General features: G+C 50.8%; 53 protein-coding genes and 1 pseudogene (2 of these 54 cut by a window edge). 41 read left to right on the top strand and 13 right to left on the bottom strand.

Features of this window, described 5'->3' with window-relative positions:
* The 5 genes from ACE5LO_RS05475 to ACE5LO_RS05455 form a co-directional block, all read left to right on the top strand.
* On the top strand, positions 1 to 249 hold the 3' end of the coding sequence (locus ACE5LO_RS05475; protein ID WP_375519013.1) for a sensor histidine kinase. It extends 1,608 nt beyond the left edge of the window; only the last 249 of its 1,857 coding nucleotides appear in the window; its start codon lies off the left edge, out of view; it ends in the stop codon at positions 247 to 249.
* A complete protein-coding gene (locus ACE5LO_RS05470) occupies positions 246 to 1,850 on the top strand; it encodes a response regulator (RefSeq protein WP_375519012.1) in 1,605 nt (534 codons plus the stop codon). The genes ACE5LO_RS05475 and ACE5LO_RS05470 overlap by 4 nt, the downstream gene beginning before the upstream one ends.
* A gap of 381 nt (positions 1,851 to 2,231) precedes the next feature.
* Positions 2,232 to 3,401: a response regulator gene (locus ACE5LO_RS05465; RefSeq protein WP_375519011.1), complete on the top strand. Its 1,170-nt coding sequence runs from the start codon at positions 2,232 to 2,234 to the stop codon at positions 3,399 to 3,401.
* Positions 3,402 to 3,547: 146 nt separating this feature from the next.
* A complete protein-coding gene (locus ACE5LO_RS05460; RefSeq protein ID WP_375519010.1) occupies positions 3,548 to 3,763 on the top strand; it encodes a hypothetical protein in 216 nt (71 codons plus the stop codon).
* 109 nt (positions 3,764 to 3,872) lie between these two features.
* Complete coding sequence (locus tag ACE5LO_RS05455) at positions 3,873 to 7,010, top strand: hybrid sensor histidine kinase/response regulator (protein WP_375519009.1); 3,138 nt, start codon at positions 3,873 to 3,875, stop codon at positions 7,008 to 7,010.
* Positions 7,011 to 7,068: 58 nt separating this feature from the next.
* On the opposite strand, the pseudogene ACE5LO_RS05450 reads toward ACE5LO_RS05455, so the two are convergent.
* A pseudogene (locus tag ACE5LO_RS05450) lies at positions 7,069 to 7,737 on the bottom strand (DctP family TRAP transporter solute-binding subunit); the annotation flags it as partial.
* 105 nt (positions 7,738 to 7,842) lie between these two features.
* Here ACE5LO_RS05450 and ACE5LO_RS05445 point away from each other — a divergent pair.
* From ACE5LO_RS05445 to ACE5LO_RS05400, 10 genes are all read left to right on the top strand, one after another.
* Positions 7,843 to 8,562, top strand: a complete 720-nt coding sequence (locus ACE5LO_RS05445) for a response regulator (RefSeq protein ID WP_375519008.1) — start codon at positions 7,843 to 7,845, stop codon at positions 8,560 to 8,562.
* A gap of 242 nt (positions 8,563 to 8,804) precedes the next feature.
* The gene (locus ACE5LO_RS05440) at positions 8,805 to 9,713 is read left to right on the top strand and encodes a LysR family transcriptional regulator (RefSeq protein WP_375519044.1); all 909 of its coding nucleotides are present in this window, start codon (positions 8,805 to 8,807) and stop codon (positions 9,711 to 9,713) included.
* A gap of 105 nt (positions 9,714 to 9,818) precedes the next feature.
* The gene (gene dctA / locus ACE5LO_RS05435; RefSeq protein ID WP_375519007.1) at positions 9,819 to 11,111 is read left to right on the top strand and encodes a C4-dicarboxylate transporter DctA; all 1,293 of its coding nucleotides are present in this window, start codon (positions 9,819 to 9,821) and stop codon (positions 11,109 to 11,111) included.
* 170 nt (positions 11,112 to 11,281) lie between these two features.
* The gene (locus tag ACE5LO_RS05430) at positions 11,282 to 11,401 is read left to right on the top strand and encodes a DinB family protein (RefSeq protein WP_375519006.1); all 120 of its coding nucleotides are present in this window, start codon (positions 11,282 to 11,284) and stop codon (positions 11,399 to 11,401) included.
* Positions 11,402 to 11,431: 30 nt separating this feature from the next.
* Positions 11,432 to 11,965 (top strand): P-loop NTPase family protein, encoded by a 534-nt coding sequence (locus ACE5LO_RS05425; RefSeq protein ID WP_375519005.1) that lies wholly within the window; start codon positions 11,432 to 11,434, stop codon positions 11,963 to 11,965.
* Positions 11,966 to 12,003: 38 nt separating this feature from the next.
* On the top strand, positions 12,004 to 12,669 hold the full coding sequence (locus ACE5LO_RS05420; protein WP_375519004.1) for a hypothetical protein: 666 nt from the start codon (positions 12,004 to 12,006) through the stop codon (positions 12,667 to 12,669).
* Positions 12,670 to 12,729: 60 nt separating this feature from the next.
* Complete coding sequence (locus ACE5LO_RS05415; RefSeq protein WP_375519003.1) at positions 12,730 to 13,779, top strand: LacI family DNA-binding transcriptional regulator; 1,050 nt, start codon at positions 12,730 to 12,732, stop codon at positions 13,777 to 13,779.
* A 22-nt stretch (positions 13,780 to 13,801) separates the two neighbouring features.
* The gene (locus tag ACE5LO_RS05410; protein WP_375519002.1) at positions 13,802 to 14,968 is read left to right on the top strand and encodes a Gfo/Idh/MocA family protein; all 1,167 of its coding nucleotides are present in this window, start codon (positions 13,802 to 13,804) and stop codon (positions 14,966 to 14,968) included.
* 39 nt (positions 14,969 to 15,007) lie between these two features.
* Complete coding sequence (locus ACE5LO_RS05405) at positions 15,008 to 15,733, top strand: ThuA domain-containing protein (RefSeq protein ID WP_375519001.1); 726 nt, start codon at positions 15,008 to 15,010, stop codon at positions 15,731 to 15,733.
* 19 nt (positions 15,734 to 15,752) lie between these two features.
* A complete protein-coding gene (locus tag ACE5LO_RS05400) occupies positions 15,753 to 16,859 on the top strand; it encodes a Gfo/Idh/MocA family protein (protein ID WP_375519000.1) in 1,107 nt (368 codons plus the stop codon).
* A gap of 59 nt (positions 16,860 to 16,918) precedes the next feature.
* Here ACE5LO_RS05400 and ACE5LO_RS05395 read toward each other — a convergent pair whose 3' ends face one another.
* Both ACE5LO_RS05395 and ACE5LO_RS05390 read right to left on the bottom strand, forming a co-directional pair.
* Positions 16,919 to 17,641, bottom strand: coding sequence for a class I SAM-dependent methyltransferase (locus ACE5LO_RS05395; protein ID WP_375518999.1), 723 nt, complete (start codon positions 17,639 to 17,641; stop codon positions 16,919 to 16,921).
* A gap of 145 nt (positions 17,642 to 17,786) precedes the next feature.
* The gene (locus tag ACE5LO_RS05390) at positions 17,787 to 17,921 is read right to left on the bottom strand and encodes a hypothetical protein (RefSeq protein ID WP_375518998.1); all 135 of its coding nucleotides are present in this window, start codon (positions 17,919 to 17,921) and stop codon (positions 17,787 to 17,789) included.
* A 325-nt stretch (positions 17,922 to 18,246) separates the two neighbouring features.
* Between ACE5LO_RS05390 and ACE5LO_RS05385 the strand changes: the two genes are divergently transcribed.
* Complete coding sequence (locus ACE5LO_RS05385; RefSeq protein ID WP_375518997.1) at positions 18,247 to 18,831, top strand: sigma-70 family RNA polymerase sigma factor; 585 nt, start codon at positions 18,247 to 18,249, stop codon at positions 18,829 to 18,831.
* A gap of 109 nt (positions 18,832 to 18,940) precedes the next feature.
* Positions 18,941 to 19,354 carry a DUF3600 domain-containing protein gene (locus ACE5LO_RS05380; protein ID WP_375518996.1) on the top strand — a complete coding sequence of 138 codons (414 nt, stop codon included), beginning with the start codon at positions 18,941 to 18,943 and terminating at the stop codon, positions 19,352 to 19,354.
* Between the two features lie 103 nt (positions 19,355 to 19,457).
* Here ACE5LO_RS05380 and ACE5LO_RS05375 read toward each other — a convergent pair whose 3' ends face one another.
* The gene (locus ACE5LO_RS05375) at positions 19,458 to 21,914 is read right to left on the bottom strand and encodes a glycoside hydrolase family 94 protein (RefSeq protein ID WP_375518995.1); all 2,457 of its coding nucleotides are present in this window, start codon (positions 21,912 to 21,914) and stop codon (positions 19,458 to 19,460) included.
* A gap of 217 nt (positions 21,915 to 22,131) precedes the next feature.
* On the opposite strand from ACE5LO_RS05375, the gene ACE5LO_RS05370 reads away from it, so the two are divergent.
* The 9 genes from ACE5LO_RS05370 (at position 22,132) to tnpB (ending at position 27,552) form a co-directional block, all read left to right on the top strand.
* Positions 22,132 to 22,497 carry a YunG family protein gene (locus ACE5LO_RS05370; RefSeq protein ID WP_375518994.1) on the top strand — a complete coding sequence of 122 codons (366 nt, stop codon included), beginning with the start codon at positions 22,132 to 22,134 and terminating at the stop codon, positions 22,495 to 22,497.
* A 48-nt stretch (positions 22,498 to 22,545) separates the two neighbouring features.
* Positions 22,546 to 23,163 carry an NUDIX hydrolase gene (locus ACE5LO_RS05365; protein WP_375518993.1) on the top strand — a complete coding sequence of 206 codons (618 nt, stop codon included), beginning with the start codon at positions 22,546 to 22,548 and terminating at the stop codon, positions 23,161 to 23,163.
* 82 nt (positions 23,164 to 23,245) lie between these two features.
* Positions 23,246 to 23,992: a GNAT family N-acetyltransferase gene (locus tag ACE5LO_RS05360; RefSeq protein WP_375518992.1), complete on the top strand. Its 747-nt coding sequence runs from the start codon at positions 23,246 to 23,248 to the stop codon at positions 23,990 to 23,992.
* Between the two features lie 15 nt (positions 23,993 to 24,007).
* Positions 24,008 to 24,505 (top strand): NUDIX hydrolase, encoded by a 498-nt coding sequence (locus ACE5LO_RS05355; RefSeq protein ID WP_375518991.1) that lies wholly within the window; start codon positions 24,008 to 24,010, stop codon positions 24,503 to 24,505.
* A 36-nt stretch (positions 24,506 to 24,541) separates the two neighbouring features.
* Complete coding sequence (locus tag ACE5LO_RS05350; protein WP_375518990.1) at positions 24,542 to 24,931, top strand: DUF2500 domain-containing protein; 390 nt, start codon at positions 24,542 to 24,544, stop codon at positions 24,929 to 24,931.
* A 24-nt stretch (positions 24,932 to 24,955) separates the two neighbouring features.
* A complete protein-coding gene (locus ACE5LO_RS05345) occupies positions 24,956 to 25,678 on the top strand; it encodes an AAA family ATPase (protein WP_375518989.1) in 723 nt (240 codons plus the stop codon).
* A gap of 43 nt (positions 25,679 to 25,721) precedes the next feature.
* Complete coding sequence (locus tag ACE5LO_RS05340) at positions 25,722 to 25,940, top strand: hypothetical protein (protein ID WP_375518988.1); 219 nt, start codon at positions 25,722 to 25,724, stop codon at positions 25,938 to 25,940.
* Positions 25,941 to 26,042: 102 nt separating this feature from the next.
* Positions 26,043 to 26,444, top strand: coding sequence for an IS200/IS605 family transposase (gene tnpA / locus ACE5LO_RS05335; RefSeq protein WP_375518987.1), 402 nt, complete (start codon positions 26,043 to 26,045; stop codon positions 26,442 to 26,444).
* Between the two features lie 4 nt (positions 26,445 to 26,448).
* Entirely contained in the window at positions 26,449 to 27,552 is a 1,104-nt protein-coding gene (tnpB, locus tag ACE5LO_RS05330; protein ID WP_375518986.1) for an IS200/IS605 family element RNA-guided endonuclease TnpB, read from the top strand.
* Positions 27,553 to 28,139: 587 nt separating this feature from the next.
* Here tnpB and ACE5LO_RS05325 read toward each other — a convergent pair.
* Complete coding sequence (locus ACE5LO_RS05325; protein ID WP_375518985.1) at positions 28,140 to 29,834, bottom strand: ABC transporter substrate-binding protein; 1,695 nt, start codon at positions 29,832 to 29,834, stop codon at positions 28,140 to 28,142.
* 181 nt (positions 29,835 to 30,015) lie between these two features.
* Between ACE5LO_RS05325 and ACE5LO_RS05320 the strand changes: the two genes are divergently transcribed.
* From ACE5LO_RS05320 to ACE5LO_RS05310, 3 genes are all read left to right on the top strand, one after another.
* On the top strand, positions 30,016 to 31,050 hold the full coding sequence (locus ACE5LO_RS05320) for a LacI family DNA-binding transcriptional regulator (protein ID WP_375518984.1): 1,035 nt from the start codon (positions 30,016 to 30,018) through the stop codon (positions 31,048 to 31,050).
* Positions 31,051 to 31,205: 155 nt separating this feature from the next.
* Complete coding sequence (locus tag ACE5LO_RS05315) at positions 31,206 to 33,767, top strand: beta-mannosidase (protein ID WP_375518983.1); 2,562 nt, start codon at positions 31,206 to 31,208, stop codon at positions 33,765 to 33,767.
* A gap of 261 nt (positions 33,768 to 34,028) precedes the next feature.
* Positions 34,029 to 35,060 (top strand): ROK family transcriptional regulator, encoded by a 1,032-nt coding sequence (locus ACE5LO_RS05310; protein WP_375518982.1) that lies wholly within the window; start codon positions 34,029 to 34,031, stop codon positions 35,058 to 35,060.
* A 69-nt stretch (positions 35,061 to 35,129) separates the two neighbouring features.
* Here ACE5LO_RS05310 and ACE5LO_RS05305 read toward each other — a convergent pair whose 3' ends face one another.
* The gene (locus ACE5LO_RS05305) at positions 35,130 to 36,170 is read right to left on the bottom strand and encodes a chymotrypsin family serine protease (protein WP_375518981.1); all 1,041 of its coding nucleotides are present in this window, start codon (positions 36,168 to 36,170) and stop codon (positions 35,130 to 35,132) included.
* A gap of 204 nt (positions 36,171 to 36,374) precedes the next feature.
* Here ACE5LO_RS05305 and ACE5LO_RS05300 point away from each other — a divergent pair, with 204 nt between their 5' ends.
* Both ACE5LO_RS05300 and ACE5LO_RS05295 read left to right on the top strand, forming a co-directional pair.
* Entirely contained in the window at positions 36,375 to 37,103 is a 729-nt protein-coding gene (locus ACE5LO_RS05300; RefSeq protein WP_375518980.1) for a DUF1361 domain-containing protein, read from the top strand.
* Positions 37,104 to 37,164: 61 nt separating this feature from the next.
* On the top strand, positions 37,165 to 37,365 hold the full coding sequence (locus tag ACE5LO_RS05295; RefSeq protein WP_375354233.1) for a YwbE family protein: 201 nt from the start codon (positions 37,165 to 37,167) through the stop codon (positions 37,363 to 37,365).
* An 18-nt stretch (positions 37,366 to 37,383) separates the two neighbouring features.
* Here ACE5LO_RS05295 and ACE5LO_RS05290 read toward each other — a convergent pair whose 3' ends face one another.
* Complete coding sequence (locus ACE5LO_RS05290) at positions 37,384 to 38,547, bottom strand: glycosyltransferase family 4 protein (protein WP_375518979.1); 1,164 nt, start codon at positions 38,545 to 38,547, stop codon at positions 37,384 to 37,386.
* A 161-nt stretch (positions 38,548 to 38,708) separates the two neighbouring features.
* Positions 38,709 to 39,962: an MFS transporter gene (locus ACE5LO_RS05285; RefSeq protein WP_375518978.1), complete on the bottom strand. Its 1,254-nt coding sequence runs from the start codon at positions 39,960 to 39,962 to the stop codon at positions 38,709 to 38,711.
* A 206-nt stretch (positions 39,963 to 40,168) separates the two neighbouring features.
* Between ACE5LO_RS05285 and ACE5LO_RS05280 the strand changes: the two genes are divergently transcribed.
* From ACE5LO_RS05280 to ACE5LO_RS05270, 3 genes are all read left to right on the top strand, one after another.
* A complete protein-coding gene (locus ACE5LO_RS05280; RefSeq protein WP_375518977.1) occupies positions 40,169 to 41,233 on the top strand; it encodes an FUSC family protein in 1,065 nt (354 codons plus the stop codon).
* Positions 41,234 to 41,412: 179 nt separating this feature from the next.
* Positions 41,413 to 43,770, top strand: coding sequence for an RNA polymerase recycling motor HelD (helD, locus tag ACE5LO_RS05275; protein WP_375518976.1), 2,358 nt, complete (start codon positions 41,413 to 41,415; stop codon positions 43,768 to 43,770).
* 370 nt (positions 43,771 to 44,140) lie between these two features.
* The gene (locus ACE5LO_RS05270) at positions 44,141 to 45,973 is read left to right on the top strand and encodes an adenine deaminase (RefSeq protein ID WP_375518975.1); all 1,833 of its coding nucleotides are present in this window, start codon (positions 44,141 to 44,143) and stop codon (positions 45,971 to 45,973) included.
* Between the two features lie 81 nt (positions 45,974 to 46,054).
* On the opposite strand, the gene ACE5LO_RS05265 is transcribed toward ACE5LO_RS05270, so the two are convergent.
* Complete coding sequence (locus ACE5LO_RS05265) at positions 46,055 to 46,972, bottom strand: helix-turn-helix transcriptional regulator (protein WP_375519043.1); 918 nt, start codon at positions 46,970 to 46,972, stop codon at positions 46,055 to 46,057.
* A 189-nt stretch (positions 46,973 to 47,161) separates the two neighbouring features.
* On the opposite strand from ACE5LO_RS05265, the gene yicI reads away from it, so the two are divergent.
* A complete protein-coding gene (yicI, locus tag ACE5LO_RS05260; RefSeq protein ID WP_375518974.1) occupies positions 47,162 to 49,480 on the top strand; it encodes an alpha-xylosidase in 2,319 nt (772 codons plus the stop codon).
* Positions 49,481 to 49,554: 74 nt separating this feature from the next.
* On the opposite strand, the gene ACE5LO_RS05255 is transcribed toward yicI, so the two are convergent.
* Together ACE5LO_RS05255 and ACE5LO_RS05250 are read right to left on the bottom strand one after the other, a co-directional pair.
* A complete protein-coding gene (locus tag ACE5LO_RS05255) occupies positions 49,555 to 50,082 on the bottom strand; it encodes a TetR/AcrR family transcriptional regulator (protein ID WP_375518973.1) in 528 nt (175 codons plus the stop codon).
* Positions 50,083 to 50,288: 206 nt separating this feature from the next.
* A complete protein-coding gene (locus ACE5LO_RS05250) occupies positions 50,289 to 51,032 on the bottom strand; it encodes an SDR family oxidoreductase (RefSeq protein ID WP_375519042.1) in 744 nt (247 codons plus the stop codon).
* Between the two features lie 170 nt (positions 51,033 to 51,202).
* On the opposite strand from ACE5LO_RS05250, the gene ACE5LO_RS05245 reads away from it, so the two are divergent.
* Entirely contained in the window at positions 51,203 to 52,048 is an 846-nt protein-coding gene (locus tag ACE5LO_RS05245) for a helix-turn-helix transcriptional regulator (RefSeq protein WP_375518972.1), read from the top strand.
* A gap of 122 nt (positions 52,049 to 52,170) precedes the next feature.
* Here the strand turns inward: ACE5LO_RS05245 and fsa are convergent, their stop codons facing one another.
* Positions 52,171 to 52,821: a fructose-6-phosphate aldolase gene (gene fsa / locus ACE5LO_RS05240; RefSeq protein ID WP_375518971.1), complete on the bottom strand. Its 651-nt coding sequence runs from the start codon at positions 52,819 to 52,821 to the stop codon at positions 52,171 to 52,173.
* Between the two features lie 162 nt (positions 52,822 to 52,983).
* On the opposite strand from fsa, the gene ACE5LO_RS05235 reads away from it, so the two are divergent.
* Positions 52,984 to 53,697: a TraX family protein gene (locus ACE5LO_RS05235; protein ID WP_375518970.1), complete on the top strand. Its 714-nt coding sequence runs from the start codon at positions 52,984 to 52,986 to the stop codon at positions 53,695 to 53,697.
* Positions 53,698 to 53,789: 92 nt separating this feature from the next.
* Here the strand turns inward: ACE5LO_RS05235 and ACE5LO_RS05230 are convergent, their stop codons facing one another.
* Positions 53,790 to 55,271, bottom strand: a complete 1,482-nt coding sequence (locus ACE5LO_RS05230) for a methyl-accepting chemotaxis protein (protein ID WP_375519041.1) — start codon at positions 55,269 to 55,271, stop codon at positions 53,790 to 53,792.
* Between the two features lie 438 nt (positions 55,272 to 55,709).
* Here ACE5LO_RS05230 and rpiA point away from each other — a divergent pair, with 438 nt between their 5' ends.
* The 4 genes from rpiA to ACE5LO_RS05210 all read left to right on the top strand — a co-directional run.
* A complete protein-coding gene (gene rpiA, locus ACE5LO_RS05225) occupies positions 55,710 to 56,378 on the top strand; it encodes a ribose-5-phosphate isomerase RpiA (protein ID WP_375518969.1) in 669 nt (222 codons plus the stop codon).
* 106 nt (positions 56,379 to 56,484) lie between these two features.
* Complete coding sequence (locus ACE5LO_RS05220; RefSeq protein WP_375518968.1) at positions 56,485 to 56,934, top strand: MarR family winged helix-turn-helix transcriptional regulator; 450 nt, start codon at positions 56,485 to 56,487, stop codon at positions 56,932 to 56,934.
* Between the two features lie 28 nt (positions 56,935 to 56,962).
* Positions 56,963 to 57,508: a nucleotidyltransferase family protein gene (locus ACE5LO_RS05215; RefSeq protein ID WP_375518967.1), complete on the top strand. Its 546-nt coding sequence runs from the start codon at positions 56,963 to 56,965 to the stop codon at positions 57,506 to 57,508.
* A gap of 43 nt (positions 57,509 to 57,551) precedes the next feature.
* A protein-coding gene (locus ACE5LO_RS05210) for a GNAT family N-acetyltransferase (RefSeq protein ID WP_375518966.1) crosses the window boundary here: on the top strand, positions 57,552 to 57,671 show its 5' portion. 309 nt of this gene lie beyond the right edge of the window; only the first 120 of its 429 coding nucleotides appear in the window; it begins with the start codon at positions 57,552 to 57,554; the stop codon falls past the right edge of the window.

Genomic DNA, 57,671 nt, shown 5'->3' with positions numbered 1-57,671 from the left:
GGCCCGCAGGCCAAAGTGATTATTCGCATCACGGATAACGGCCAGGGACTGCCGGAGGGATGGAAACTGGAGGAGGCCAGCGGCATTGGTGTGCGCAATGTGCATCAGCGCATTCAGCTGTATTGCGGAGCGGCTTATGGTGTTCTGCTGGGATCTGCTGAATCGGGCGGTGTGCAGGTGACCCTCACGCTGCCGCGTATCGATAATGAGGAGCAGTTGAATCTTTGGCTGGGTGGTGAAAGTGCATGAAGACCATTATGCTGATTGATGATGATCCGCATATGATCCGGGCGCTGACCGACCATATCGGCTGGGCATCTCTTGGATTGCGTATCGCAGGCACGGCTTCGAACGGAGTCGATGCGCTGGAGCTGTTCCGGCACGTGCGGCCTGATCTTGTTATGACAGATGTATATTTGCCCGGTATGACAGGGCTTGAGATTACACAGACGCTGAGGCGTGATTACCCTCATCTGCCGATTATCATCCTGAGCGGTTATGACGAGTTCGAGAATGCCCGCGCGGCGATGCGTTGGGGTGTGAATCATTTTTTGCTGAAGCCTGCCGAAGTGGAGGAGATTGAGGCTGTGCTGCGCGAGGTACTGCTGGAGCAGGACGTGCGCGAGCGGCACGAGAGGCTGGAGCGGACCTACAGGCAGGAGATTGGACGCGTGCTTCCCTATCTGAGAAAGCAATTTCTGCACGAGTTGTTATCCACGCGTTATCAGCCGGAGGAGCTGTCCCTGGAGCGTGTGGATTACGTGGGACTCCGCAGACCCGAGCGCGTGCTTGCAGTCAGCCTGCAGCTCAATCGTCCGGAATTCCTGACACGCTTGAAGGAGCGGGACTGGCAGCTGCTTCGCTATGGAGCGGCGGATATTATCCGGGAGACTGTGCAGGGGTACGCGCAAAAGATGGCAGAGGGGCATATCGAGGTGCTCGATTACTCGGACCGGGTGTTCGTGCTGGTACTGCTTGAGGGCGACTGTCCGCCGGAGCCATTGGAGCCGCTGCTTCAGCACATGATCGACCAGATATTTACGTACCTCAAAATGGAAATGAGCGCTGGCGTCGGAACCAGCAAGGCTCATCTATGCGAGCTGATGGATTCGTATCTGGAGAGCCGGGAGGCCCTGGAAACGGCAGAATTCCAGGGGGGAAGCCGTGTGTACTGCTATGAGGCGTCAGGGTGGACGGAGCCGGCAGCTCCCGATTATTCCATACAGCTGCGGCAGTGGAATGAAGCATGGGCCGAAATGCGGCCTGATCTGGCGAAGGAGGCATGGTGGCGTATTCGTGCTCTGTTGGAGGAAGGGGGCGGCTCCAGCATTCAGGATGTGCAGGTGGTAGCTATGAGTCTGTTCAACACGCTGATCCATAGCTGGAACCGGCGATATCCGCGGCTTGACCCTCCGTTGGCGATGAGTGAATTCCTGAGGGGAATTCAGCTTAAATATGCGCTGCCGGATCTGATTGGCTGGCTGGACGGCATTATCCAATGCTGGCTGGAGCAGACACGGAAAGAGACGGCCGAGAAGAAGGGCAACAAGCTCGTAGCCCAGGTGAAGCAGTATGTGGAGGAGCACTATGCGGAAGAGATCAGCTTCGAGGCCATCGCACGGAGACTGTATGTTCATCCCAAATATTTGAGCCAGTTGTTCAAGCGGGTTACGGGAGAGAACTTCGTGAGCTATCTTAATGGATTCCGGATTCAGAGGGCGATGGAGCTGTTACAATCGGGACATTACATGGTGTATGAGGTGAGCGAGATGACGGGATTTCGGAACGCCACCTATTTCAGCCAGGTGTTCAAGATGCTCACCGGAAAGAGTCCGTCCGAAGTCGGTTAGAGATGGATAATAAGGTGCTTGCGGATGCTCTATAAAAATGGGATTATATGCACATAGGAATCTTAAATGGCATTTATCTTATTCTGGCGAAAGGCAAGCGGTTAGCTGGTGCAATTGCCCTATCAGCTTCCGCTTTTTTCTTCCAGCGCTTCTGTTATCGCTTTCTCCTTGCATTTTCAACCATTTTCAAATGGTATTTTCAAATGTATTGGCAAAACGGCAACCGGGTAGTATATTGTAGGAAAGGAGACATCATATTTAGGAAAATATTAACAGAATATTTCACTCTCCACCAATATAATAGTAAAGAGGATATCCCGGTTTTTTTGAACACCTTTTGTTTGAATCAAGCAGCTTTTGCAGCAAGGGAGCAGAGTGAACATGAAGGTAATTCTTATCGACGATGAACTTCTTGCAATCGAGTTTCTGGAGCGACAACTGATGAAGCTTCCGGACATTGAAATCGTAGGGAAATATTCTGATGTGAAGTCTGGAAGAGCAGAGATATTACATAAAGCTGTTGATGTTATTTTCCTCGATATCAGTATGCCTGAAATGAGCGGAATTGAGTTGGCTGAGGACATTGTGAGAAGCAAGCCGGATGTTTCCATTGTGTTTGTTACAGCTTTTCATGATTATGCGGTGCAGGCGTTTGAATTGGAAGCGCTTGATTATGTTGTGAAGCCGGTAAGCGTACAGCGGTTGGCCAAAACGATTGAAAGAATTCAAAAACGTACCAATAACCAGCTTGCAGTCGAAGAAACCGCTGAGAAGCCTGCGTTACCGTCACACATTCGCATCCATTTATTCCGGCAGTTGATGATCGAACGGCCCTCAGGCGAGCTTAAGCTGTTGCAGTGGCGCACCAACAAGGCCCAGGAGTTATTTCTGTATTTGCTGCAGTACCGTGGACAGCCTGTCCGCAAGTCTATGCTCGTTGAGGTTCTGTGGCCGGACTACGAAATAGACAGAGTGTATGCGCAATTGTATAACACGGTTTATCATGTACGGCAAACGCTGCGTCCGTTCACGGATTACGTAAGGCTCGAAACGGTTGCAGAGGGTTACATTTTACAATTGCAGAACGTTCTGGTCGATGTTGATGAATGGAAGAGCTTGCAAACAGCGCTGACTGCCCCTTCAATGGAAGCTGTAAAAGACTATCTGAGGGTGATCGAAGCCTATACTGGAGATTATCTCGGGGAATATGACTACTGGTGGTTGGAGAGTGAGCGGGAACGTCTGAAAGCATTGTGGCTGAACACGTCATTTGCCCTCGCTGGATGGTATGAGGAGCAGAGATTGATTGGCGAAGCAGAAAAATGTTATCTAAAGATTTGCGACATATTCCCTCAAGAAGAAACAGCCCATTTCGCATTAATGCAAATCTATGCTGGCCAGCAGATGAACAATAAAGTGTTGCTTCAATACAGCAGGCTGGAAAGCGTGATGCAGGAGGAACTGGGGGTAGAACCTAGTATTCATATTGTTGAGTGGTATGAGGCATGGAAAAAGAAAATGAAAATATATATATATAACCAGCCCCTTTAAATCTGGGCCTTCCAGATTAGGAGCTGGTTTTTTTATGCTGTTTTTGTTGATGCAGGTCTTACAATTCTGTAAAGGATATGTAGAGAGTTGGTCCGTACAATGTTCATTGTTCCATTTTGCAGAGGAAGGTGGTTCATTTCAGGAATATGAACAGAAAATTTCTAGCCATGATCATGGCCTGGATGCTCGTTCTTCAAATGATATCCGGGGCCGGAGTGCTGCCGATCAGTGCGGATGACTCCACGAGTGCACCAGCAGCGGCCACTGTAACTGAAAACTCGTTGCCGGTGCAATTGACCGGGCTGGTCATTTTGATTCTGGGCATCTGGTTGAAATTTCGTAAAAGACAATCGAAAGAGTAGTGGTTTATAAGTCAGTAACATTAGACACTAACAAATTCCCCTATCAGTTGTTATAATCGATTGTATGATCCATTGGATTGTTAGTTTATAGTCAAAGGGTTGGATGTTTTTGCAAAAGCTTATTGATTCGTTAACTCCCCCCAAAATGATAGGGCTCCTGCTGCTGTTTATTGCTGTTTTGATTGGTTTAAGGCTGCTTTGGCTCGTTTTTTACATAGAGCCGCCAACACCTTCAGCCAAGCAGGGAGTTCTTGATCTGCGGGGATGGTCCTTTGACGAGAAACGTGTTGTAACGTTAAACGGAGAATGGGAATTTTACCCCGGGAATTTCCTGGCACCTCAAGCTGCCGAGAGAGAAGAAGGCAGAGAGAATAAGCGATGGATTCAGGTTCCCGGTGCCTGGAAGCAGGCGACCGATACGGGCGCCAATACTGGAATAGGAACATATCGGCTGCGGATTTTAATAGATGACCCGAGTATGACTTATGGAATTCGGGTATCGAGCATCCAGACGGCTTCAAGAATATATATTGACGGCAATTTAGCAAGAGAGAATGGCCAACCGTCCGAGGTCCGCGCGCAGAATCATGCGAGAAATATTCCGTACTCGGAATTTTTTCAACCAGATGCAAGAGAAATCGAGCTTGTCGTTCATGTGTCCAATTTCGATTATCCCTATGCTGGAGGCATCACCAAGGCAATCAAACTGGGGACGGCAACAGCAGTATCGTTTCAAACGCTTTTAACGCAGGTTATGCAGCTAATGGTGTCCATAGTCATTCTGATGTTTGTATTTTTTAGCGCCATATTGTTTATTATGGGTTATCGAAAAAAAACAGTGCTTTTTTTCGCAGCACTGCTTGTTTGTGCACTGACAGGCATGCTGATGGACGATGACCGGCTGCTTGTGGAATGGTTCCCCATGGATTTAATGTGGGAAGTTAAAATCAGGCTGATAAGCTATATGGGAATTGGTTTAAGCTTGATTTGGTTCGGACATGCGATGTTCGCTTCGGGGACACACACAAGGTTTATGCGCTGGGTCAATGTCTTCGGTGCGGCAGCACTACTGATTGCGATCATTCTTCCGATAGATTTTATAGTTTATCAGCGCAAGTTTCTATTGGTTTTCGCACTGATGAATATTGTCATGCTTCCCTATTTTGTGATTCGTGCTCTTCGTAGAGGAGAGAAGGATGCTTTCATTTTGCTGCTGTCGGCAGCCGCCGTCTCGGTCAATCAGCTGATCGGCGGAATCATCAAAGCTTACTTATGGCAGGAAATGCCCTACTATCCATTCGATCTGATCGTTGCGTTCCTCGGCTTTGCCGCTTTTTGGTTCAATCGTTTTTACCAGAATACGCTGCGGGTGCAAAAGCTGGCTGCTGATCTGCAAAAGGCGGACAAGCTGAAGGACGACTTTTTGGCGAATACGTCCCATGAGCTACGCAATCCTCTGCACGGCATTATTAACATGGCACAGTCGGTTCTGGATCAAGCCAGGGGTAAGCTGGAGCCTAAAAGCGAGGGGCAACTGGAGCTGCTGATCAATGTCAGCCGGAGAATGTCGCTGCTTCTGAACGATTTGCTGGATGTGACCTTGCTGAAGGAACAAAACTTTCGTTTGAATAAGGGACAGGTAAACCTGCATGGGCTGGCATCCGGTGTAACGGATATGCTGCGCTATTTGTCGGAAGGGAAGCGGCTTAAGCTTGTCATTGATATACCGGCGGATTTTCCGCGTGTAGTCGCGGATGAAAATCGGCTGGTGCAGATTCTGTTTAATCTGGTACATAACGCAATCAAGTATACGGAGGAAGGCTTTATTGTCATCTGCGCCGAACTGAAGAATGGTAAAGCGGTGATCCGTATCAAGGATACCGGGATCGGCATGGATGAAGAGACACAGCAGCGGATATTGAAGCCTTACGAACGCGGCGATTCGGGGATGACCGCAACTGGCGGTGGTATCGGGCTTGGTCTTAGCGTTACAAAGCAACTGGTTGAGCTGCATGGCGGGACCTTGGAAATTCATTCTGTCCCGGGACAAGGATCGGAGTTCGCCTTTACCCTTGAAGTGCAATTCGGCCTTGCGGAGCTGGAAGCGGCGCCGGCGATCGAGATTGAGGCGGGACGGGGGTCTCGTATGCTCCGGGAGGACGGACGTGACGGGAAGCTTTATCCACTGCCGCAAGCAGCGGATTCTGCACCGGCGAACCTGCAAGCATCTTCGGACAAGCGCAGACCCAAAATATTGGTGGTGGATGATGATCCGGTCAATCTGGGAATCCTCGGCGATATGCTCATTTGGGAGCACTATGACATTACCTCCGCAATAAGCGGCAAGGAAGCGCTGGTCCGGCTCCATCAAGGGCAATGGGATCTGGTGATCTCAGATGTGATGATGCCGCACATGTCCGGGTATGAATTGACGAAGTCAATCCGACGCCAATTCTCGATTTCCGAGCTTCCGGTCATTCTCCTGACCGCAAGGAATCAGCCGGAAGACGTGCAGACTGCTTTTGCCGCAGGAGCGAATGACTATGTAACCAAGCCTGTGGGAGCTATGGAGCTGAAGCTGCGCATCCGCGCATGGGTCGATCTGAAGCAATCGGTCGGCGAACGTCTGCGCATGGAGGCCGCTTGGCTGCAAGCGCAAATACAGCCCCATTTTTTACATAACGCGCTTAATACGATTGCTTCCCTCAGTGAGGTGGACACGGATCGAATGGTCGCTCTTCTCAATGAGTTTGGAAATTATTTGCGCCGAAGCTTCGATCCGATCAATATGAGCCAGTTGCTGCCGCTTGACTATGAACTGGAACTGCTGCGATCATATTTGTATATTGAAAAAGAACGCTTTGGCAGCAGAATCAATATACAGTGGGATATTGCCAATAAGGCGCACGGCTCTGTGCGGATTCCGCCGTTATCCGTGCAGACCCTGGTTGAGAACGCATTAAAGCATGGGATTCTGCCCAAGAACAGCGGGGGAACGGTTACCATTGCCGTAACTGATTGGCCGGACTGGACTGAAATTACGATTAAGGACGATGGAGTTGGCATGGACGGCAAGCGGTTGCGGGAAATTTTTCAGCCAGGCTCCGATTCAACCGAAGGAGTCGGGCTGAAAAACACCGATAGACGCCTGCGGCAGCTATACGGCAGAGGACTGCAAATCGACAGCAGTCCGGGAAAAGGGACAATGGTTTCTTTCACGGTCCCTAAGACACCAGAAGAGAGCTAGAGCCGCGATAAGCGGCTCTTTTTTGTAAAAGCGGTAAATGAACGGGGAGGTGGAAGCACTAATTTGAATTACTCATCCATGCAGGAGTCTGACCGTCGTATTCACGCTGCAGCCGCAGTACTTCATCAATCAGCTCTTCTCCGATTGCTGTATTGAACTGTGCATAGAGGGGCGACCAGGTTGTGCGCCATTCCTGTAAAGTCCTTTCATCGGGATGTATGATCTCCATGCCGGAGGATCCCTGAATGCTGTTCCACTGCTTATGGTTAATATCCGTCGCATTGCGGTTGGCCCACGCTTCCGTTTCCTCCATAGCGCTCTGAATTTGCCGCTGCAGGTCCGAGGGAAGCTCTTCCCAAAACTGTTTGTTCATCAATACACCGTACCCCAGATAGCTGTGGTTTGTAATTGTTAAATTCTGTTGTACCTCGTAGAGCCTTTTGGAATAGATGTTGGAAATCGTGTTCTCCTCGGCATCCACCGTGCCATTCTCCACATTTCTGTAGATTTGATTGAAGGGCAGCGGATAGGTTGCGGCACCCAGCGAGCGGTATTGCTCCTGAATGACAAGGCTTGGCTGAATGCGCATCTTCCGATTGCGCACATCCTGCGGATGCACAATAGCCGCATTACTGGAGGTGATTTGGCGGAACCCGTTGCCCCAGAATGCCATGGCGATCATTCCGTGCTGCTCTGCCGACTTTTTCAGCTCCATTCCAATACCTTGTGCACAGCATCGTGGCTGCGGCTGGCGGGACGATAACCATTGATTCGAGTGAAGGAGAAGGTACGAGCATTATGATTACACTGCCGATGCAGCGGGAGGAGGGCAATGATGGGGAGAAACGAGCCGATGAGCGTCGTCCTGATTGAAGACGATTCGATGGTCCTCGAAATTCACAGGCAGTTTATTGAGAAAGCAGGACCCTATAGGGTCCTGGGCACGGCCGCAAACGGACTGGACGGCATGGAACTGCTGCGCAGGCTGAAGCCTGAGCTGGCGATTCTCGATATGTACATGCCTGTGCAGGATGGATTGACGGCACTCCGCCAGCTGCGTCAGGAGCAGTTGAATATCGATGTGATTGCGATCACGGCGGCGAGCGACCCGGAGACGGTTCGCCGGGTGCTGCAGCTCGGGGCCGTGGATTATATTATGAAGCCTTTTCAATTCGAGCGGGTCAAGCAGGCTTTGATGCAGTACACGGCCAAGAGAAGCAGGCTGGCGGGCGGTGCTTCCCTGTCACAGCCTGAGCTGGACCGATTGCTTCACGGCCGGGAACGGCGCGAGCCCACTGGGGCGGCTCAGGAGGAACAGGGGCTGCCAAAGGGACTGCAGGCCATGACGATGCGCCAGATCATCGCTTTTATGGGGAAGCAGAATGGCTCCCGTTCCGCGGAGGAGGTCGCGGAGGGTACAGGCCTCGCGCGAGTAACAGCCCGCCGCTATCTGGAGTATTTGCAGAAACAAGGCGTCCTTTTACTGGATATCCAATACGGCGGAGTCGGCAGGCCTGTTAACCGTTATCAACTGAATGACAGGACAAGGTGAATCCTTACGTGAAACTGTGCGTCCGTTATTTCTTATTTTTCCTAATAAATCGTAAACGGTTCTGATTTCACCCGGATGGACGATTACTTCTTCCCCATGCTCCCCTTGCACCTTAAAACGCCAAGTTTTTTCTTCCATCGGTCCCACTCCCTTGTGTTTATTTCCTTTTGTAATTCCATCATAATCGGGATAGAGGATCATGTATAATGAAGCTATCTGATAGGGAGCCATCATCCTAAGTGATGGCGAGCGAAGAGAGAGGGGAAGTGCCGGACATGGATATCGGTGTTCTGAAGGTGTTTCGGACGGTTGCCGAGGAAGGGAGCATTTCAAAAGCGGCTCATCGGCTCAATTATGTGCAATCGAATGTGACGGCCAGAATTCAGCAGTTGGAGCAGGAACTGAAAACCCCGCTCGTCTATCGGCATAGCCGCGGTATTACGTTGACCTCGGCAGGTCAAACCCTCCTGGAGTACACGGAAAAAATTTTGAATCTGCTGGAGGAGGCGGAAAAAGCGGTTCAGGATACCCCGGTTCCGAAAGGCTCGATAACGATAGGCTCGGATACGACGGCTGCCGTGCGCCTGCCCGCCATTTTGTCTGCTTATCGCGGCAAATTTCCTGAAGTCGAGGTCCATCTGGAAATCGGACGAAACGAGCAGCTGATCGATGCTGTTCTGCGGTATGCCGTTAACGGAGCCTTTGTGGATGGGCCGGTCGGTCATCCGGAAATCGTGCAGGAGCTCGTTATTCACGAGAGCCTGGGACTCATCATCCCGGAGGCGATGGAATTTCGCGGGCTAATCTCGATTCAGGACATGACTTTACTGAGCTTGAACGAGGATTGTATCTACAGTCACCGGCTGAAAGAATGGCTGCGGGACGAGGGGTTCCGATTGGCAAAGGTCATGCAGTTCGGGACGATGGAAGGGCTGTTGGGATGTGTGAAAGCCGGCATTGGCTTTTCCATTTTGCCTATATCCTATTTTGAGAAGATGAATGTAAAGGGCGGCATCCGCTGTTACCCATTTCCGGGACGTTACGGAGAGGTCCCTACAGTTTTTATCAGACGGCGTGATCTGTATATGACGAGCGCCATCCAGAAATTTATAGATGAGCTGAAATCGCAGCTTTTGGGAGCGATGCCATAAGACCTAAATGAACAAAAAGAACAAAACGGCCAAATTATTCACACCAATCAATGTAAGCGGTATCATTTGTCAATGATATAGATCACAGAAGGGGGTGTGCATTTCATGAGGCTATGGAAAAACCTGTCTGTTCAGGTTCTGACAGCGATTGCTTTGGGGATTATCTTTGGCATTCTGTACCCGCAATTTGCTGACCAGATGAAGATTATCAGTGACATTTTCATTAAAATGATCAAAATGGTCATCGCCCCGATTGTGTTTATGACGATCGTTATCGGCTTCGCCAACATGGGTGACATGAAAAAAATCGGCCGGATCGGCGGCAAGGCCTTGCTGTATTTTGAGATTGTGACGACACTGGCGATGGCGATCGGTGTTGCCGTCATGTATCTTGTCCGGCCAGGCGAGGGTATGAGCACCCAGGGCGTGCAGGCGGAAGCGGTTGCCAGGTTTCAGGAGCAGGCAGCGGAATCAAGCCACGGATTTCTTGATTTTATCGTTGGTATCGTTCCGGACAATGCGATAGGCGCTTTTACAGGAGGGGATATGCTGCCAGTGCTGTTCTTCTCCGTCCTGTTTGGTCTCGCCATGGCAGGCTTGGGCGAGAAAGCAAAGCCGGTTACCCATTTTCTTGAAAGCGCTAACGAAATCTTCTTCCGCATTGTCGCCATGATTATGAAGGTATCACCGTTCGCGGCCTTTGGCGCGATGGCTTATACTATTGGCAAATTCGGTGTAGGCTCCCTGTTCTCGATCGGAAAAATGATGGGTTCGGTCTACATCACGATGTTTGTGTTCATCGTGATCGTGCTCGGCCTGATTGCGCGCATGAACGGGTTCAGCCTGTTCAAGCTGCTGCGCTTTATCCGGGAAGAATTGCTGCTTGTACTGGGAACATCATCCTCCGAATCGGCTCTGCCACGTGTCATGAACAAGCTGGAGAACTTCGGCTGCTCCAAACCGGTGGTAGGTTTGGTGGTGCCGACAGGATACTCCTTTAATCTGGACGGCACCTCCATTTACTTGTCCATGGCGGCGATGTTCATTGCCCAAGCCTATGGCGTAGAGCTGACCATTGCACAGGTGCTGGTGCTGCTCGGCGTCCTGATGCTGACCTCGAAGGGAGCAGCGGGTGTTACCGGCTCCGGGTTTGTTACGCTGGCTGCGACGCTCGCGGCCATACCAAACAACGTCATTCCGGTCGAAGGCATGGCGCTGCTGCTGGGGGTGGACCGCTTTATGTCCGAAGCGCGTGCGATTACGAATATCGTCGGCAACAGTGTGGCGACGGTCGTCATTGCGAAGAGCGAGAAGGAATTTACCCCGCCGGAGGAGCAGGGGCTGGAGCTCGGGACCGTCCGTTCCCTGAAAGGGGAAAGAACCGATCCGGTCGTTTAAATTTGTGTGGCTATAACTGTATGGAAGACAGGGAGCCTGTTGGCTAAGCCCTGTCTTTATTTTTTAGCGATGATTCCAGATTGGACAAAAAGAAATGCCTTATTCGTTGAACCCGCCCAGTATGACTATAGCATTTTGCTTTATAATATTGTGCGAATCTGGTTCATCTCGTGCAGAAGGGATTTAACAATTCTATTGTGTGGAATGTCGGGCATATCGTATATGACCAGGATGTCTGGTTTTATTACTTGGTTGCGGATGATGCAGAAATTCCGGTTGCGGATCATTAATCCGGACGTCCGACCAACTCGGAGGGTTTTATGAAAAAAAGGATACATATTCTAGGCGCTTCCGGTTCCGGAACTACTACTTTGGGAAAAGCGTTAAGCCTTATTCTTCCGCATGTTCATTTGGATTCAGATGATTTCTTTTGGGCACAAAAGTACACAGAGAGGAGACCGCCTGAAGAACGCTTACGCCTGCTGAAACAAGAAATGCAACCTTGTCCGCAATGGATGCTCTCCGGGTCCGTGTGCAGATGGGGAGATGCGCTGAAAAGCGAATTCGATCTGGTCATCTTTTTGCGGATACCGCATGAATTGAGAATGGAAAGATTGCGGGCAAGAGAAAGGCAGCGGTATGGTGATGATATTTTGCCAGACGGGAGCCGCTATGAGGATTATTGCAAATTTATGGATTGGGCGGCGCGCTATGATGAAGCAGGTCCGGAGATCAGAAGCAGGACACTGCATGAACAGTGGATATCGGAATTGACCTGTCCGGTTCTGCGGCTGGAGGAGGATCTGACGGTTGAGCAGCGTGTAAAACACAGTATGGACTGCATCATGACATAATTTTCGGTTTGTCTTGATTCCGAGCAGGGAGGATTAACATGCCATTGCCTATGGTTCATTTAAGCATTGCCGTGACATTTGCGGAACGGAAAAATCTGCGGCAGGCTCCGGGGCTTTTCTATCTGGGCAACATCGCGCCGGATGCCATCCATATGAGAGAAGGAAGCACAAGCGAGGACAAGCAGAAGACCCATTTTGAGCACAAAATGCAAGGGGATGACCTGAAGGCCATCATAAATTTGTACACCGAATATACCGCTCATCATCAAGCTGCAGCATGGAAATGGTTCGTTAAAGGTTATTTCATGCATGTGCTTACCGATTTTTATTGGTTCAAGCTGCTTTATCCCGGTTATGTTGTTTATGCTGACAGGCTCGGGTTGTCGGATCAGGAGAAGAGAACCCGTTATTATCGGGAAACGGATCAGGCGGACTTTCATCTGTTCAGGCAGCAGCCCTGGCAGGAGCGGGTCTGGATGGCCATGGACGAAACGGAGGTTTATGACTTCGGGGATCTGCTGAGCGCTGACGAGATCAGCAGATGGAGAGACCGCACATCTGCCTTCTTCGCGGACCCGGCGAAGGAGCCGCGCATCTTGCCGGAATACTTTTCGGACGCGCTGATTCAAGGTTTTGTGACGGATACGGTGGAAAGGCTGCTGCCGCTGTTCGATGAATGGGATGAGTTGGCGGAAAGCGGTTGACGAAACGGTTGCTTCATGAGAAAATGTACGCGCGTACATTCATTCATACTAAAAGGATTGATGAACATCGTAAGACGAATCGAAGTGGCTGAAATGGCCGGTGTCTCGGAAGCTACGGTATCCCGTGTCCTTAATGGAGTAGGCCCCATCAAGGAAGAAACAAGGCAGCGTGTCCTGGCAGCAGCTGACAGGCTGGGGTATACACCGAACGCCATGGCCCGCAGCCTCGCTCGCAGACGGAGTGGCAACCTGGGTGTGGTGATGCCGTATTTGCCCAAGGCACGCCTGTTTTCCGCCCATTATTTCTCCGAAATTTTGAGCGGGATCGGAAGCAGGGCGCGGGAGGAGGGTTATGATCTGCTCATCGTATTCCGAGACTCGGACGGTGCTACGGATGTCGAAGGACTGTTCCGCATGCAGAAGATCGATGCCTGCCTTATTCTGGGGGCCAAGGAGGAAGCAGGGGAGCGGGAAACGCTGCGCCGCATACAGGAGAAGAGATATCCGTTTTGCCTGATCAACCAGCATTTTGCGGGCGAATCCTTTAACGAGGTGGATGCGGATCATAAGGAGGGCAGCTATCAGGCAGTCCGCCATTTGCTGGAACAGGGCTTCCGGCGCATCGCTTTTGTGAACGGCCCCGAGGCCTATTCGAACAGCAGCGACCGCAGGGCAGGCTACGAGCGTGCGCTGCGGGAAGCGGGCATGTTGGTTGAGCCGGATTTACTGTTTGCGGGCAATTTCAGCAGAACCAGCGGACTGAGGGTCGCGGAGGAGCTCGCGGGCTGCATGGACAGGATCGACAGCATCTTTGCGGCCAATGACCGTATGGCCATCGGCATTCAGCAGGGCTTGCGGTTGGCCGGGGTTTTGCCGGAGCATATGCCTGCCATCGTAGGTTATGACGACTCGGATGCGGCGGAAATGACTTCCCCGGGACTAAGCAGCGTAAGAGTTCCATTTTATGAGCTTGGGGAAATGGCGGCGGCACAAGTGCTTCGTCTGCTGGAGGAGCCGGAGAAGGCTGAGGGGAACAGTCCTTTTAAAGTCAAGCTCCCCGTGGAGCTGGTAGTCCGTGCTTCTTCCACCAAAAAGCTGCCGAAAGACTAAGTAGATGAAAAGGAGGACTTCCATGCAACAACTCCGTATCGGAATGATCGGTTACAAGTTTATGGGCAAAGCCCACAGCAATGCTTACCGCAGTCTGCCGATGTTTTTTCCTCAGGCGGTGAAACCGGAAATGTCAGTGATTTGCGGCCGTAATGAAGAGGCGGTCAAGCAGGCGGCACAGCAGCTGGGATGGCAGTCGAGCAGCACGGACTGGAAAGAGCTTGTTGCGCGTGAGGACATCGATCTGATCGATATCAATGCGCCAAGTGACGCTCATAAGGAAATAGCGATCACGGCGGCACAGGCGGGCAAGCATATTTTCTGTGAAAAGCCGCTTGCGCTCTCGCTGAAGGATGCCCGTGAAATGCTTGCTGCGGCTGAAGAGGCGGGGGTCAAGCATATGGTCGGCTTTAACTACCGCTTCTCCCCCGCGGTCAGGTTGGCGAAGAGGCTGATTGACAGCGGTCGTCTCGGCAAAATCTATCATTTCCGCGCTTGGTTCCTGCAGGACTGGATCATGGACCCTGATTTTCCGCTCGTATGGCGGCTGCAAAAGGACGTGGCAGGCTCCGGCTCCCATGGCGACCTTGGCGCGCATTTGATCGATTTGGCGCACTTCCTCGTGGGCGGCATGGATGAGGTGATCGGCATGAGCGAGACCTTTATCAAGGAACGGCCGCTGGCTGCCGAAATGACGGGTTTGAGTGCCAAGGGAAACACGGCCTCCGATGCTCCAAGAGGGGAAGTCACTGTGGATGATGCGACACTGTTTCTGGCCCGGTTTGAAAGTGGCGCGCTCGGCAGCTTTGAAGCAACCCGTTTTGCGGCCGGACACCGGTCCACGAATGCGTTTGAGATCAACGGCAGCCTCGGCAGCGTGAAATTTGATTTTGAGCGTATGAATGAGCTGGAGGTTTATTTCACTTCGGACGCTGAGGACGTGCAGGGCTTCCGCAGGGTACTGGCAACCGATCCGGCTCATGATTATGCTGAGGCCTGGTGGCCGCCGGGTCATACGATCGGCTTTGAGCATACGTTCATCCATGAAATGCTGGAGCTGTCATCCGCGATTGCTGAGGGCCGCCAGCCTGAGCCAAGCTTCCATGACGGGGTGCGCTGTCAGGCGGTGCTGGAAGCGGTGGAGCGTTCCATCGGCGAGCGGCGGTGGGTTAAAATCAGTGAAATGTAAGCGTTATCCGTAAACAATTTGAACTCTGGAGGGTTTAGGATGAAAAAGGCGTTAATCGTATGGGGAGGCTGGGACGGGCATCAGCCTGAGCAGGTTGCCGCTATATTCGCAGACATGCTGCGGCAGGAGCAGTTCGAGGTGGAGGTTTCCGATACGCTGCAGGCTTACGCGGATGGGGAAAAATTGCTGGGTCTGGACCTGATCGTCCCGGTCTGGACGATGGGGGAGATCGAACAGGAGCTGGTGAATAACGTCTCGGCAGCGGTTCAGAACGGAACGGGCCTCGCAGGAATTCACGGGGGCATGTGCGACGCCTTCCGCAAAAATGTGGATTGGCAGTTCATGACCGGGGGACAGTGGGTCGCTCATCCAGGGAATGATGGCGTGGAGTACACCGTCGAGATCAAGCCGGGCTCCAGTCCGCTCGTTGCGGGGCTTGAGGATTTTACGGTCCAGTCTGAGCAGTATTATCTGCATGTGGATCCGGCAGTGGAGGTGCTGGCTACGACCCGCTTTCCGGTAGCCGATGGCCCGCACCGCACGAACAAGGCGGTGGATATGCCTGTTGCGTGGACGAAATATTGGGGAGCAGGCCGTGTCTATTACAACTCGCTTGGCCATCAGGCCAATATTGTGGAAATGCCGCAGGTGAAAGAAATGATGCGTCGAGGCTTCCTGTGGGCGGCGGAAGGCAAAGAGCAGTTGGCAAGCGCTGTGGCCGCAGGGAACAGCAGCGTATATACCGGTATGGGAGACAGCCAATAGGCGGGAAAGGGGAAGCAACATGCATAAAGTGAAGGTCGGAGTCATCGGCTGCGGGAAAATTAGCAGCATTTACATGGAGAACTGCCGCAAGTTCGAGGCGCTCGAGTTGATCGCCTGTGCGGATCTCGATCTGGAACGGGCGAGGGAGCAGGCTGCCAGATACGAAATTCCGCGTGTGTATTCCACTGACGAGCTGCTGGCTGATCCGGATGTTGAGCTGGTCATTAATCTGACGATTCCGGCGGTGCATGCGGAGGTTAGTCTGCGAGCACTGGAGGCGGGCAAGCATGTCTATGTGGAGAAACCGCTGACGGTCAGCCGCGAGGAGGGACGCAGGGTGCTGGAAACGGCTGCGGCCAAAGGACTGCTTGTCGGCTGCGCCCCAGAGACCTTTATGGGTGCGGGCATCCAGACAGCGCTGAAGCTGCTGGAGGACGGCGTGATCGGGAAGCCGGTGGGGGCAACCGCCTTTATGATGTCAGGCGGTCATGAAACATGGCATCCCGATCCTGAATTTTATTATGCGGCTGGCGGCGGTCCGATGTTCGATATGGGGCCGTATTACCTAACGGCCTTGGTCCAGCTGCTCGGCCCGATTCGCAAAATTTCCGGCATGACCGGTAAGGCATTGGAAGAACGCACGATTACTAGCGAGAAGAAATACGGACAGAAAATCCCGGTGGACATTCCGACCCATGTAGCCGGTCTGCTGGAGTTTGAAGAAGGTGCGATCGGAACAATGATCATGAGCTTCGATATCTTCGGGGGCAGCACCCTGCCGAGGATCGAGATTTACGGAACGGAGGGAACGATGCTGGTTCCTGATCCGAACACGTTCGGCGGGCCGGTCAAGTTCCGCAGAAAAGGGGATCAGGAATGGACAGAGCAGCCGCTTCTGCCCGGTTATGATCAGAATACCCGCGGTATTGGTCCGGCCGACATGGCCTATGCGATCAACAGCGGCCGCCCGCACAGGGCGAGCGGCGAGCTTGCCTATCATGTGCTTGAAGCCATGTGGGCGTTCCACGATTCGGCGGAGCAAGGTGCCTTTTACGAAATGCAGAGCACCTTTAAACGTCCTGCTGCGCTTCCGCAAGGCCTGGCTCCTTATACTTTAGATCATTAATACATTCCACATGCTGATTCCGCCCCCGCAAGGGGGCTTTTTGGTGTACTTGCGTTTATTTACCTGGCTGGCTTGGAAGCTTCCACAATTAAAAACCAGGGTTCCGTCATCAGCTTTTCATACGACTGAAGCCATTCTGTCCTGTTCTTGAATTCCGGCACCGGCTGCGGTTCGAGCAGTTGCTCCAGCATGAAGAAGGAGGTGGTGGTATTGATGATTTCCTGCAGGGGACGACGGAAGAAGGGCACTTCAACTTTGCCTGCCTCCGTTTTGTCCCAGGTATCCGCCAATAGCTCACGCGCGAAATAATCCGGGCTCTGAAACTTGGTGAAATCCATAAAAGGGTGATGTACCGAATAAATCAGCCTTCCTCCCGGCTTTAATATCCGTTGCAATTCTTTAAAGGTCTCTTCCCAATCTTCTATATAATGCAGCGTGAGCGAGCTGAGAATCAGATCAAAGTAATCTCTCTCAAATGGAAGAGGCTCGCTTAAATCCAGATTCCGCACCTCTGCCCGGCCTACGGTTCGGCGTATGACGGCAGCGCACATTTCTGGACTCATATCGACGGCCGTGACATCCGCGCCCCGCTTGAGCAGTTGGTCCGTATACCAGCCGGCGGCGCAGCCCGCATCCAGCACGGTTCGTCCTTTTAAATCTTCGGGCAGCAGATTTATCATGGCTGGCCGCTCATAAAAAGCGTTAAAGGGGCTGTCAGTATCCAAATGTTTTTCATAGTCGGCAGCAAGCTTGCCATAGGCCTTTTTCACTTTTTCCTTCACAGTTATTCACCTCCGGCGGCTTTATGCTGGTTTAGTATGGATTAGTATTATATCTAAAGAATAGGAAAACCACTCATTAATGAGTGGCTTGATAACTTTGAATAATTTCATATTTTATAAATCCCGATATACTTTTTCGAGGACATTAATTAAGTCCTGAGCGCTTTTGGTGATCAGCTTCTAATTTTTTCAAATTAAGTTCTGCCTTTGCCCAGATGTCGTCTATCACGGAATCAACTTTGCTATTCGCTTCAGCCAGTCGATCCTTTGTGTTAATCATATCCTTTTCCTCCCCTTGGTTGCACATTTAAATGCACCTCCGCACTAAAGTTTTTACAAGTGTAGTCTTAGCGGAAGCCAGATATACCGACTCTTTTGTAACATAACATGGACTTTTAAAATGCAATTCGTCTCGAATTTATTGTTTTATGCTCCCACCACTACAGATCTTTCAAACCGTTCCCTCCATTCTCTTCCTGTTACTGGAATCAAAGTTAGTATACATTTTACAGAGTGCTGAAGGAAAAAAGAAACTTTTTAAAAAAATCGAACGAAAATCAGACATCCTGCCAATATAAAGTGTAAGTCACAAAAGGAGGATGGGGATGAGTCACCCGGAGGAATATGGCAGGCTGGTTCAGCTTAGCCTTGAGGGCAGCAGGGAGGCATTCAGTGCGCTTTATGAAGCAACTATTCAGGATGTGTACAAGACCGTTCATTATTTGACAGAGGAAAAAACAGATGTTGACGATATCGTGCAGGAGATCTATATCCAGGTACACAAGTCGCTGAAAAGGTATGATGCGTCCAAGCCTTTCAGACCCTGGCTAACAGGCCTCGCCATACGGCAGATCCACGCATACCGCAAAAAGAGATGGATGCGACTCAGGATTGGCATCAAAGCACTGAATTATACGTCGGAGAAGGAAGAAGATTTTTCATCACAGATCGTCGAGAAAATTTCGAATCGCTCATTGCTGGCGGCTGTGAACCAGCTGCCCTTTAAGCAAAAGCAGGCCGTAGTTTTGCATTATTTGAACGAGTACTCGCAGGAGGAAATCGCCGAAATCCTGGACATTCCGGTCGGTACGGTGAAGTCCCGCATTCATGCGGCACTGCAGAAGCTTCGGCAGCAGTACGAGCGACGTATGCTTATTCCGGGAAAGGTGGAGAAATTTCATGGATCTTAATCAGAAGTTAAAAAAGGCTTTTATTGAAGAATCCGAGGATTTGAACGCATCGCCGCAACTGAAACGAAAAGTATTGAATAGCATTTATAAGCAAACAGGAGGAAGTCAAATGAAGAAAAAAATAGTAATGACCAGTATTTTGTCAGCTGCGTTATTGATTCCTGCAGGGGTATTTGCCGGATATTCTTATCTAGCGGACGGCATCTACGGTTCCAAGGAAGCCCTCGTTAAAGCCGGAGGAACGGAGCAGCAATACGAAAAGCTTGAAACCAAGCTGGAGAGAGCCAAACAAGTATTAAACGAACGGGAGTTCACGGAGTTTATGTCCCTTAATAAGCAATTGGCGGATTATAACCTTCGAATTGCCGACGCACAAGGAACTGTGCATCCGGAACGGCTCACTAAGGAAGAACAGCAAAATTATGATCAGCTGCTGAAAAAGCTTGAGCCTTATTTTGAAAAGCTGAATGGGACGAAGGAAGCCGGGCCATCCGTCGAAGCGGGTGATTTGATCCTGGATTAAGCCGATGAAGGCTGCCGAGTAAAGTAATTTATCATACAAAATAAATAGATATGCCCCCAGAACATTGAGGGCATACCTTATGAGCATTCAGAAGACTGCTGGACTATGCTTCTACTGCTACAGCATGCCCCATAACAACCTTCACTTGATGCACACCGCCATCGCCCACCGGAGGAATGACATTCCCGTCAAGGATCTTGTCGTCCAGCATAACTGATGCGATTCCTTTGCTGACCTTATCCGGATTGGAGACATGGATCACGAAAGTATCGCCCCGGTACACTCGGGTAATGGTAAATTCCTCCCAAGACGACGGAATGCATGGATCGATCTTCAACCCGTCGAATTGAGACTGAATGCCAAGAATCGACTGGGTAATGGCTACAAAATTCCAAGCCGCCGTTCCCGTCAACCAGCTGTTTTTGGCCTCTCCTTCCCGGACGGCATCCTTGCCGGCAATCATCTGGGAGTATACATACGGCTCCGTGCGATGGATATCGCTGATTTCCTCCAAATATGCCGGAGCGATCTTGCTGTACAGCTCGAAAGCACGGTCGCCCCGTCCGATTACCGTCTCCGCCATCATGATCCACGGATTGTTGTGGCAGAAGATGCCTGCATTTTCCTTGTATCCCGGCGGATAAGAAGAGATCTCGCCCAAATTCAGGTAATACTTGGAGTAAGGCGGGTTTTGCAGCACAATGCCGTATTTGGTTTCCAGCCTGTCGGCGACCGCATCCAAGGCTTTGACAGCAAGACCTTCCTCCACGCCGATTCCGGCCATTACGCAGAAGCCCTGCGGTTCGATAAAAATTTGCCCTTCCTCGTTCTCCTTGCTGCCCACCTTGTTCCCATAATGATCGTAAGCCCGCAGAAACCACTCTCCGTCGAAACCGTGCTCCAGCGTAACGGCACGCATCCGGTCGACATGGGCCTGCGCGGCTTCCGCTTCATCCACAAGTCCCCGGCGTCGGCACAGCTCGATGAAATCCGGTCCGGTGTAAACGAACAGACCTGCGATAAATACGGATTCAGCTACACGGCCTTCAATGTTTTGCGTCGTCTGGTAGGACTCATCCGGGATGCTGGAAAAGCAGTTCAAATTCAGACAATCATTCCAGTCCGCCCGTCCGATCAGCGGAAGGCCATGGGGTCCGAGATTTTCCACGACATGGTAGAATGAGCGTTTCAAATGCTCAAACAGTGTAGCTGTATTATCCGGGTTGCAGTCGAAAGGAACCTGCTCATCCAGAATACCAAAATCGCCCGTCTCCTTGATATAAGCGGCCGTACCGAGGATAAGCCACAGCGGATCATCATTAAAGCCGCCGCCAACCTCATGATTTCCTTTCTTCGTGAGCGGCTGGTACTGGTGGTAGGCTCCTCCGTCTTCGAACTGGGTGGAGGCAATGTCGAGAATGCGCTCACGTGCCCGTTCAGGGATCTGATGTACGAAGCCAAGCAGATCCTGATTGGAATCCCGAAAGCCCATGCCACGTCCGATGCCGGATTCGAAATAGGAGGCCGAACGTGACATGTTAAATGTAACCATGCATTGATACGGGTTCCAGATGTTGACCATGCGGTTTAGCTTCTCCTCGTGGCTCCGCAGAGTGAACTTGGAGAGAAGACCGTCCCAGTAAGCAGCAAGCTCGGCCAGTGCTTGTTCGACATCGCTCTCATCGCTAAAGCGTTTGATCATAGCCACAGCTGGTGCCTTGTTAATGACGCCGGGAGATTCCCATTTGTCCTCTTCGGCATTTTCCACATAACCGAGAATGAAATTGTAACTGGCTGACTCGCCAGGCCGCAGCGAAATCTCCAGACAGTGCGATCCGACCGGGGACCAGCCGCTGGCGAGAGAGTTGGAAGGCTGTCCGGCAGTCACGGTTTGCGGGGCTTCAAGCCCGTTATACAAACCGAGGAATGATTCGCGGTCCGTATCAAATCCGGCCATCGGTGCGTTCACCGAGAAGAAGGCATAATGATTGCGCCGCTCGCGGTACTCTGTTTTATGGTAGATGACCGAGTCCTTTACTTCCACTTCCCCGGTGCTGAGATTGCGTTGGAAGTTGGTCATATCGTCATACGCGTTCCAAAGACAAAATTCAACAAAAGAGAACAGCTTCACCTGCTTTACAGCATCGGAAGTATTACTGACCGTTACCTGATGCACCTCGCCGTTAAAGCCAAGCGGCACCAGCGCCAACTGGTTGACGCGGATTCCGCCGCGCTCGCCGGTAATGGATGTATAACCGAGACCATGCCTGCATTCGTAATGGTCAAGCTCCTTCTTGACCGGCATCCAGCCCGGTGTCCAGAAATCGCCCTGATCATAAAGGTAGAAATAACGTCCGCCGTTGTCTACAGGAATATTGTTATAACGGTAACGGGTCAGTCTCCGCAGACGTGCGTCCCGGTAAAAGGCATAACCGCCGGAGGTGTTGGACATCAGTCCGAAAAATTGTTCATTGCCAAGATAGTTAATCCAGGGATAAGGCGTTTGCGGGGTGGTAATGACATATTCTCTATTTTTGTCGTCAAAAAAACCGTACTGCACTGGTCACAGCCCCTTTCATTTTGTGAAATTGTTCTCTTGAATATCTTCTATCTGCCCCGGTTAATTCCTTCCGCATCCGCTCACGATCTGAATTTCCTTAACCAAGTTCCTAAAATTACATACCCAATTCAGCGCCGCCGCTTGCTCTCCGGGTTGCTACTCGTATGGTGAAAAAGGTAAGATTTAGTTAACTCATATCGGAGGGCAGGGAAGCATAATGAACACACGCTCATTTACAGGCACTTTATATGATCATATCACCACAGTCCTGCTGGAGTCTTGGTCGCTGCAGACCAGTTCAAAGTGGAAAGCGGACAATCCGGCGCTGGGCCAGTGCGGTGTAACCGCATTGGTCGTGCAGGACCGCCTCGGAGGGGACATCCTGAAGACGATGACGGAAAGTGGCTGGCATTACTACAACCGCATCAACAATGACGTCTATGACTTCACCGCAACGCAATTTGCCGGAGACATTGAATATTTGCATGTGCTCTCTTCCAGAGCCGACGCGTTCAGCGATACCAATCAGGAGCAGTATGAGGCGTTAAGCTGCAAAATGGCGGAGCTAATAGACAGGCAGTAAATAGGGGGCAGCGAAATCCAATTTCTCATGTAAAGGATGGATAATGTCATGGAACCAAAATGGCTTACGTGGGCAAAGCAGATTCAAGCCATCAGCCAGACGGGACTCGCATACGGCCGAGATGTATACGATATCGAACGGTTTGAGCAGCTGCGGGATTTAAGCATTACGATTATGCAGGAATATACCGGCATGGAGACGGATACGCTGCGATCGCTGTTTGCGTCGGAAACGGGGTATGCAACCCCGAAGGTGGATGTGCGGGGCGTTATATTCCGTGCCGGAGAAATTTTGCTGGTAAGGGAAAAGTCGGACGGAACGTGGGCGCTTCCGGGAGGATGGGCGGATATCGGGCTTTCCCCGGCGGAAGTGGCAGTGAAGGAGGTCCGCGAAGAATCCGGCTTTGAGGTGCGGGCAGCAGGTTTGATCGGCATTCTTGATAAAAAATTTCACGATCATCCGCCGGATGCGTACCATATTTATAAAATATTTATCCACTGCGAAATTATGGGCGGGGAAGCGCTGGAAGGAGTGGAGACTTCCGGTGTCAGCTTCTTCGAAGAGGGCAATTTACCGCCTCTGTCCATATCAAGGAATACGGAAGCGCAAATTAAGCGCTGCTTTAATTATTACCGGGACCCGGGGCAGAAGGCGTGGCTCGATTAAAATAAAATCAGATTTAGAATTGAATATAAAATCAATAGATCGTATATTTATGCTACTTGTGAAATGAAAGAGGGGAATAAGTGTGCATAAATATATTGAAGAGCTTTCCCTGAACGCGCTGCCGGCGTTCTATCAAATGTCTATCGACGGCTGGATTGTGCGTTATGCCGCAGGGTATACCAAAAGGGCAAACTCGGTGAATCCTATCTATAGCGGCGAAGACATAGGTGTTGAGAAGAAACTTTTGCAGTGTGAAAACTTTTATACAAATGTCAGCCTTGATCCCGTGTTTAAAATGACACCTTTTATTCATCCGGGTAAGCTGGATGAGCTGTTGGAGCAGAGGGGCTATGAAGCAGCGGACTTGTCCAGCGTACAGACGTTGAAGCTGAGTCATATCATGGAGCCCCAACTGGATGATGTGAAAATTTCAGCAGAAGTTGATGATGAGTGGATGGACGTGTTCGCGCGGTTCACGAATTTGCCGCCAGAGCAGATGGTGATCAAGCGTAAAATGCTGTCCCTGCCGCTGTTAAGCAAGGTTTTTATCATCCTGTATAAAGACTCTGCGCCGGTGGCCTGTGTAACAGGGGTGCTGGAGCGGGAATGGCTCGGGATCTACGATCTTGTCACTCATCCCGAACAGCGCGGTCAGGGGTATGCCCGTCAACTGGTCTTAAAGCTGCTACAGTGGGGAAAACGCCAGGGAGCGGGGTACAGCTATTTGCAGGTATTGAAAAATAATGCTGCTGCCATGAGGCTGTACAGCAAGCTCGGTTACCGCGAGGCCTACACCTATTGGTACAGAGTGAAGAAGGAATTGTCGTGAAAAGGAGCTGCGTGAATGCTATCGAGGCTGATTCGGGCACTACCCAGAGACTGGCTTGTCTGGATGTATAAAGCAGTACCGTTCAAGAGACTTAAAGACTACGCTGTACACCGGACCCAGGCAAAATTTTTGATGTCTGTGCTGGGTGTCATAACGGACAGCACCGGTAGAGTCATGCTACTTAAGCATACGTACCGTGAGCAGCCGTGGGGCATTCCAGGGGGCTGGATGGAAGAAGAGAAGCCGGAGGAGGCCATGGCAAGGGAAATCCGGGAAGAAACAGGACTGAGTGTGAAGCGGTTAAGGCTGGTTAAAGCCATATACGGGCAGAAGCCTGACAGAGTGGACCTTATATTCAGAGGGGAACTCGACGGCAGCGAGCTTGGTGAAAAAGGCTTCAAGTCCAACAGTGAAATATCGGATATGCTGCTGTGCAGGCCGGGCGACTGGCCGGAGGGATTGCCGGAAGATCAGAAGAAATTAATCACAGAGCTGCTGAGGGAAGAAAGGTAATCCCCTTTGATCTAAAATTTATAGAGGGGGCAAACCATGACTTCATGGAGCGATTCTTTGTTTTGGAATTTATTTGATTATCTTCCCTTTGTCGTGTTTATTTTTATCGGTTTTGTTTTTCTTATGTTTATTATTACCCTCGTAAAGGGGGCCAAAAGATGGTCCTCCAATAATGCCGCACAGGAGCTGTCAGAGGAGTGCACCGCAGTCACGAAGCGCACCGAGGTGTGGGGAGGCAGCGGAGATATGAGCTCCAAAACCGCTTATTATGTTACGTTTGAATTCCAAAACGGCGAACGCAAGGAACTTGAAGTCAAGGGTGAGCAGTACGGCTTGATTGTGGAGGGGGACCGCGGGAGACTGGTGTATCAGGGGACACGTTTTAAGTCGTTTGAAAGGCTTCCGGCCCAAAATTCAAATTACTGATTATCAGGAAAGCAGGTGGCAGGTTTGTATCTCAAAAGTGTAGAGCTGCTTAGGGACAAAATTCCTTCCACGGTGGACTATCCTTTTCATCTGCCGGCGATTCGTTCACTGGGTAAGCTTCATTTCACACATAAAGTAACTTTTTTTGTAGGGGAAAACGGTTCGGGCAAATCCACGCTGCTTGAGGCGTTGGCATATCAAAGCGGGTTTCATACTGCAGGCGGAGGCAGGCATAACAATTATCAGGTGCATGCTTCCGGGTCTGCGCTCGCCTCTTATATACGGCTGGGTTGGATGCCGAAAATTACAAATGGATTTTTTCTGCGGGCAGAATCTTTCTATCATTTTGCTTCCCATATCGATGAGGTGGACGGCGGCGGTTTCAGCCGATATGGGGGCCGTTCGCTGCATCAGCAGTCGCACGGGGAATCGTTTCTGAATTTGTTTTTGCATCGTTTTAACGAAAAAGGGATTTATCTGCTTGATGAGCCTGAGGCCGCTTTATCGCCCACACGCCAGCTGAGCTTGCTGCGCATTATCCGGGATTTGTCGGGACATAGCCAGTTCATCATTGCTACCCATTCACCGATCCTGCTCGGTTACCCGGGGGCGCAAATTTTGAGTTTTGACGGTTCCACGATCCGGGAGATTGCGTACGAGGAGACGGAGCATTACTATGTAACCCGGCAGTTTCTGACTAATAGAGAGCCGATGCTCGAAGAATTATTTCTGGATGAAGAGGATTGAGATTGAGAATGCATATTTGTTGAGTAAGGGGTGATAGTGTGGTATGCCGATTATGCTGACGGTAATAGTTGTGCTGAATCTGGCGTTGATTGTACGCAGACTGCAAGTGCGGAAGCGTGCAGGTACGATTCTGTTTCGCGGCAGGCAGGAGAAAATGCACTGGATTTTATGGGCGGATTTGATAACGAGTTTTCGCAAACTCGCGACTTTAGTCATGAGTAAGAAAACTTCGGTTCAGGTATGTCACTTGACATGCCAATGAACCGACATATGGTGTACATTACTTCAAATATATACTACATTTCATCCATATTATTGCTGTGTTTTTCTATGACGTATGGTAAAATGATTCTGGTGATGAACAATGGCAGAAATCAGGCGTGGCAGAGGATATGTTTACGCTCTCGAATACCATATTGTATGGTGTGTGAAGTATCGACACCAAGTGCTCTCGGATGAAGTGGACACCGGACTTAAGGAAATTCTCCTGCAAGTCGCGTCCGACTATAACTTTTCCATCTCTGAAATGGAGACAGATCAGGACCATATCCATGTACTGGCCGAATGCACGCCACAACATTCCATACCCAATATGGTCAAAGTGTTAAAAGGGATTTCCGCAAGACTTTTGTTTAAAGAATTTCCGCAGCTCAAAAACAAGCTGGGAGGAGACCACTTGTGGAGTCCCTCTTACTTTGTGGCTACCGTCAGTCAGCATACCGAAGAACAAATTCGGAAGTATATTCAAAGTCAGAAGGTGAAGTGAGAATATGCTTGTCCATAAAGCCTACAGGTTTCGTATCTACCCCAACCAGGATCAGATCGTTCTCATCAACAAGACGCTGGGTTGTTCCCGATTTGTATTTAATCATTTTCTGGGATTATGGAATGAAACCTATCATAGTACAGGCAAAGGACTGTCGTATACCCAATGCTCTGCTCAATTGACAAAATTGAAGCAAGAACTCGTATGGCTTAAAGAACCGGATAAATTTTCTTTGCAGAATGCTTTACAACATCTGGCCGATTCCTTTGCAAAATTTTTCGGTAAACAAAATGATGCGCCAAGGTTTAAAAGTAAAAAGAATCCGGTGCAGTCCTATCAAACCAACTACACCAATGAGAATATTTCGATCATAGGCAATAAGGTGAAGCTCCCCAAATTGGGGCTCGTAAAATTTGCGAAGTCCAGGGAAGTGGAAGGCCGCATCATAAATGCAACGATTAGGCGCAATCCTTCGGGCAAATATTTTGTTTCACTGTTGGTGGAAACCGACATCGAGCCCCTACGCAAAACAAACCGGGAAGTCGGGATTGACGTGGGGATTAAAGATTTCGCAGTTCTATCCAGTGGTGAAGTGTTTGAGAATCCGAAATTTCTGCGGAAGATGGAGCACAAGCTTATTCGGGAACAACGTATTCTTTCCAGACGGGTGGGAGGTTCCTCCAACTGGAACAAACAACGGGTGAAGGTGGCTCGTATCCATGAACGCATTGCCAACGCCCGAACAGACTACCTGCAAAAGATTTCAACGCATATCGTCAAAAACCACGACCTGATTGCGGTGGAAGATTTGCAGGTAGCTAACCTGATGAAGAATCACAAGTTAGCCAAAGCCATTGGTGAAGTATCCTGGTATCGATTTAGAAAGATGCTTGAGTATAAGGCTAAATGGTACGGACGCAGGTTTGTGGCTGTAGGTAAAACCTTCGCCTCGTCTCAAATCTGTTCGTGTTGCGGCTACCAAAATAAAGAAGTCAAAGACCTTCGTCTGCGGGAGTGGGAATGTCCAGCATGCCACAGCCACCATGACCGTGACAACAATGCAAGCAAAAATATCCTTGCCGAAGGCAAAAGACTTCTAACTGAATAGTTAAGGAACCGCAGGGACTGCGGGGATAGCCTGGCGGCATATCACGTGCTAATTCTGTTCAGTAGAACAGACTACCCAGGAATCTCGCGGCTTTAGCCATGAGAGGCTTCAATGCGGGTATTATTTATTTTGTGATCTCGGAAGAAAACGGCGTTGGCAGAGGTTTCCTTCTGGCTATCGGAATTGCGCTCCTGATTCCTTGGCTTAACCGCTTTGAGTATGGCCCAAATGGCCTCGCTCTGACTCAGTGATTATTTCCGGCTAGTGCCTGAACGTAAATACTGCGGTGTTGAACTGCAAAACATGCTCCAGCCTCCAAAGGAGAGATCGCCATTTTTCAATATATACATAGGAATAAAATATAATGAGGACATGTCCAACCAGGCTGATATTGAACGAATAAGCGCTTTTCTTGAGGCGGCGGGGGCGCGGACTTATTGTACAGTCAGAGATATGGAAGCCTGGGGGAGAAACCATGTGCCTCCAGCTTTACTTATGGAGGAAAGCCTGAAGCAATTAGACCGGTGTGATCTGGTGCTGATTGAGCTAATTGAGAGGATACCTCATGGCATCCTCTCTTCTTTGTGTTATTTGCTTTCTCCGCTCCAAAGCTCCAGGCGATTCTTGATCAGCTGGGTGTACGTTTTCTCCGCTTCCGGGACGCCTGCTTCGTCGAATTCCTTCAGCATCGTATCATAGATCGTGTCAAACTGGTCTTTGGGAGCAAGAATGGCTTCGGGTATCCGTTTGCGCACGATATCCTGCGACTTCTGGTAGATAACATTGTAATCGGTGTCTGTCGGCACAGGCATATTGTAGGCTGCGCCCCACTCCTTCACCGGGAAGTCTTCCTCAGACTTGAAGAGGTCCTTCCACATCGTAATATTATACGCTTTCAGCGATTTTTTCTCTGCCTCACTGTAGTTGGCTGTGATCATTTCGGGATAAAGGGTAGTGAAATAGTTGCCGGTCGAATCCTTGATGCCATCCCCATAATGAGGTCCCCAACTCCAGTACAGCCCGACTCCGACTTCCTTTTGAAAGTTGAGGTTATCGTTATTTTTGCGTTCCTGCACATCAGGCGGAACAACTCTTTTTCCATTTTCCATATTGTAATGCTTGCCTTCTATGCCCCAGTTGCGCAGAATTTGTCCCTCTTCGGAGGCCAGATAATCCAGAAACTTGATCGTGCGGACCGGATTTTTGTTATCCACTGTAATGCCGATGCCATATGCAGTGTCAAAGCCGATCGATTGGAAGGAAGGGTCATCGTATTCCTCACTCATCGTTACCGGGAAATGCGCGTAGGTATGCTCGTCTTTGCCTGCCGCCTTCAAAGCGTTCTCCGCATCCTGATAATTCCACTTCTGATCAATCAGCCCGATGACACGGCCGCTGGCGATCTTGGCTTTATACTGGTCACTCTTCTGCACAAAGGTTTCCGGATCCAGCAAGCCTTCATTGTACATACGGTTCAGCCAGCGGAAGTATTCTCGCTCCTCCGGGCGGCGGTAATGCAGAATCGCCTCGTGGCTTTCAGGATCGATATAATATTCCCCATCATTAGGAGCGCCCGTAGCTTGAACAGCAGGGTTAGTCACTGTAATCATAATTTTCCAATCGTCAGCGTCGAGGGAGAGGGGAATGGTAGGCTGCCCGTTGGTCGTCGGGTATTTTTCTTTATAAGTACGCAGCGCATCCTCAAAATCTTTGACGGTGCGTATCTCCGGGTAACCCAACTTCTCCAGGGCCTGGTGCTGGAGTTCAAAGCCGCCAACAGTTTCAAAGGCGATGTGATCCACACCCAAATTGGTCGGAATCGTATAAATGGCGGGATCGTCCAGGCTGTATTTAATCCGGTTAAAATATTCGCCGTACACCTTTTTAATATTAGGCCCATATTGCTCGATCAAATCGGTTAAATCAATGAGCGCCCCTGCATCTACCAGCTTGCCTATATTGTCCTTGGGATAGACCATGTCGGGATAATCGCCGCTTGCGACCATCAGGGCGAATTTGTCCTTGCCGCTGCCGTTCACGGCAAATTCCGCATCTACAGTAACACCTGTTTTCTTCGTAATTTCCTTGCCGATGTCGTCCTGCATGTTGTTCCAGTTCGCGCTGCCCTCGCCGCTAAAATAGGTCAATGTCAGCGGACTGGTATCGTTTGGATCGTCCTCTGCGTTCGAAGCGGCTTCCGGACTGCCACAGCCTGCAACAGCCAGCAGCAGCGAGGAGAGCAGCACGGCGGAGAAGCGGCGCATTGCCTTCACTTTGATCATTAAGAATCCCCCTTATCTAAGAAAGATGACATACCAATGAAAGTGTTTTCATAAATGAATTCTAAAAAAACAAGAGCTAACAGTCAAGAGAAATATTCAACAATGTTATGATATTTGTTAGGTTTTGTTATTGTTAAATATTTGTGCTACGATAGAACAAATAAATCAACGGGTGATGGATATGCGTGGGAAAGTAACCTTACAGGAGATCGCAGATGCAGCAGGCGTATCCAAGTTCGCCGTCTCCCGTGCGCTGGCGGGTAAACCGGGCGTAAGTGAAGACACGAGAGCAGCAATTGTGGAATTGGCCGGAAAGCTCGGTTATTTCAGGCAGGAGCAGCGAGGATTTGTACCTGGGCAGCCTGCGAAGCAGACCACTTGGAAGGGAACGGTTGCGGTGCTGTTTCCTAATATACGCAGCCAGAACAGGGAATCCAAGTATTGGGGGCCTGTTTTTGAAGGCATAGCGGATCAGCTGAATGCAAAAGGGTTGGATGTGCTTACATTGACAGAGCCCTCCTCGGACGACATATTTTCGCTGCTTAACCCTGAAGCCATCCGCGGCATTATTACGGTGGGTTCGATATCAACAGGAATTCTGCTGAATATCCGGCGTCTTGGCATACCGTTTGTCATGGTCGATCACAGAGATCCGGCTGTTCGTACGGACACTCTTTTTATAGATAATTGGGCGTGCATGGAGGAGATGCTTCACTCCTTAATCGCCAAAGGATACAGACACATGCAGTTTGTGGGTAACATTCATGACGCCTTCAGCTTTCATGAGCGCTGGTTCGCATACCGCTCAACGCTTGAAAGAAACGGAATCGAAGTGCAGCAGGACGAAAGGCTGTTCGCGGCGACAACCGCCGATTTGTCTGCTTGTCTCACGGACATCGCGGCCCGGGGCTTGCCGGAGCTGTTTGTATGTGTCAATGATATCACCGCCCAGCTGGTAATTGACGCCCTTGATGGCTGCGGAGTCCGTGTTCCTGCAGATTGCGGTGTCACGGGTTTTGATTATACGCATGAGAAGCACCCGATTGCGGCCACCGTCAGGATGGACAAGGAGCTTCTGGGCAGACGCTCGGTAGACCAGCTGTTCTGGAGAATCATGAATCCTTCCTCCCCTTGCGAAAAGATATCCATGGATGCAGAGCTCGTGATGAGGGGGCAATATCTCCCTGCTGCAGGCAGAGAAAAGGTGGCAAAATAGGATTTGGACAGCCGTTCGGGAAACCGGGCGGTTTTTTGCATTATTCGATAATTGTGTTTTTTGGTAATTGGTTGACCTTCATGAAGTCTGATGTTATTTTTGTTATGTAATAAACCTAACTTTTAGGTTAGGAGACGATGAACGGAGGGCCGATGATGGAGAAGTGGATACAACAGTTGGACGGATGGAGGTTCAAGGCAAGCGCTGATCAGGAATGGCTGCCAGCACAGGTTCCGGGCTGCGTACATACTGATTTGCTGCGCTGCGGCAAGATTCCCGATCCGTTCTATGGAACGAATGAACGGGAACTGCAATGGATCGACAAGCAGGATTGGGAGTATGAGGCCAATTTTGTGATCCCGTCGGCGGCGATAGCTTTGCAGCAATTGGAGCTAGTGTGTGACGGTCTGGATACTTATGCGGATGTAAGCGTTAACGGTGTATTGGTGTTTTCGGGAGACAATATGTTCCGTACCTGGAGGCATGATATCAAGCCGTTTGTTCATGCTGGTGATAATGTGATCCATATCCGCTTTCGCTCACCCATTCAGGAGGATCTGCCGAAGCTGAAAGAGCTCGGATACGGGCTGCCTGCGTCCAACGATCAATCCGAGCTTGGGGGGCTGGGGGACCGCAAGCTGAGCGTATTTGCCCGCAAGGCTCCATATCATTATGGCTGGGATTGGGGGCCGCGTTTTGTTACGAGCGGCATCTGGCGTGAGATCAGACTGGAGGGCTGGTCGGTCTGCCGCATCCAGGATCTGTTCATCCGTCAGGATGAAGTTCAGGCCAAGGAAGCCAAGCTTACGGCTATGGTGGGGATCGAGGCGGCGGAAGCCGGTTTTGCCCAGCTGCGGCTGATGGTAGACGGGCAGGAATGGACCAGCCAGGCGGAATTGAAAAAGGGCCTCCAGACGGTTGAAATACCGCTGACGATAGCTGATCCGAAGCTGTGGTGGAGCCGGGGACTCGGGGAGCAGCATCTGTATGATTTTCGTGCTGAGTTGCTTCTTGAAGGGCAGGTGATTGCAGAGCGCTCCGTACGGACCGGGCTGCGTTCAATTCGGCTTGTGCGTGAGAAGGATGACAAAGGTGCAAGCTTTTATTTTGAGCTCAACGGTGTTCCGGTATTCGCCAAGGGAGCCAATCACATTCCGGGCGACAGCTTTATTACGGAGGTTACGGCTGAGCGGTATCGGCACGAGGTGGCCAGCGCGGTCGAATCCGGCATGAACATGCTGCGCGTATGGGGAGGCGGTATTTATGAGGCGGATGTGTTTTACGAGCTGTGCGACGAATACGGGATTCTGGTATGGCAGGACTTTATGTTCGCCTGCAGCATGTATCCGGGGGATGAAGCATTTCTGAACAGCGTACGTCATGAGGCGGAGGACAATGTGCGGCGGCTGCGGAATCACCCCAGCATTGCCCTCTGGTGCGGCAACAATGAGATTGACACGGCATGGGCGCAGTATAATGAGCAGGGAGGCTGGGGCTGGAAGAAGGATTATACTCCTGAGCAGCGTGAACGGATTTGGGCGGATTATGAAGCTATTTTTCACCGTGTTCTGCCTGAAGTGGTCGAGCGGATAGCGCCCGGAAGCGAATACTGGCCTTCATCTCCTCTGATCGCCCTGACCGGTGATGCAGGGCAGCATGCGCATTCTTCATCCGCAGAAGGGGATATCCACTATTGGGGTGTATGGCATGCGGTGGAGCCATTTGAAAATTATAACGTATATGTCGGACGTTTTATGAGCGAGTACGGCTTTCAGTCCTTTCCGGAATATCGGTCCGTTCGCTCCTATGCCGAGGAGCATGAACTGGAGCTGGAGTCGGAAACGATGCTGGCTCATCAGAAGAACGGGGCGGGCAACCGGCTGATCAAGCAGTATATGGATATGTATTTGCAGGAGCCGAAGGATTTTAAAGCCTTTTTGCATATGAGCCAGATCCTGCAGGCAGATGCGATGGAGATGGCGATCGAAGCGCATCGACGCAGCAAGCCTTACTGTATGGGCTCCCTGTATTGGCAAATGAATGATTGCTGGCCGGTTGCATCGTGGGCCGGGATAGATTATTTCGGACGCTGGAAAGCGCTGCAGTATAGGGTCAAGCGCAGCATGAGTGATGTGCTGCTGTCGGTGGCCGGGCACATCAAGGGGATTGTATCATTTCATGTGGTGAATGACACCCTTCAGACCGTAGAAGGTAAGCTGAATGTGAGTGTACTGCATATTCTCGGAGGTACGGTCAAGCAAGTCGAACAGGACGTACAGGTTGATCCAAATGGAAGCGAAACGGTTTTAACTCTTGGTGTCGAGGAGCTGCTTGCGGGCAAAAAACCGACAGAGCATATACTGGTGGTCAGCCTGGAGGATGAGCAGGGTGAAACGAAGGCTGTGCGCGAGCATTATTTTGCGGGTATCAAGGATATGGCGCTGCCTGTCCCGCGTATCGAATGCCGGGAAAGCGGAGAAGGCGGGCGGTGGACAATTACATTGACATCGGATGTGTTAGCCAGACATGTGTGGCTGTCCGCAGAGCATGAAGGCATTTTTACAGATAATGACTTTGATCTTGTACCAGGAGTCCCCAAGACGATAGGCTTTTTGACCGGTGGCGGAGACAGCTCTTATTTCCAGCCGCAGGCGCCGGGGCAGGTTACGGTCCGTTCTATTACAGATTATGTTAAACAAACGGCTGCTCAACCGTGAGCTTGAGTATCTGGTTTTAATATTGCTACAGAAAGCATTCCTCCTCCAAGATGGTTTGATATTGCTGATCGAGAGCGTGAATCGCATGGAGGGGGAATGAGCATGTTTATCCGATGCTGAGGCACCGGATTTTTTTGTCTGCAATGGCTCGAAAGTAGTAGACGGTGATCAATTGAATTGTCTTTATGCTAATAAATTGGTATGATATGCTAATTAAAACTTATTAAATTCATTTAATAAGTTTGCATTGGGGTGGATGAAGTGAACGAATTAACATCAAGTCCAAAGTCTTTGAGAAAAATCATTCTGCGCGGCATCCGTACCGAATTGTTGAAGCATGGAAGTGCAACGAAGATTGAGCTCAGCCGCAAACTGGGCATCAGCTTTCCGACAGTAAGCAAGTTCATGAATCAGATGGAGAAGAGCGGGGAGGTGCTTTCGCGTGGACTGGATCATTCCGGGGGTGGAAGAAGGGCGGCCAGATACGAATACAATGCGGATTACAGGCTTGGCTTGGCCGTATTTTCAGAACGTAATGCAACAGGATATGTTGTCTTCAACTGCCGAGGAGAAGTGAAGGAGCGGAAGGAGATTGCGGGTGTGCTGACCAAAGATATCGAGAGCTTGGCCGAGCATGTCGAACCCCTAATTGCAAAATATCCGAAGATCAGCGCGCTTTCGATCGGCGTTCCCGCAGCCGTCAGCAAAGGACGCATCATTTACATACCAGGTAATGAGCAATTTCAGGATTTGAATTTAAAGGGCATTTGCGAACAGCGTTTTTCTATACCGGTGGTTGTGGAAAATGATATGAACGCCGCGGTGCTCGGCTATCATTTGCACTGCAGGCATAAGGACGCCTCCTCGCTCGTATATCTGTACTTTGGTTCGAACGGTCCCGGTGCCGGTGTGATGGTCAATGGCCAGCTGGTGCGGGGCAGCACCTCTTTTTCAGGGGAAATTTCGTTCGTTCCGCAATACGATAACCGCAACTTCCTGCAGGCCATGCATTTTGTGAAGGAGAAAGCGTTAAGCGCAGGGGCAGATTTCGATCCGGTGAGCAGATTGATTGCTTCGCTGGCCGCGATTCTGAATCCGCACAGGGTTATTTTTTGCCATGATGAAGTCACGTCGGTTATGCTGGCGCAAATTGCGACAGGCTGCACGGCATATATTCCGGCTGAGCACCTGCCAGAGATGGCGGTCAGCAACTGGAGAAAGGACTATCTCAACGGCTTGCAGGGCCTGGGACTGGAGCTGATGCTTGCCGAGGCGGATAAAAACGAGGAATAGGAGACAACATGGCTTGCGGCCATGTTGTTCTCCTCAGAAAAGTTGAATGCCTTGTTCAGCACACTGAAGTCATCCCTGCACTCTTCGCTTTGCGGTTTTTGGCTTGCAGTGGGTCAGCTCTTTGGCTGTAAGCGGACGGGTGCAGGAGCATGAAGAAGCGGCGCGGCGCTTTATTGCTGCGGCTTTGCCTGATGGCTGTGCCACCTGCAGACCGAAGGCCCGCATCGCTCTTTCCACAGGAAAAGCAAGGGAAATGCGTCCATCCTGCGAGCCTGCAAAATTGACGGCCGTCGCGTAATTGTCGCTGCTCCGCAGCCATACGGAGCCAGAGTCTCCCGGTAGTGAGACAGGCTTTGCACCACGTATGACGCTTTGGTTGTGGAAGCTTAGTGTACCTAAATTTTCACCGTATTCCACTTGTACATCCGTATGGATCGATTCTACCCTTCCGGACACCCGCCCTGTCGTGCGGCCGACTTTTTTCATCTTTTCTCCAACCTTGTAAGACGTAACATATCCCGGTACGTCCCCGACAGTGGCGTAGCGGGGAGTAACAAGATTACTGAAGCGCGGGGCGGATATGGCGGCATCCATTAAATTTTGCCCGGATTTGCGCAGCTTCACGTAGCGGTACAGCGTTCCTACCCGGTCGGAAGAAAGGGTTCCGCCATCTGCTCCGCCAGGCTGAAGCGTGGGGATCAGTCCACCTTTATTGTCCGGGTTCAGGACATGATTATTGCTGAGCATATAGGTCACACCCGACTGCTTCGGCTTGGCAACGATGAGACCCAAGGTACCGGAATACTCTGTCGTTCCGATGCTGTAGCCGGCACGTACGGGACGAATCCGCCGCTTGTAGCTGGCATTCGTCCTGAAAGGCTGTGAACGCACGATGCGGACCGGCGCACTTGTTCCAGTTGAATGGACCGCTACAGTAGAAAGAGCGGATCTGGCTGCAGATAATGATTCCGTGTAAATGATGACGGCTGCCCCTTTTTTGCGATTCTTCGGGTCTTTGTATCCGACTCCTACTCCAAAAACCCCTTTGGCGGCAAGCCATTTTTTTGCATGTTTATTTTTCATTTTCAGCGCTGCTGCGAAAGTTGCCAACCTGATCACTCCTCCTTTGTATTCACACAAGCAGTTTATGGGGAAGGAGGACTTTTTGTTTAAGTTTTTCTTATTCTTTGGAACATTGTGGAATAAATCAATTTGTTGTACACTTTCGGGTACAGGGCGCCACGATGTCCACTTCATGGAGAAGGAGCTTTTCTATCAGACGCTGATCGGGTTTATCGATGAAAAGGAGGCTGCATGCATACAGGATTGAAATCACTGAACTATCCTCGCAAGTTAATGATGTTTGGACTGCTCGCTCTGGTGTCCCTTGTCAGCACCCTGTGGATTTTGAATGTAAAGCTGCCGTCGGGCAGAGCCCCCTACACCTTTATTTGGTGGAATATGCTGCTGGCATGGATACCCGCTGTGCTTACCATCATATTGGATGTTTGTTATGCCATGAAGCGCCGCGGGATCAGGAGTCTGCTGCTGACGGGTGCGGGCATTGTGTGGCTGGTTTTTTATCCGAATACGCCTTATTTGATTACGGACATGCTGCATGTGTTTGCAAGATATCCATTTCATCCTGGTGAACGCTTCTGGGTGGATACTGACTTTTGGAACCATACGTTTGCCATGCTGCTTGTAAGCTTGACAGGTTTGATGATGGGGAGTATGCTGTTGGACTCCGTGAGGCAATTGGTGCGCAGGTCATTCGGGCGGATGGCGGGTGTGCTGTTCGCCGTCATGGTGCTGCTGCTCAGCAGCTTCGCCATTTATATCGGACGTTTTATCCGCGGCAACTCCTGGGATATCGTCAAAGACCCGGTCTCACTGTACAAGCAATTGGCCGAGATTTGGTCTGCTCCTTCCGGGCAGGAGCATATGCTGCATTTTTGCGGGATGATTTTTGCCGTTCTTGCGGCGGCTTATATGCTGACCTTGGCCGCATCCTTGAACCGGAAGCCTGCCAAGGGAAAGTGATCAAGCATACACGTTGAAGAGCTCGGAAGATTGATTGACAACAGGAAATGAGGTGTACAGCATGAATGGACAAAAGAGAGCGGATATCCGGCCAGGGCTGCTCGTTGATATTGTTTTAAAGCAGGACCAGCGTACAGGTAAGCTGACGCGGGGAACGGTCAAGGACATCCTGACCAATTCACCCGCCCATCCGCACGGCATTAAGGTGCGCTTGACGGACGGGCAGGTTGGGCGGGTGCAGCATATTATCGGGCAGCAATAAAAGCTGCGGAGCATGTTGCTACATACGCGCCGCAGGTTTGATTTGCGGAGAAGCTGCCCTCCGGTAGCTCGCAAGCAAACGTCTGAAAATACTGTCCCAGGAATGGGCTCTGCTGCTTTCCCGTCCGGCGTCAGCAAGCCGGCGGCGCAAAACGCCGTTATCCAACAGCAGGGCTGCCGCCTCCGCGAAAGCAGCGGCATCATTGGCAGGACACAGCCAGCCATTGTCCCCGTGGCTAATCAGGTCCTTGACGCCTCCTTCTCCGGCTCCGATCACCGCGGTTCCGCTTGCCATCGCTTCCAGCACAACGTTGCCAAACGTCTCGGTGGCCGACGGAAACAGGAACAGGTCGGCTGCCCCATACCACTCGGCCAGATCCTTACCGGTGACAAAGCCGAGCTGTTGCACCGAATCCGCAGGCAGCCCATGCGCGGCGGCATCCAGGCTTCGGCTAAGCGGACCGTCCCCGGCAACAACGAGAACTGCCTCGGAGCGCAGCCGCCCCGGGAGACGCCTGAACGATTCCATGAGGACATCGATGCCTTTTTCAGGCGCAACCCGGCCTACATATAAAATGATGTATTTACGGGGTCTGATGTTCCACTTTGACCATAACTGCTCCCTTTGTCCTGCAGGGGAGAAAAGATTTACATCAATGCCTCTGCTCCATATTTCCAGATTGCGGAAGCCCTTGTTTTTCAATTCGGAAAAAGTGGATTGCGAAGGCACATAGACTCGCTCACAGTTTCTGTGAAACCACAGCATATACTTCCAGAGCGCGGGTTCCAGCCAGCGCAGCCTGTAGTAGTCGAGGTACTTATCGAAATGGGTATGATAGGATGCGACAAGAGGGATATGATGCTTTGCCGCGTACGAGGCACCGAACAATCCGAGGTTGAAGGGTGTAGCGACATGAATGAGTGTGGGGGAGAAGGAGCTAAGCCGGTTGTTGATCTGTTTGGCGTTGGGGATCGCCAGCTGACATTCCTTGTACAGAAAAAAGGGGATGCTGCGAAAACGCTCTACGTCCGGGCCCGCAGGCCGAGTCCTGTCGCCCTCCGGCGCGAACACGATACAAGGCACTCTGTGCTCGCGCAAGTATTCCGTCCATCTCGCCAAAGTCAGTGCCGCACCGTTAACATCCGGCGCAAAGGTATCCGTAAAAAGCGCCACCCGAAGCATACAATTTCCTCCCTCATCATAACTAACCGATGAAAGACCTAAAAGCGGTCTGTCTTCTTTGCAAGTACGTCGAAGACGTTTTCTTCATTATGACAGGGCTTTGTATGCTGAAATTCAGCTTAATGTAAAGGCAGCGTCACAAAGGCGTGCAGACGGCATGTTTATCCATGTACGCTAGATTTGGCCGCGATGGTCCGGCGTTCCCGGAACATGATGTAGTATAGAAGAGATGAAACGACATACAGCAGGCCCGTGATGCTGAAGGTGATGGCATATCCCCAATAGTTCCCGTAGGTCGTTACGAGGTACGACTGCACCGGTCCCATGGTGGCCCACCCGAGCATGAAGGCGGTTTGCATCAGGGAGTTGGCTGTGCCGCGCCGTCTCGCTGATATTTTGTCCATCATAACGGCCGATTGAATGGGATTTGCCGCATTCATGAGCGCCTGCCGGAACAGAAAGCTGACGGATGCGCCCCACAGCACATTGGTAAAACCTGTGACCAGCAGAAACGGAAGCGACAGCAGCTGAAAGCAGACGACCGCCTTGACGGAACCGAGCCTTGCGGCAAGGAACGGGCCGATCAGCATGGAGACAATCGTCATGATCTGCCCCAGGGCAATCAGCAGGCTCATACCGCTCCATGAAACGTCGAAACGGTTCGTAAAGTATAGATTAAGGTAAGGAATCACCAGACCCGAGCCAAAGCCGATCAGAAGCTGTGTAATCACAAACTGCGCGATAAGCACACGCTCACGTTCTGGCAGTGCTGCGTCCGTGCCGCTGTCAGCCGCAGCCGCTTTGCTGTCCACAGGGGCCGCAGCCTCCGGGGTTTCAGCTATGCGGATCAGAGGCAGGAAGGAGGCAAGCGTGGAAATGCCACCGGCCATCAGCACGGCCTGCAGGCTGGCCGTCCGGCCAAAGCCCCAGGATTGCAGCAGATCTGCAATGACGCCGCCGCCAAGGCTGCCGATAACCTGTGCGGCAAGCACAAGCGACGAATAGTAACTGAACATGCGCAGCCGGTCGGACGGTTTTACATTTTCAGTTAAAAAGGGAATGGCCAGCACCTGAAAAAAGGCAGCAAAAATGCCGCTAAGCACGGCGAACAGCAGCATGCCTGGCTCTGCTTCCAGCAGCGAGCGGCCGGCAAAGACGGCCCCGCTGACCCATGCTCCGGCCATCAGCATCCGCTTGCGGCTGAGCCTGTCGCCGAGCAGGCCGACCGGGATGAACATAAGAGCGGTTGCCAAGGACTGGAGGCTGACGACGCTGCCGATCATCGATTCGTTATAGCCGAGGCTTTCGATATATAGGTTATACAGCACAGAGAACATACCTGTGCCGATCTGGTACAAAATGTTAGCGATGAAAAAAAGCCTGATATTCCGCGGCCACTGTTGAAATGATTGCATGAATGCTCCCCACCCTGTTGTTAAAGCGATCTTTCTATTCTAGCAGGGTTAAGCAATTTGCGGAAGAAGAAAGAGGGGCCTTCCGTCAGAGCACCAATTGAATTAATATGGGTAATAATAATCAATGGACAGTTTCTCTTAAGTTGTTTATATTATTTCGGTATGAATTATTTTGGAGAAGCAGTTTTACCGCAGGAGGGATTTTTTTGGCATTTGGAGCACGGGTGTTAAAGACGGGCATTGCCGTGACACTGGCCCTCTTTTTAAGCTCATTACTCAATACCCAATCGCCCGTGGGCGCCGCTATCGCAGCCATTTTCGCCATGCAGCCTTCCATTTACCGTTCCTGGCGCTATTTTCTGGATCAGCTGCAGACCAGCACATTGGGTGCGATCGTGGCTCTGGTGGGGGGAATGGTGCTTGGCAATCAGCCTATTGCCGTCGGACTTGTCTGCAGCCTGGTCATTATCATTTGTCTTCAGCTTAAAATGGCCGATACCATCGGTCTGACGCTGGTCACCGTCGTTTCCGTCATTGAGACAGCCGGTGACTGGCAGTTTGCGGTTTCGCGCTTTGCGCTCACCCTGATCGGCATCGTTTCGGCTTTTCTCATTAATATATTGGTCTTCCCGCCCAAACCGAAGAAGCAGTTTGTCAGCCATATTCAAAGCGTGTTCGCAAAAATGTCGCTGCTGCTGCGGACGGCCATATCAGATGAAATCAAAGAAACGGTGTTTCGTGAAGAAAAAAACAATCTGGAAGGTGCTATAAAAGGCCTGTCTGACAAGTACAACCTGTTCGAGGAAGAACAGAAGAAGCTCAGGAGAGCCCGGTACAGCCAGACCCGCGAGATGGTCGTTTACAAGCAAATGCTGCTCAGCCTTGAAAAAGGGTTTGAGGTGCTGGACGCGGTGGAGCGGCACTATTTCCAGGCTGAGCGACCTGATGGGACGGACCAGTTCTTCGACAATCATCTGGAGCAGCTTATCCGCTTCCATGAGCACGCGCTTTTGAAATTTGAGGATAAGCTGAAACCGAACGACGATGAATCGCATATTTTTGAAGAAGAAAACCGCATTTTTATGGAATCCGCCATTGACCGCTATGACCGGACCCAAGAGGGGGTGCTGAGGCTGGCCATCGTGGCGGCGGCCATGTATGACTACGGCCATCAGCTCAGCCGTTTGAGCAGGCTTGCCGATCATATTCACCGTGGGGATGAGGGCAAGGATCAGTCCGAGGGACTGAAGGCGTGGCTGCGCAGATCATAACCGCCGGGATATACATCGTAATAAAAAGCAAAGGACGCCGGCGGCGTCCTTTTTAAACTGATTTACACAATATGGATGACAAAAAACTAAAATCCCCTCCCTTCAGGACTTGAGTTGCTGCCGGGAGTTTATACTAAAGTGTAGTCCGGGTGTGGATGAGAAAGAGGAGAGATGCCAAAATGGATCAGGAATGGACAAAGGAGCAACAAAGGGTAGACGAAGTTACTTCCGATATCCGCGGCCGCATCCGCAAACTGGAGGCCGAGGTCGGCCGTGTCCGGGAGGATGTCGTCTCCATGAGAAAGGATTTCTGGGATGAAGTGACGATGAACTTCAGCGAATCCGATGATGTGGGCGAAACGTCCACAAGCCTTCGTCAGCAGTCCCAGGTGTTATCGGACCGTGAACAGCGGCACAAGCAGTCGGCGGCTATGCTGAACCGGTTAAACCGTCTGCTGCAGTCACCCTACTTCGGAAGAATTGATTTTGCGGAGGCAGAAGGCACAGAGGAGAAAATTTATCTTGGCATTGCATCCCTGATGGATGATGATGAGGTGGACTTTCTTGTCTATGACTGGCGCGCTCCGATATCCAATTTGTATTATGACAGCACGCCAGGACCTGCTTCCTATGAGACCCCGTCAGGTGCCATAGAAGGAGAGCTCACCCTGAAACGGCAGTTTGTGATCCGCGACGGGCGCATCCGTTTCATGTTCGATACAGGGGTAACGATCGGGGATGAACTGCTGCAGGCTGTTCTGAGCCGCAGCTCCGATGCCCAGATGAAAAGCATTGTGGCCACCATCCAAAAGGAGCAAAACCGGATCATCCGTGATGACCGCAGCCGGATGCTTATTGTACAGGGGGCAGCCGGAAGCGGTAAAACGTCTGCGGCTCTCCAGCGTGTAGCGTATCTGCTCTATAAGTACCGCGACCGCCTGAGTGCGGATCAGGTCGTGCTCTTCTCGCCAAACCCGATGTTTAACAGCTATGTGTCCACCGTTCTGCCCGAGCTTGGCGAAGAGAACATGAACCAGACCACGTTCCAGGAATACCTGGAGCGCCGTCTTGGCAGGGAGTTTCAGCTTGAGGATCCGTTCGAGCAGCTTGAATACGTGCTGTCCGCGTCCGGCCAGCCGGAATATGAGGCGCGGATGGAAGGCATCCGCTTCAAGTCGTCCCAAATCTTTCAGAGCATGATTGAGGGCTACAAGCAGCGATTGGAGCGGGAAGGCATGATGTTCAAGCCGGTCCGTTTTCAAGGCCGCGAGGTCGTATCCGCCGCTGAGATGGTCCGGAAATTTTATGGTTTTGATCCTTCCATCCAATTGGCCAACCGTCTGGAGCTGCTGCGCGAATGGCTGCTGAAGGAACTGGCAGCATTCGGGAAAGCGGAGATTTCGGCCCCATGGGTCGACCAGCAGATCGAGATGCTGTCCAGTGAAGACTACCAGCGCGCCTACAACCGGCTGCGCCGCAAGAACAAGGGACTCGGCGAGACATTCGACGATTATGACCGTGAGCGGAGCATTCTGGCCAAAATGGTGGTCAGCGACCGCCTCAAGCCCTTGCGCAAATGGATTAAAGCGCTGCGCTTTGTTGACATCACGCGATTATACAGTGAACTGTTCCGCAACAGGGAGCTTGCAGAGTATCTGTCCGGCGGTACGGAGCTTCCTTCAAGCTGGGCGGATCTGGGCAGGCTGACACTGGAGCGGATCAGCGAAGGTGGGCTGGCCTATGAGGATGCGACACCGTATTTGTACCTGCGCGAGATCACGCTCGGATTTCGCTCCAACAGCGGAATTCATCATGTATTTATCGATGAGGCACAGGACTATTCGCCGTTCCAGCTGTCTTTCCTGAAGCGCCTCTTCCCAAGAGCGAAAATGACGGCTCTCGGCGATTTCAACCAGGCCATCTACGCCCATGCTTCGGTGCTTCAGAACGCAGGCCCTCTGGCGGAATTGTACGGCCCCGATCAGACGGAACTGATTTCCCTGACCAGGAGCTACCGTTCCACGAAGGAAATTGTGGAGTTTACACGTGGGATGGTTGCCGGCGGAGAGCACATCATTCCGTTCAACCGCAGTGGAGGCATGCCGGAGGTGAACGAGATTGGCACGCGCGAAGAGCTGCATCAAAGGATAGCAAGGGATGTCGAAGCTTTGCTGGGAGAGGGTTATGAATCCATAGCCGTCATTTGTAAAACGGCCGGCGAAAGCTCTGCAGTTCATGAAGCGCTGAAGAAGCTGCTGTCTGTCAAGCCGCGGCTGATCAAAAAAACGACGCCTGCCTTTGAAAAAGGGATTCACATCATCCCCGCTTACCTGGCAAAAGGCGTTGAGTTCGACGCCGTCCTGATTTATGACGGTTCAAGCGGGCAGTACGCACGGGAAAGCGAGCGCAAGCTGTTCTACACGGCATGCACCCGGGCGATGCACTTGCTTCATATCTATTCTCTTGGCGAAACAACACCATTTGTGACAGAGCAATCCCCTGACACGTTCATTTATAGCGTGCTAACTAATAAATAACCCTTCATGGGATATCTCGAAAAGACCATTTTGGATTTAAAAGAGCGAGTATCGGTTAACGATGGTCTGACCTTCCGCCGATACTCGTTTTCTCTTACATACTTGGTGTAGCGCCTCTAAAAAATATGTTCAGAAATTTGGGGGCAACAGCGATTGTAGGAATGTTCTCGGAGCGTCTCAGACGATCGTTGTCACAATTTATTCCATCACTGGGAAGACTATCGTGTAGATGCACAAAGGGCTGCACCAATTTTAGTTATTGCAACAGCAATATGTCATCTGATTTTACAAATCCTTACCTGCGGGATTATAATACGAGTCATATATTTTTCACCGGATTAGCAATTTTGAGAAAATGGAGGAAGTCCATATGAGTCTATTTAAACGTCCTGCGCTTGCGGATTGTGTTCCTGAGCTTGTGGCCACTGCAAGAGGGGACCGTCCGGCTTCGCTTGTCATTCGCGGCGGCAGGCTCGTTAATGTCGTTTCGGGGGAGATCATTCCGGGCATGTCCGTGGCCATACAAGGTTCCCGGATCGCCTATGTCGGCAAGGATGTCAGCCATACGATCGGCCCGGACACGGTTATTATTGAAGCAGAAGGACGTTATATCGCGCCTGGTCTGCTGGATGGACATTGTCATATCGAGAGTACCCAACTGACCGTGACCGAATTCGCGAAGGCGGTGCTTCCGCTGGGCACTACCGGAGGATTTTTCGATGCCCATGAAATTTCCAACGTGCTCGGCCTGAAAGGCCTTCGCCTCATGCTTGATGAAGCGCGGACAACTCCGATGGCCGCTTATATGCAGGTCGCTTCCTGTGTGCCCTCCACGAATGCGGAACTGGAGACAACCGGCGCTTCCTTCGGCCCCGGGGAGGTGGCTGAGGCGCTAAGCTGGGGGCCGGATATGATTGGCCTCGGGGAAGTAATGAATTTTCCCGGTGTTGTGTATGGCGAGGAAACGATGCTTGGCGAAATACAGGCAACGCTGCGTGCAGGCAAGGTCGCGGATGGACATTTTACGTGGGCGTCCGACGACTGGAGGCTGCCTGTGTATGCGGCCAGCGGTATTACGGGAGACCATGAGTGCGTGACCCCCGAGGATGTCGCGGAGCGGATTCGGCTGGGCATGTACGCCAAAATGCGGCAGGGCTCTGCCTGGCATGATGTGGCTGAAACGATCAAAGCCTGCACGGAGATGGGGTTGGATACCCGCCGCATGATGCTGGTGACGGATGACCGCAGCTCGGAGTCGCTGCTCAAGGAAGGACATATGAATTTTGTCGTGCGGCATGCCATCGCCCAAGGGGTGAAGCCGGTCACCGCTTTCCAGATGGCGACGTTGAATACGGCGGAACGGTTCGGGGTGGCGCGGGATATCGGATCAGTTACTCCCGGCTCCATTGCGGACATCATTCTGCTTGATGGCAGGCTTGCGGATGTGAGAGTGTCAGCAACCATTGCCGCCGGGCGTCTTGTGGCCGAGAACGGCCAAATGATTGCAGGCTGGGACAGCTTTACGTATCCCGCTGAGGCCTTGAATACAGTGCATATTGACCGGACGATTCTTGCCCGCGATTTCGCGCTGCCAGCACCGGTTCGTGCAGGCGAGGCGGAGGCACGGGTCATTAAGGTAACGGAAAACCATGTGGACACGAAAGAAGTTAAAATGATGGTTCCGGTAGAAGAGGGGGAGGCTGTTACAGATCCCGGCAAGGATTTGTGCAAAATCGCCGTCTTTGAGCGCCATAAAGAAACAGGCAACAGCGCTGTCGCTCTGGTTACCGGCATCGGATTTACGGAGCCTGCTGCCATAGCCATGACCGTGGCGCATGACAGCCATAACCTGCTCGTGATCGGCAACGATGACGAAATGATGGCCCGTGCCGCCAATCAGGTCATTTCTATGAAGGGCGGGTCCGCAGTGGTGTCGGCTTCAGGGGAGGCTTTAATGCCGCTTCCGATCGCAGGTCTGATGTCTCCCGCTCCGTTTGCCGAGGTTGCGAAGCAATCCGAAGGCATCAGCACAGCCCTGCAGCATGCGGGCTGCACGCTCAATAACGCATTTATGACGCTGTCGCTGCTGGCGCTCGTTGTCATTCCGGAAATCCGGCTGTCCGACAAGGGGCTCGTAGCTATCGGGGGGGACGGCATTCACATGGTTTCGCTGTTTACAGCTGATGAGACAGAGAAAGTATAGCAAAGACATTTGTTTGGGAGAATAAGCAGCAAGCGGCTTCCGGTCGGAGGCCGCTTTATTGTGCTTTACGCCTGCGATCGGTCAAAGCGGAAGCGGCATGAACGCAATCTGCTGCGAGCCATGCTCCTTGCGGTAGCAGGAAGGAGTCATGCCATTCCATTTTTTGAACGTGGCAATAAAATAGCTTAGGTTATCGAAGCCCACCTCCAGCGCGATATCCACCACTTTACGGTCGCTCTGCTCCAGCAGCAGACTGGCCTTCTGAATACGGTAATGGTTAATATATTCAATCGGACTTTTCTGCACCATCTGCTTGAAGAACCGGCAAAAATGGCCCTCGCTCATACCCACCTTGTCGGCAATGGCTTTCAGCCGGACAGGCTCCTGATAATGCTCATGGATGTAACCGAGCGCAACTTTGATACGTTCCACCTTGGAAAGACCGGTGTTCGCTTCCAGCGGTTCTCCTGCAGCCGGTGTCATCTGCGGATACATGCTGGCGAAGATGGCATACAATTGTGCTTTGGTGGAAATTTCCTTCGCCGGATGCCGCGTCTTGTGATCCCGCAAAATTTTATTCAATGAATCCAGTATTTCCCGGTCCCAGGTTTCCGTTCCTTTCATATGGACCGGCGGCAGCAATGTTTTGTGAAGAACGGGTTCGATAAAGCGCTGCTGGATTACATCGGGGCCATGGCTGAGCAGCATTTTCGGGTCAAAGACAACGGCAGAGAAAACACAGTGGTCATCATGATGCAAATAGCCGGCATGCAGCACGCCGCTGTTCACAAACAGCGCTTCACCCGCCCTGACCTCCGTATGCTCCATATCTGTCTGAAAGAGGGCGCTGCCCTTGCGCACGAGGATAAACTCCATTTCGTCATGCCAATGGCAGTCCAGTATACAATTGCCGTTCAACTGCTCGACATCGGGATATACGCTTACGGGGAATGACGGGTCGCCATGTATCCGGTTTTCGCGGAGCGTTTCGCGTCTCATCATACATACTCCTAACTGAGGCTGAAAAGCCACATCTAATCTCAAATCCATCAATATTGTGTTACTATTCATCAAAATATCAAAAGAAAACCCTTTCTTAAATCAATATTATTATAATTAAGAATTCGTTAAATTCCAATATAACAGCAGTTTTTACCTATGCAGAAGAGGTCAAGGAGGAAACAGGCAATGAAATTTACAGACGGCTATTGGATGATCCGCAAAGGTTATGAAGTTCAGAATCCGGCGGATGTTCGGGATATTGTGACAGATGGTTCTTCCATGACGGTATTTGCCGCCACCAAAAGAATCGAGAGAAAAGGGGACACGCTGAACGGCACGCTCCTTAAAGCGACGTACAGCTCGCCGATGCCGAATGTCATCCGCGTTACGCTCAATCATCACAAAGGCCGGGTTAAAAAAGGCCCTGAATTTGAAATTGGGACACAGCCGACAGAAGTGCAAATTTCCGAGCAGGAGGAAGCGGTTGTGCTGCAGAGCGGCAAGCTCAGTGTCCGAGTCGGACGGGGCAAGGGCTGGGATGTTGGTTTTCATTATGATGGTACCCGATTGACCGGCAGCAACTACCGTGGTCCGGGATATATCAAGGATCCTCAGGAGAAGCCTTATTTCAGGGAACAGCTTGAGCTCGGTGTCGGAGAGTATGTTTATGGCCTGGGTGAACGTTTTACACCGTTTGTCAAAAACGGGCAGGTTGTGGATATCTGGAATGAAGACGGCGGGACAAGCAGTGAGCAGGCGTATAAAAATGTTCCTTTTTACCTGTCAAGCAAAGGTTACGGCGTGTTCGTCAACCATCCGGAGCGCGTCTCTTATGAAATCGCATCCGAGAACGTATCCAAGGTACAGTTCAGCGTGGAAGGCGAAACTCTGGAATACTTCATTATCGGTGGCAAAGATCCGAAAGAGGTGCTGGATAACTACACCAAGCTAACCGGCAAGCCTGCGCTTCCTCCGGCATGGACGTTTGGCCTGTGGCTGACGACCTCTTTTACAACCGATTATGATGAAGCGACGGTTAACCATTTTGTGGATGGCATGGCTGAGCGTGATCTTCCGCTGTCTGTCTTCCATTTCGACTGCTTCTGGATGAAGGAATACCAATGGTGCGATTTTGAATGGGATAAGGATATGTTCCCTGATCCGGAGGGCATGCTGCGCCGTCTGAAAGAAAAAGGCCTTAAAATCTGTGCCTGGATCAACCCGTATATCGCAGAGAAATCGATCCTGTTCGATGAAGGCATGGAAAACGGATATCTGGTGAAAACCGCCGACGGCAGCGTATGGCAGTGGGATATGTGGCAGGCTGGCATGGCCCTTGTTGACTTCACCAATCCGGATGCGGTGGCATGGTACCAAAGCAAGCTGGCGACACTAATCGATCAGGGCGTGGATTGCTTCAAAACCGATTTTGGCGAGCGTATCCCGACCGACGTTGTTTATTATGACGGCTCCGATCCTTATAAAATGCATAACTATTATACTCATTTATACAATAAAGCTGTTTTTGAATTGTTGGAGCAGAGACTCGGCAAAAATGAAGCAGCCCTGTTTGCCCGTTCCGCTACGGCTGGCGGCCAGCAATTCCCGATTCACTGGGGCGGCGATTGCTCCTCCACTTATGAATCGATGGCAGAGTCTTTGCGTGGAGGACTGTCGCTCGGCTTGAGCGGATTTGGCTTCTGGAGCCATGATATCAGCGGTTTTGAAAATACGGCAACACCGGATGTCTACAAACGGTGGGTGCAATTTGGCTTACTGTCCTCCCACAGCAGACTGCATGGCAGCTCATCCTATCGTGTGCCATGGCTGTTTGACGAGGAAGCGGTGGATGTGGTGCGCGTATTTACGAAGCTGAAATGCTCCCTGATGCCATATCTGTACAACTCGGCCGTCGAATCCTCTGTGCGCGGATTGCCGATGATGCGGGCGATGCTGCTGGAGTTCCCGGACGATCCGACAACACATGCGCTTGACCGCCAGTACATGTTTGGTGAATCGCTGCTGGTCGCTCCGATCTTCAACGAAGAAGGCAGCGTGCAGTATTATGTGCCGGAAGGACGCTGGACGAATCTGCTTACAGGCGATGTAGTGGAAGGTGGCCGCTGGCACAAGGAAAACCACACCTTCATGACCTTGCCGGTGCTGGTGAAGCCGAACAGCCTGATCGCATTTGGACGTGAAGACAGCCGTCCGGATTACGATTATGCCGATGGCGTACAGCTTCACTTGTTCGAGCTGGAAGACGGCGCTGCCGCGAAGAGTGTCGTGAGCAATACAGCCGGAGAAGTTGAGCTGACCGTATCCGTCAAGCATGAAGGTGGGAAGCTGTCGATCTTGTCTGAAGGAGCTGGCAAGTCTTGGAATCTTGTGCTGCGTGGAATCAGCGAGGTGTCAGGCATTGACGGAGGAAGCAGTGAGCAGGGCAGTCAAGGTATCATCATCACACCGGCTGCTTCAGCGGGAGCTGTAACTGTAACTCTGTAATCCGCATGGCATTGAAATAGTATAACGGCCGTCCCATTATTGATAAAATGGTGGCGGCCATTTCTTCATCATACTCATTCGTCCAGCTTCATTAATTCCGGCAGGTCCAATGACATGGAAATGTTGCACAGCATGCCTCTGGCGAGAAAAAGCAAGGTTCTTTCAGCAGGATTGGCAATGCCGGCATCAACAAAAGCATCAAGCACCATCTGTCTGATGTTGCTGAAGCCTTCCCGCATCACTTCAACGATCGGGGCATCCATAATCGTCTGTGCTTGCATTTGCAGCAGCACTTCATTGCGGTGCTCATACATAATTTTCTCATAGGCGGTTATGAGTTCTTTCTCCAGCAGTTCAGGCGGAACAGTGCTCACAACCTGGTTGAAGGAATCGGCGATCCGAGTCCAGGACGCCTTCAGCGCTTCCAGCAGCAGTTCCTCTTTGGTGGAAAAAAACTTGAAAATATACGGCTGCGAAATATTCGCCCGCTCTGCTACTTTGGCCGTGGTTGCCCTGTAAAATCCTAATTCCGCAAAAACTTCAATAGCGGCGGAAATAATATCGCTCTGCCGGCTGGCGGAAACCGATGAACTTTTTGCCATAGGTAGCATCATCCTTCTCTTTTTGAGCACTCGTGATTAATCAATCACTAAACAAACTATACACGGCCGCCAAACAAAAAGCAATAACGATGCTGCGATCATTGTCATAACGGTAATAAACAAAAAATGCAGCAGGCCTGAGAGATTCAGGGCTGTTGCATTTTCAATGTTCAGCTATATTGCTGTATGTGGTTCACATTCATTTTTCACCAAGGGAGTGGTCCGTTTTCGTCAAAGAATCCGCCGGTTGGACCATCTTCAGGAAGTGTTGCCAGCTTCACCACGACATTCGTGGCTTGCTCAACCGTGCGAATACCTGTAAAACCGTTCAGATCAGTAGCTGTAAAGCCCGGGCAGGCAGAGTTTACTTTGATGTTGCTATCCTTCAATTCAAAAGCGAAATGGACAGTAAGCGCATTAACTGCTGTTTTCGAAGCATTGTACACCAATATTTTGCGATCGTAATATTCAAAGGCTGGATCACTCTGAAAGGTAAGCGACCCCAGTCCGCTGGACAGGTTCACAATCCGTCCGGCTTCAGATTTGCGCAGCAGAGGCAGCATCGTTTTCATTATGGCAAATACCCCGAAGACGTTGAGTTCAAATGTTCCTTTTAGCGCCTCCATTGGAGTTGTGGAAGGAAGTGATATCTCTTCAAGCTTCCCGACAACACCACCAGCATTGTTGATCAGAACGTCAAGTTTGCCATACTGCTCGTCAATCTTTTGTGCAGCCGCATCGATGCTTGCCTGATTCGTAACATCGAGTTCAATGAAAGATGCGTTAATTCCTTCGGTACGCAGTTTTGCTTCTGCTACAGTGCCTCTTTCCTTATTTCTTGCCCCGACGAATATCGTATGGCCTTGTAAACCGAGCTGACGTGCCGTTTCGAATCCAATCCCCTTATTTGCTCCTGTAATCAGGATAACTTTCTGTTCTTGTACTGACATCATGATTCCTCCCGATAAATTGATGTGAATTGCGCATTGAAATTTTTGACTTGCTGTTATAGGCACATCTATAAGGTATAATAGTTAGTAATTGTTAACGAGGGGCACGTTTATCCTAGGAGAAAAACTCCCATAATCTTTTAGATAAGCTATAGAGAGGGCTGAAGGATTTGTTAAAAGTAGACCGCCGTCAAGAATTGGCGCAGTTTCTGCGGAGCCGCCGGGAACGTATTTCACCACAGCATGCGGGAATTATGGAGGGAGGGAGGCGGCGTACCCCGGGTCTGCGGCGTTCGGAGGTCGCGATGCTGGCCGGAATGAGCCAGGATTGGTATACCTATCTGGAGCAGGGCAGGGATATTCAAGTATCCTCCGAAGTTTTGGAAAGCCTGGCCCGTGTTCTTCAATTAAATGCCAACGAGCGAAAGCACTTGTTTTTGCTTGCCCATAGACATTTCCCGGTAGAAGAAAAATCTTCTGAAGTACGAATAAGCGCCACACTCCAGCATTTTCTCGACCAAATGGAGATCCATCCGGCCAGCGTAATTGATGCCAGATTAAATATTGTCGGATGGAATAATGCCTTCCGCTCCGTTTACGGCAATTACGATGAACTCTCTGAGCGGGAACGGAACTTGGTATGGATTACGTTTACCTCTGATTATTTCCGCCAGATCAAGGGAGAGCATTGGGAGGAAGCTGCACTGCGCTGTCTGGCCCAATTTCGTGCCGGGTACGGTCGTTTTGTAGAGGATCCGTGGTGGTCCCAGCAAATTGCGGAATTGTCCGCCATCAGTGAAGAATTCAAAGCAATGTGGCAGCGTCAGGAAGTGATCTATGCATCAGAAGGACTAAAGCAGCTGTATCATCCGGTTGCAGGTGAACTGACTTTTCATAATTTATCGTTTACAGCGAATGAATCACCCGAATTGCAGGTTGTCATTAATATGCCCTTTGAGGGAACGGATACGGCAGAGAAGGTGCGGCAACTTTTAGCAACAGGGAATTTTGCCTAAAACTTCGGTAAAATAGACGGAAGCATGGCCAACAAATACGCCGTGTTTATGATTTTGTCAAAGAAAAAAAGGATTACAAATGCAAAACAGGCTGCACCGGAATGCAGCCTGTTGATTAACTTTTATTTTGTTTGGGGTACTTTCTCCCAGTCCCTCAGGAAGCGCTCAATACCGATGTCCGTAAGCGGGTGCTTCCACAGGGCGGGAAGAAGGGAGCCAGGGATGGTTGCGATATGCGATCCCGCCAGGGCAGCGTCCTCCACATGCTTGATATTGCGGATGGAGGCGGCAATAATTTCCGATTTGAGATCATGGAAGTCGAGAATTTGCCGCAGGTCACGAATCAGCTGTAAACCGTCCACGGCAATGTCATCCAGACGACCGACAAACGGGCTGATGAAGGTAGCGCCAGCTTTGGCGGCCATCAGGCCCTGAGCGGCGGAAAAGATAAGTGTGACATTGGTCTTGATGCCGTTCTTGGACAGCTCATGGCAGGCATACAGACCGTCCTCGGTCATCGGCAGCTTGATGACAACATTGGAAGCCCATTTTGCGATTTCGTAAGCTTCCTTCAGCATTTCTTCCGCCTTAAGGCCGATCACTTCAGCACTTACAGGGCCTTTGACGATGCTGCAGATTTCCTGAATGACTTCCTTGAACACTCTTCCTTCCTTGGCGATCAGGGAAGGGTTGGTGGTTACACCGTCAACAAGGCCGAGACGCTCAATCCGCTTGATTTCCTCAATATTGCCGGTATCCAAGAAAAACTTCATAAAGAACTCCTCCTCAGTTTTTGTGCTCAGTTTAGATTCTGCAAAATGAACGGAAAACAACCCTCAATCTGCAAAAAATTGTTGTTGATAGCATTATACTGGCTTAAAAAGTATAATTAGTATGTGAATGCGGCCGAATAAGAATGCGGGAGGCAATGACTATTGCACTGGATTGCGATGATCACGATGCTGATCGACCATATTGGAGCGGTGTTTCATCCGAATGAACTCGCTCCATGGCGGATTATAGGAAGGATTGCCTTCCCGCTTTACACCTTTGCCCTGTATCTGGGGTATCTGCACACCAGGAATATGAAACGCTACATGATACGTTTATTTGTGCTGGCTTTGCTGTCACAGCTGCCCTTTATGTTTGCATTTGGCACAACCGGCCTGAACGTTATTTTTACGCTGCTGTTGTCTCTGCTGGCACTGGCGGGCGCAGACAGGCTGAGAAGGCCGGGTCTGATGATTCCCTTTTATATTATTATCGGGGCATTTATGGAATGGTCCCATATGGATTACGGCGCATATGGTCTTGGACTTGTACTGATCTTCCGCTATACGAGGGGGATGTGGATGGTCCTCACCCATTTTGTGCTGAATCTTTTGTATGAGCTATGGAATTATCGTTATATCGGTTACATATATTATCAACCATTTACGATGGTTCAGCATTACAGCTTGATCTCCACTGTTGTGATCAGTCTGTTTCAGTCAAGTCCGGGGGTGTTCCGCAGGACGGCTCCGCGTTGGCTGTGGATCAGCTTTTACCCGGTTCATCTGGCAGTCATCGCGCTCATTATTATCCATCAGATCGGCTTTGAAGCGGTTTTGGATAAAATTGTTGACGATTTCTATAGCAAGCACAGGTAAAAAGCTGCACGGAGCAGCAGAGAACGAAGCCATTCCGGAAAAGCGTCAGCGTTCACCTTTGGAGGAATGCTTCGTTATTTCCTGCAAGTGGTCTATGTCTTTGGCGGCTGCTCCTCGGCAACCATGAAATAAGAGGTAAGCTCCTGCAGCTCTTCAGCCATAATGCTTAGCTTATTGGACGAAGCGGTGATGGTCTCTATCGATGCCCACTGATCCTTTACGGTCCGGGAAATTTCGCCGCTGCTGGCCGCTGTTTTGCTGATCATGGCTGACAGGTGATCGGAAGCAGTTTTCATTTCCTGAATACCGGCCGAAGTTTCGACAGTTGCTGCACACATGTACTGTACCTGCTCTGTCACCTGGGCGATGGCTTGCTGCATGTTCATAAATACGTCTGAGGCCATTTTAACCATTTGTGATGTATCGCCAGCCGAATGGCTACTCCCCGTCAAACGATGAACGATTTCCATCCCTTCATCAGAGCGCTGCCGCAGCAGCTCCGTTTCTCTTGCCAATTTGCTGGAATATTCGGTTGCGGTCTGCAGTACGTTAGCCATGTCGGACATGGCTAGCGCGCTGTCAGCGGTGGCTTTGGCCTGTACGCCTATATTCCCGGCAATTTCATTAACATTCCGATTGATGACATTGGCATTGCTGCCGTTTTGCTCACAGATGGCAAGCAGCTCCTTGGAGGATTCACTCACCTCGTCCGTTGTTTGCTTTACTTTGGCCATAATGTCGTTCATTCTGCTGATCATATGGTTGAATCTTTCATTCACCTGACCAAGGTCGTCTTTTCCAGTCTGGATACGGATATCCAGTCTGCCCCTGCTGACTTCCTCAATACCGTTGATCAGAGCCTTAACGGGAGCAAGGGTTCCTTTGACGACAAGATACTGCAGCAGCAGACAAATGATAAGAAAGCCGGCAAGAATGAGGAGATTATGAACAACCAGCCTCTCCAGACCGTCACGTATCACGCTGGCGTCGGCGTCTACGGCAAAATAGGCGAATTTTTTGTTGGTTTCGTCCATGATCGGATAGATGATGGTGGTGAATTCGCCGAAGCTGTCCTGATAAATGTCGGTAAAAACCGGCTTGCCTGTATCCAGCATTTTGCCCAAGGCTTGCGCCACTTCGGTCGGTTGCTGGTACATATCACCTACATCCAGCTTCCATTTCTGCTTCATTTCTTGTTTCAGAGGGGTCGGCATGGCTACGATGGACGTACCGAGACGGTTTTTCCCGCCAAGCTCTGTGCCGAAAATATAAGCATACTCGATATTGGGATTGTGTCCGGACACGGCATCCAGATAGGTCCGCAGCTTTGTCTGGGCCGGCCCATTGTAGCTCTGTTCCTTCATGGCTATGCGGACAAGACCGGAATCCAGTCCTGCATACCACTCCGCCGTGGTCCTTTCAATCTGATTGCGCAACTGATCTGTGAGGATGCTTCGCTGGTTAAAATAGCTTGAACAAATGAGTGCCGTGCCAATCAGGGTAATATTCATGAACGACAATAACAGATTTTTATGAAAAAAAGATAGTGTGCGCCAATTCAACAAAACATCCACTCCTATATTGCGATAATTCGACAATGGCCGACAAATTCATCATAATCGATCTTGAATACAAACATCAATGAAATGGTGGATAATTCTATGAAACACGTTATAATTAGCCTGAAATCTATAAGTGCGAGTTCAAAAAGTCAGGTTTTCAGCACCAAGAAGATTGGATGAAGCAAGGGACTGAGGAGCGGAGCGTACTTGGGGTACGTGAGCACCTGAAATGTTTCCGTAGGAAACATGCTTCGTAAGCATCCGCTTAGGCCCGGCTGAATTCAAGATTCGATGTCGAGTCCGCTTCCTGACTTCCTTCGTGATCAAAAGATGACTTTTTGAACAACCTCTATAAGAAGAATAATATACGTAGCGGGCTGCTAGAGAAAGAGGCCAGCTATAAACTAGTCTGTGTAATGATTGTACTAAATAAGTTCGGGAGTTGATAAGATGAATTTAAAAAAAGCGGCCGCAGAAAAAGCGGTGGAGGCGATCAAGGATGGCATGTGCATTGGGCTTGGAACAGGCTCTACGGCATACTGGGCGATACAGAAAATCGGAGAACGGGTCAGGGACGGCCTGAAAATCGAAGCGGTGGCGACATCGGTCGCATCGGAGGAGTTGGCCGTTCAGCTTGGCATTCCCATTGTTCCCTTTGACAACATAACGAGACTGGATATTACGATTGATGGGGCTGATGAAGTAAATCCGGAGCTGCATTTGATCAAAGGCGGCGGCGGGGCGCTGCTGCGCGAAAAGATTGTTGCGGCCAATACGGATTATTTTATCGTGGTCGCCGATGAAAGCAAGGCCGTGGATACGCTGGGCAGCTTTGCACTGCCTGTTGAGGTTGTGCCTTTTGCAAGCGAATGGACGAAGAGAAGACTGGAGGCTTCCTGCCCGGATGTGCAGTGGCGGCAAAAGGACGGTGTGAAGTATATAACCGATAACGGCAACTACATCGCCGATTGTCGGTACGGAGAGATCAACGATCCGGCGGCGCTGGAAGCGATGCTGAACAGCATTCCCGGTGTGGTGGATAACGGTTTGTTCGTCGGAATGGCTGACAAAATCATTATTGCCAAATCCGACGGAGAGATGGATATCCGTGTGAAGTGAGCACCGCAGCTCCAAAATAGCGGCGATGCTCCTGTTTTGCAAACTTGACAGCTCCATGCAATTGCGATATCTTTGAATGAAGATAATTGTATGGAGGATTTTAAATATGTCTGAAACACTAGATGATCGTGAATTAGCTCTTAATTTATTTGTAGTGCTCGCCCGTGCTTATAACTCGGTCACCTCCCGTACCAACCGGGATATTCACAGCCATGGCTTGAACACGACCGAATTCGGTGTACTGGATCTGCTCTATCACCGGGGGCCGCAGCCTTTGCAGAAGATCGGGGAGAAGGTCCTTATTTCCAGCGGGAATATAACGTATGTTGTGGATAAGCTTCAGAAGAAGAACCTGCTTAGACGCCGCGCCTCCCAGGACGACCGCCGGGTTATTTTTGCAGAACTGACGGAGGAAGGCAGGTACTTTTTCGAGCAAATTTTTCCCCAGCACAAGCAGGTCATCTCTGACACGGTCAGCGGACTTTCGGCAGAAGAGAAGGAGAAGGCAGTTGCTTTGCTGAAAAAGCTTGGGCTATCAGCGGAAGGTTCTATTTAATGGTATGCCGTGATTGGAGGGGATGATTATGAGGCATGAAGAGCTCCTCTATACTTACATGGATGATCCGCAGGTGATTGAGGATCTGAAGCGGATCAGGGAGCTTGGCCTTCCGCAGACCTGCATCGCCGCCGGTTATGTAAGGAATCGGGTCTGGGACAAGCTGCACGGTTATGTGGCGCTAACTCCCTTGCATGATATTGATGTCATTTATTATGATCCCGGCAATACGCTGGAGGAAAGGGATCATCATTGGGAGCAGCTGCTGAACCGGGGGCAAATCAACCGCCACTGGTCGGTTAAAAACCAGGCCCGCATGCATGAGCGCAACGGTGATCCTCCTTATGCTTCCGCAGAGGATGCCATGCGGTATTGGCCCGAAACAGCAACAGCCGTGGGCATCTACATGGATGATCAGGATATTGTGCATATTGTAGCTCCCTTCGGTCTTGACGATTTGTTTGAGATGAGGGTCAGAAAAAGCCCGTATTTCCGAAATACGACCGCGTTCCGGGTACGTGTGTTTCAAAAGGAATGGCTTGACACCTGGCCGCTGCTGATTATGGATATGTAGGGATGAACCTGTTATGGAGCATCATGAAAGGGGTTAAAGATGAATGCTAAGAAATATCAAGTCCGAAACGGACCAGCCTGAAGTACGCGAGCTGCTCGGTTATGCTGACGTAGCGGGCAAGGAAGATGAAGAAGAGCTCATCAACCGTTACAAGACGGACGAT

The sequence above is a fragment of the Paenibacillus medicaginis genome, assembly GCF_042138635.1.
Lineage (GTDB): Bacteria > Bacillota > Bacilli > Paenibacillales > Paenibacillaceae > Paenibacillus > Paenibacillus medicaginis.
This window is presented reverse-complemented; position numbering and strand designations above follow the sequence as displayed.

Coding starts and splice junctions, on each gene's coding strand:
- ACE5LO_RS05470 (WP_375519012.1), top strand. CDS start 246: ATGAAGACCATTATGCTGATTGATGATGATCCGCATATGATCCGGGCG.
- ACE5LO_RS05465 (WP_375519011.1), top strand. CDS start 2,232: ATGAAGGTAATTCTTATCGACGATGAACTTCTTGCAATCGAGTTTCTG.
- ACE5LO_RS05460 (WP_375519010.1), top strand. CDS start 3,548: ATGAACAGAAAATTTCTAGCCATGATCATGGCCTGGATGCTCGTTCTT.
- ACE5LO_RS05445 (WP_375519008.1), top strand. CDS start 7,843: ATGATGGGGAGAAACGAGCCGATGAGCGTCGTCCTGATTGAAGACGAT.
- ACE5LO_RS05440 (WP_375519044.1), top strand. CDS start 8,805: ATGGCGAGCGAAGAGAGAGGGGAAGTGCCGGACATGGATATCGGTGTT.
- dctA (WP_375519007.1), top strand. CDS start 9,819: ATGAGGCTATGGAAAAACCTGTCTGTTCAGGTTCTGACAGCGATTGCT.
- ACE5LO_RS05425 (WP_375519005.1), top strand. CDS start 11,432: ATGAAAAAAAGGATACATATTCTAGGCGCTTCCGGTTCCGGAACTACT.
- ACE5LO_RS05420 (WP_375519004.1), top strand. CDS start 12,004: ATGCCATTGCCTATGGTTCATTTAAGCATTGCCGTGACATTTGCGGAA.
- ACE5LO_RS05415 (WP_375519003.1), top strand. CDS start 12,730: ATGAACATCGTAAGACGAATCGAAGTGGCTGAAATGGCCGGTGTCTCG.
- ACE5LO_RS05410 (WP_375519002.1), top strand. CDS start 13,802: ATGCAACAACTCCGTATCGGAATGATCGGTTACAAGTTTATGGGCAAA.
- ACE5LO_RS05405 (WP_375519001.1), top strand. CDS start 15,008: ATGAAAAAGGCGTTAATCGTATGGGGAGGCTGGGACGGGCATCAGCCT.
- ACE5LO_RS05400 (WP_375519000.1), top strand. CDS start 15,753: ATGCATAAAGTGAAGGTCGGAGTCATCGGCTGCGGGAAAATTAGCAGC.
- ACE5LO_RS05390 (WP_375518998.1), bottom strand. CDS start 17,921: ATGATTAACACAAAGGATCGACTGGCTGAAGCGAATAGCAAAGTTGAT.
- ACE5LO_RS05385 (WP_375518997.1), top strand. CDS start 18,247: ATGAGTCACCCGGAGGAATATGGCAGGCTGGTTCAGCTTAGCCTTGAG.
- ACE5LO_RS05380 (WP_375518996.1), top strand. CDS start 18,941: ATGAAGAAAAAAATAGTAATGACCAGTATTTTGTCAGCTGCGTTATTG.
- ACE5LO_RS05370 (WP_375518994.1), top strand. CDS start 22,132: ATGAACACACGCTCATTTACAGGCACTTTATATGATCATATCACCACA.
- ACE5LO_RS05365 (WP_375518993.1), top strand. CDS start 22,546: ATGGAACCAAAATGGCTTACGTGGGCAAAGCAGATTCAAGCCATCAGC.
- ACE5LO_RS05355 (WP_375518991.1), top strand. CDS start 24,008: ATGCTATCGAGGCTGATTCGGGCACTACCCAGAGACTGGCTTGTCTGG.
- ACE5LO_RS05350 (WP_375518990.1), top strand. CDS start 24,542: ATGACTTCATGGAGCGATTCTTTGTTTTGGAATTTATTTGATTATCTT.
- ACE5LO_RS05340 (WP_375518988.1), top strand. CDS start 25,722: ATGCCGATTATGCTGACGGTAATAGTTGTGCTGAATCTGGCGTTGATT.
- tnpA (WP_375518987.1), top strand. CDS start 26,043: ATGGCAGAAATCAGGCGTGGCAGAGGATATGTTTACGCTCTCGAATAC.
- tnpB (WP_375518986.1), top strand. CDS start 26,449: ATGCTTGTCCATAAAGCCTACAGGTTTCGTATCTACCCCAACCAGGAT.
- ACE5LO_RS05325 (WP_375518985.1), bottom strand. CDS start 29,834: ATGATCAAAGTGAAGGCAATGCGCCGCTTCTCCGCCGTGCTGCTCTCC.
- ACE5LO_RS05320 (WP_375518984.1), top strand. CDS start 30,016: ATGCGTGGGAAAGTAACCTTACAGGAGATCGCAGATGCAGCAGGCGTA.
- ACE5LO_RS05315 (WP_375518983.1), top strand. CDS start 31,206: ATGGAGAAGTGGATACAACAGTTGGACGGATGGAGGTTCAAGGCAAGC.
- ACE5LO_RS05300 (WP_375518980.1), top strand. CDS start 36,375: ATGCATACAGGATTGAAATCACTGAACTATCCTCGCAAGTTAATGATG.
- ACE5LO_RS05295 (WP_375354233.1), top strand. CDS start 37,165: ATGAATGGACAAAAGAGAGCGGATATCCGGCCAGGGCTGCTCGTTGAT.
- ACE5LO_RS05290 (WP_375518979.1), bottom strand. CDS start 38,547: ATGCTTCGGGTGGCGCTTTTTACGGATACCTTTGCGCCGGATGTTAAC.
- ACE5LO_RS05285 (WP_375518978.1), bottom strand. CDS start 39,962: ATGCAATCATTTCAACAGTGGCCGCGGAATATCAGGCTTTTTTTCATC.
- helD (WP_375518976.1), top strand. CDS start 41,413: ATGGATCAGGAATGGACAAAGGAGCAACAAAGGGTAGACGAAGTTACT.
- ACE5LO_RS05270 (WP_375518975.1), top strand. CDS start 44,141: ATGAGTCTATTTAAACGTCCTGCGCTTGCGGATTGTGTTCCTGAGCTT.
- ACE5LO_RS05265 (WP_375519043.1), bottom strand. CDS start 46,972: ATGAGACGCGAAACGCTCCGCGAAAACCGGATACATGGCGACCCGTCA.
- yicI (WP_375518974.1), top strand. CDS start 47,162: ATGAAATTTACAGACGGCTATTGGATGATCCGCAAAGGTTATGAAGTT.
- ACE5LO_RS05255 (WP_375518973.1), bottom strand. CDS start 50,082: ATGGCAAAAAGTTCATCGGTTTCCGCCAGCCGGCAGAGCGATATTATT.
- ACE5LO_RS05250 (WP_375519042.1), bottom strand. CDS start 51,032: ATGTCAGTACAAGAACAGAAAGTTATCCTGATTACAGGAGCAAATAAG.
- fsa (WP_375518971.1), bottom strand. CDS start 52,821: ATGAAGTTTTTCTTGGATACCGGCAATATTGAGGAAATCAAGCGGATT.
- rpiA (WP_375518969.1), top strand. CDS start 55,710: ATGAATTTAAAAAAAGCGGCCGCAGAAAAAGCGGTGGAGGCGATCAAG.
- ACE5LO_RS05220 (WP_375518968.1), top strand. CDS start 56,485: ATGTCTGAAACACTAGATGATCGTGAATTAGCTCTTAATTTATTTGTA.
- ACE5LO_RS05215 (WP_375518967.1), top strand. CDS start 56,963: ATGAGGCATGAAGAGCTCCTCTATACTTACATGGATGATCCGCAGGTG.